This window comes from Novosphingobium sp. ERW19 (assembly GCF_012641315.1).
Taxonomy (GTDB): Bacteria; Pseudomonadota; Alphaproteobacteria; order Sphingomonadales; family Sphingomonadaceae; genus Novosphingobium.
Genome location: NZ_JABAIC010000007.1, coordinates 1 through 57,494 on the forward strand (window position 1 = coordinate 1; position 57,494 = coordinate 57,494).

The following is a 57,494-nucleotide window of genomic DNA, read 5'->3' on the forward strand; positions in this document are numbered from 1 at the left end:
CGCGGCGGTGGCAGCAGCGCTGGGCGGTCTTGAAGACGAAGCCTGCCAGGATGAGGCCTGCGTCGTCACCGAACCGTTCAGCCAGTGGGTGATCGAGGACCGCTTTGCCGGGCCCCGCCCGCGCTGGGAAGCGGTCGGCGCGCAACTGGTCACCGAGGTCGCCCCTTACGAGACGGCCAAGCTGCGCATGCTCAACGGTGCGCACTCGCTGCTGGCCTATTGCGGGCTGCGCGCGGGCCATGAATATGTCCACGAAGCCATTGCCGACCCTGCCTTGCGCAGCCTTGCCGAGCAACTCATGCGCAACGAAGCCGCGCCGACGATCACGACCGCGCCGGGGCAGGACCTTGCCGCCTATGCCGACGCGCTCATCGCCCGCTTCGCCAACCCCAGCCTCAACCACCGCCTGATCCAGATCGCCATGGACGGCTCGCAGAAGATCCCGCAGCGCTGGTTGGAAACGCTCGCGCACAACGAGGCTCACGGCCGCACCTGCCCCGCCATCCGCGAAGGCCTGAGCGCCTGGATCCACCACCTGCAAGGCCACAACGGCCCCGTCGACGACCCCCTCGCCGACAAGCTCTCCCGCGCCGCCAAAACCGACACGCCAATGATCGCGCTGTTCGGGGAAGGCGGGCTGCTTACCAGCAGTTGGCGGCCGCAATAGCCTCACTGGCCCCATACTCCGGCCGTTGGCAGGCAAGTGTGGGGCAGGTCTGCTCAGGTCTGCTAGTGGCCGAGCGCGATACCGGCGAATTCCTGCCAGATTTCCTGCAGGGAACGTGCGTCGCTCCAGGTCATCCCGATTGGCTTCGACGCCGCTCCGGGACCGGTCGAGCCTCTTTCGGCAAAGCGCGCGTCTTGCGGGCGGAAGACGGTGCTCATGGTGCCGTCTCTCGAGGTTCCATTCATCGGCGCCCAGTGGTCAGGGTGAATATGCGCGTCCATGTGGCAATCGACAAACAGCGCATGGCCGACAGCTTCAGGATCGGCGTAGCGGCCATCGGCAAAGCGCTTTGTCGGATGCCATGGTCGGGCCAGCGCGACCGAAGCGTCCGGCACGCCCGCCTCGCGCGTCAGGCGGCTGCGATAGATCACAAGGCCCGTCGACTGGGAAAGCGGCGTGGAGGGCGCCGCAACAAACGAATGAAAATCGCCAGGGGCGATTTCCGCGGCTCTCTTCCTCGTCCGGATTTCGCTGTTCTCGATCAATAGCTGGCCGTTGCCGAAGATGAAGTCGATATTGCCGGCAATCAGCGAGCGCGCAATCCGGGCCCGGCCGCCGTTGGTGAACAGGGTATCCTGATAGCCGAGTATCGCGGCATCGCTGATCGCCACGCTGTCGCTGGCCACATCAAGAAGAAGCGCAACGGCTTGCGGGTTGGCAATCTTGCCCGCGTCGCTGGCAGCCAGCGCATCGTTGGCCAGATAGTCAAACGTGTTCTCGATCGTGATGCCGGAAATGCTCACTTTGGCGGCATTGATCGTGAGCGTGGCCGATCCCGGCGTTCCCCAATTGGCGCGGTGATAGCGGCCTGACGTTTGTGCGACGGCGCCGAAATGGATGCGGCTGACGCTCCGCCCCGCGCCCACGATCTTGACGCGGTTGCGCCTGATCACGGGCTTCTCTTCGTAATCGCCCGGCATGACCCGGATCTCGATCCACCGGTCCGAACGATCCCGTTCAGCCGCATCCAACGCCAACTGCAGCGAGGTGTAGCAAGGCAGGGCAGAGCGCGTGCAATCCTGTGCAACCGCGTATGTGTCGGCTGCAGCATTGGCCAGAACGGGCGCTCCGCCGAGCAGTGCAGCTGCCAGAACTCCCAAGCAGAACTTCATCGCCTGTCCCCGTTCTGGCCGAAGCCCATCACCGCGCGCAAGAACCGGTCGATCCTGCGCGCGGTGGGGGTCAGCCATGGTTCAAAAAGCCAGAAATCATGCGGCGCATTGGCCAGATCGTACGCTTCCGCCTGCGTTCCATGACTTTGCAAGGCCGCGAGCACTGCCACTTTCCCTGCGGTGAAGCGCGGGATGCCGCTGCCCAGGATGAGGGTCGGCGGAGACGTCTGCGAAACATGACGCCCCGCACTCGCCTCGATCCAGGTCTGCGGGGAGCTTTCGAACGATCCGCCGACCCATTGCGCAAACGGCGACTTGTCGCCCGCCGCATTCTCGAACTGCAACGCCAGCGGATCGGTCATGTCGAGCACCCCGTCGAGATCGACCAGAGCAGCGACCGGTGCTGCACGGCCCGCCGCATCGGTGCGTAAGCTTGCATCATATGCGAGCAACGCCGCCATCTGTCCGCCGGATGAGGCGCCGCCCACGGCTACCCGATCGGGCTTGATGCCAAAGCGCGCCGCATTGTCGTGCACCCAGCGCAAGGCGTCTGCGGCGTCGGCCATCCCGGCAGGGTAACGGGCCTCGGGCGCGAGGCGATATTCGGGAAGAACAACAGCATGGCCCATTCCGGCGAGGTGGCTGGCCAGTGCGTAGAAGTGGCTCTTGTCGCCCGACCGCCAGGCACCTCCGTGAAGCAGCACCAGTGCCGTGCCCAGCCGCCGTTTCTGCGACGGCAGGAAGACATCAAGGCCAAGGCTGCGATCGGACAAGCGCTTGTAACGACGGTCGAACAGGATCTCCTGTCCCTCGGCAAGGGTCACTGCCGGCCAGCTGATCCCGCTGTACTGGTTCCTGTACTGCTCGAAGCGCTGGGCGACGGTATAGCTGTCGTCCACCTCTCTTGCGGTTGCCGGCATCCAACCTGTCAGCCCGTAGGCAATTGCAGCCGCCGCGAGTGCCATCCTTAACAGCGTCATCAACCGGCCGCTTTCATACAAGGGGGCCGCCCGCGAGGGGATTTGCGGACGGCCCGGTCATCGTCAGAACTGGTAGCGCGCTCCGACGAACCACTGCGCACCCGTCCGCGAGAACTCGCGCACCAGATACTGGCTGCCATCGCCAGTGCCGTATATCCGCTCCTTCTCGTTCGTGATGTTGATGCCCTGTACCGTCAGGGTCAACTTGGGCGTGATGTTGTAATAGGCCGACAGGTCGACATGTGTCGGACCATATTTGCGCTCCTGAACGTGGCCGTTTCCGCCCGGTTCACTCAGCAGATAGTCGTCGCGCTTGTTGACGGAAACGCGAACCCCCATGCTACCGGTGTCAAAATAGCCCGTGAAATTGTAGGAATTGGGCGAAAGTCCCGTTGAATCCCGCGCGGATACATGGGTGTAGTTCGATGCCACGCCGAAGTAGGACAGGACGCCCGGCAGGAACGTGAACGGCGCGTTGAGCGTGACTTCGACACCCTTTACGCTGTTGCCGCCCGGAGTGTTGACCGCCTGGAAGAAGGTGTATGGAACCTTGGCGGGGTCCGCGTTGTAGGAGGCGTCGTAGCGGGGATCGGCATAGATTGCCTGCCAGTATTCCTGCGGCACCGGCTTGGTCACCACCGCCGTGCTGAGCGAGCTGATGATATCCTTCTTGAACAGGCCGACAGCGACAAGGCCACCCTTGCTGAAGTACCATTCCAGCCCGACGTCGTAATCGTTGGAAAGGTACGGCTTGAGGTCCGGGTTGCCGAGATTGCCGACTGTCCTTGTCGTATATTCGAAGGTCGGGGCGGCGATGTTGAGAGAGCCCAGCCCCGGCCGCGTCATGGAGCGGGCGTAAGCGGCTCGCGCCACGATGTCGGGCGTGATGTTCAGCGCGAGATTGAGCGACGGCAGGAAATTGTCGTAGCTGCGCTTCACCGAAACCGGAGAACCGGCAATGGTCGCCCGTGAATCGATACTGGTCTTCACGTAGCGGACACCGCCGTTGGCGCGCAGGACCATGCCGCCGAGATCGAACTCCCCGGTGACTTCGCCATAGCCGCCCAGCGTCTTCTCGATCACTTCCCAGCCGGCAGCCGTATTGGGCGTGTAATTGTCCGAGATGAGGTTTGACGAAGCCACCTTGTCAAAGTCGAAGACGGCGAATGTAGGCAGGCCGCCCGACACCACGCCCTTGCCGAAATTCGAGATCGGGAATGCCTGCAGGTAGGACTGCGGCGCAAAGCTCGGCAGGTTGCCCTGCGCTTCGGAGTAGGCAACCGACCGGCGGTTGTAGGCCACGCCGGTGCGCGCGGTGATGTTGCCGGCCTCGAGGACAAGGTTGCCCTTGGTGGTGAAGTTGTCCTTGATCACCTTGTTCAGGCGATTGGCCGCTGTCAGCGCATTGACGAAGTTTGCCGCATTGTTCGGATCGTAATTGCCATAGCTCAGGACCGGCACGTCCTGGCTCTTCGAGAAGTCATACGAGTAGAAGTGCGGGACCGAGCGGGCATAGAAGCGCAGCTCCTCGCGATCGGCCGCGTCGCGCGCCTTGCCGGCCATGACATCCAGCTTGAGGTTGTCTGAAGCCTGCCACTTGGCCGATGCCACGTACTGCTGAAACTTCGAGACCGAGGTCTGGTGCCGGCTCTCATACCACGAAGTGACATCGTCAAACGACGCCGCAATCAGCTGCTTGCCATCCGGCGCGATCTTGAACGAACGCGGCGTCTGGCCGACGAAATTCCCTGCCGGGCCATGCGTCAGCAGCCACTCCATCGAATTATAGCTGAGGCGGTCGTTCTCCAGGCGCGAGAAGAGCCCGTCGAAGCTCACTTCCAGGGTGTCCGTCGGACGGAACTGCAGAGAGCCGGTCAGGCCGAGGCGCTTCTGGTTGTTGCCGAAGAAGTCGGCGCGCGGCAGCCGCGGCGCCCACAGGCAGTCCAGATTGTCAGCGGCAGGGCAGTCGACCGGCGTTCCGGACACGACGGGATTGGTGTCGGCCCAGCTGTCGCCATTGACGAACGGCGATGTCCAGCGGACCGAACCGAAGCCTTCCTGATAAACGGTGCGTTCCGAGTAGGCGGCAGACACCAGCACGCCCACCTTGCCATCGGCAAACTGGTCGGAAAGCATGGCGGTGACGCGGGGGTCGACCTTGCGCGTGATCGAGTTGTAGCCGCCCTGTGCCGAGACCACGGCCTGCGGCTTGTTGAAATCAAACGGCTTTGCCGAATAGAGATCGACCGTACCGGCAATACCGCCTTCTTCGATCGATGCCCGCTGCGTCTTCTGGACATCGACCCGGTTGAACAGCTCCGATGCGAAGATGTGGAAGTCGAACGCACGGCCGGCATTGATGGTGAAGCCGCCCGAATCCAGGCCGTCGCTGCTGGCAGGGACCTCCATTCCATTCAGCGTTGTGCGCGTGAAATCCGGGGCAAAACCGCGCAAGGTGATGTTGCGCCCTTCGCCACCTTCGCGGGAGATCGCCACGCCGGGCAGGCGCTGGATCGACTCCGAAAGGTTGAGGTCCGGCATCTTGGCCATGTCTTCGGCCAGAATGCTCTCGGTCAGGTTTATCGACTTCCGCTTGATATCCTGGGCGCGAACAAGGCTGCCGCGAAAGCCGCTCACCACGATTTCCGGCTGCTGGACGGGAGCATCCTGCATCGCCCCTTCGGCCGCAGCTTGGGGCGCGGCAGCGGCCGCCACCGGTGTCATCTCGCCAGCCGGCGTCAAAGCCGAGGCGCGGGTCAGGGCTACAGGCCGAGACGTCACCGTGGTCGACGGATTTCTCGCAACGATGGCATAGGATCCGTTGCCCAACTGGCGTGCGGCGAGGCCCGTCCCTGAAAGCAGCCGATTGAGCGCTTCACCTACGCTCATTTCGCCACGCACGGCATTGGTGCGGATCGAGCGCGTAATCTTTCTGGCGGCAATGACCTGAACATCGCCCTGTCGGCCAAGGATGCTGATCGCCGTTTCGGCGGGTTGGGCATCGATGGAGAACTGCCGGGTCTGCGCAGCAGCTTCAGCTTGCGAAGAGATCGCGCAAACAATAGCTGACGAAGCAAGCAGTAGATTTCTCGAAACCGACATTATTCCCTCCCATATTCAGGCTTGCCAGGCTTTTGCTTATGCCTGTGCAAACAAGAGCACCCAGAAACGGAAATCCTTCCAAAAAAGATTTACTTCCGATCTTTTTTCCGGCTGCCTCACTCTATTCTGATGATCCCGGGCTCTGTGGTGTTGATGCTAACCCCAAGGCTGGCCTTGACCGCTTCTGCAAAACCATCCGGATCATTCACCCGAAACAGACCGTCGAACTGTTCGGCTGCGATCGCCGGATCGGCAATGACGATCTGGCGCTGGTTATAGCGGTTGAATTCCTCGGCGGCGCTGGAAAGTGGCGTACCGTTCAGGTCGATCATGCCGCTGCGCCAAGCCAGCGCGCGGTCGACGTTGGTCGACTGGCCGGTTTCAAAATCGACCAGCGCACTTGCGCCGACAATCGCCCGATCGCCTCCCTTCAGGGTCAGCTGCAACTTGCTGTCGTGCCGGGCGGAAGTCTCCACCACGCCTTCGGTTACAAGCACTTCCACAGCCGTTCCCCGGGTCCTGACCGAGAACGCCGTGCCGACAGCGCGGACTTGCACATCGCCGACCTGGACAATGAACGGGCGCTTGGCGTCCTTGGCGACCTCGAACCAAGCCTCGCCCTGAAGCAGGGCGATCTGGCGGACGTCCTGCGCAAGGTTGACCTTGATCTGGCTGGCAGAATTCATCGTCATCACCGAACCGTCGGCCAGTGGCAGCCGCCGGATCTCGCCCACCCGGGTTTCGAAATTGGTCGCACCGTCTCCCAGTCGGAAAGCAAGGTATCCGCCAACCACCGAAGCGGCGGCAGCGCCCATCAAACCGCGTCGGGTCCAGCGACTGAAGGAGGAAATCGCAACCGGCGCGGCCGGCTCTTCAACCGTGGAGTCTGCCTCGGCCGAAGCGGGATCCAGTGCAACCCATTGGGCCTCCATGCGCAACAACAGGCCGCGACGGGTGGGAACCTCGTCGAGCCAGGTTTGCAGCATAGCCTCGTCCGCTGCGGTCCATGCGCCGGAGTCCATTCGCGCGATCTGCTGCGCGATGAAGTCCTCGTCTGAAGATCGGGCGCCGCTCGTGAGCAAAGTCATGCCCGGCCTCCACGCCGTTCGGTGGATAGTGCCGAACCGCTGATCAGGGCGTCGACTTCCGCCTCGGTCTGCTGCCACGCCTGACGGACTGCCCGGACCCCGGTCCAGATCTGCTTCTCCACCGCCTTTTCGGTGATGCCGAGATGCGCGGCAATCTCCTTCTGGGACCAGCCCTGCAGCTTGCGCAGCTCAACCACTTGCCGGCAACGTTCCGGCAGCCCGGCAATGATGGCGAGGACCCGCTGGTAGTCCATGCGGCTCTCGGCCTGACGTTCCGGAGATTGCAGGGAATCATCGCTGAAGCATTCGATGTCGGCAACGACGTCGAGCATGACGATCTGCTGCCGCTTGATGCGGCGCAAGACAAGATTTCTGGCTACGGAGTACAGGTACGCTACCGGATGCTCAATGTGATCGACCGCCGGGAGCATCGCAATTCTGCAGTAGGCTTCTTGCATGACCTCGTCGATCTCCTCGCCGGGCAAGCGGGAGCGCGCAAGCCAGCCCCTGACCTGTCGCTCATGCGGCAGCAGCTGTTGCGCAACCCACGTTGCCCTCTGGCGACGCTTCGCCAGCTCCGTGTTCGCCTCGCCTCTCGTAGCATCCTCCTGTGCGGCCGTTTTCTGGCCTTGTACGATACAAGAGGCACGGCGCGGACAAATCCTTCCTCAGGAAGACAACTTTTTTGCGAGGAGGACCTGAGGATAGGCGAGGCGGTTGCCACTTGTCGCAGCTGGGCGGAGCGCTCGCACTTGCAGCATGTTCTCGACGATGCTCGGCTGCCACGCCGTCGTCAGGTGGTTCTTGCCGGGCATGGGCCAAAGTTACCCTACAAAGTTATCGAAAACGCCTCGGCAGTGCGAACCCGTTTCGAACTGTAGGCAACCTTCGCCGGCAACGTCAGCCGGATCTCGGTGCCGAACCCTTCTGCGCTTTCCACTCTCAGCTTCCCGCCGATTGTCAGCATCCGCTCACGCATGCCAAGAACGCCAAAGTGACCTTTCGGCGAACCCTTCTCGAGGATTTCTGCGCTCATGCCTATGCCATTGTCGCGGACGTAAGCAGAGAATTCCCAGCGGCCATAGCGCAGGCCCACTTCAATGCGTGATGCCCGCGAATGGCAAGCCGCATTGTTCAGGGCTTCCCCCAGCACAGCCAGCAAATCATCGAACAGTCCGTCGGAAATCGTACGAGGCCGCCGCTGCACGCTCAGCGGCGCGATCAGATCCTGAGGATAGATGTCGCTGCGCATGAGCTTGGCGAGTTCTTCCTGAAAATCTCTGACGCGAGAACGCCGCAGGCCCGATACGCGCTCCCGGCCCTCGACCAGCATCTCTTCGGCGCGTTCGAGCGCCGGGTTGAGCAAGGCCTGTGCCGCTGCATCGTCGGCAAAGCGGTCTGCTACGGCCTGAAAGCGCAGGATAAGACCCTGCACGCCCTGGATCATGGTGTCGTGCAGTTCCCGCGCAATCCGCTCGCGCTCTTCGTTTCGTGCTCCCATGCGGTTGTGGATGCGGCCGCTCACCTGCTTCAATCGCAGGTCATAGATGAGGTACAGCAGCCCAAGCACAGCGCTTGCAGCCAGCACGCGAAACCACCACGTCTGGTGAAAGGCACGCTCGATGGTGAACTCGGCAACTGCCGGGCGTGTGCTCCAAACGCCGTCTTCGTTCGCTGCCTGCACCTCGAAGCGGTAGGTGCCGGGGCCAAGACCCGGAAAAACCGCCACCTTGCGGCTGCCCGCATCGGTCCATGCCGGCTGGATGCCCTGCAGGCGATAGCGGAAGCGTACCCTGTCCAGCGTGGCAAGACTTGTCGCGGTGTATTCGATTTCCACCTGGCTTGTGCCGGGCGGTATCGTTGCCTTCGCGCCTGGCACGAAACTGTCAGGTTCGGTCCGGAAGCCCTTTATGACGATGTCGGGCGGGCGAAAGTTCGGGCGGATCGTCGCGGGATCGATGCTCGATACATTGCCGCGTGTGGCGAACCAGATCCGGCCGTCACCCCCGGCAACGATCTGCTGTCCCGAAGACTTCTGCACGAAACTGGCCAGGCCATCGCGGAAATCGAACACCCGGTAGGGCAACGGCGTGCCCGGCCGCGCTAGTGCCTTGCCCAAATCCTCCGTACGCATTCGCAACACGCCCAGATCGCCGATGGCCCACGTGTCGCCCGCTGCAGTCTGCACAATGCCGTTGAGCGAACTCGCCCAAGGGTATTGAACCGCTGAAAGGAGCGGCTGCCCCCGCAGAAGCGGTGCGGCGAGCCCGGCAGCGCCGCTGGTGTAGAGTGTGTCCCGCCCCGCCAGCAGGCCTTCGACACCGTCACTCGGCACGGACTTGTCGGTCAGCGCAAGAAATGGCAGCGCCGCACTGGCCGGCATTTTCCCGCGAAAGTGAATTGCCGCTCTTCCATCGGCCATGATCGCCACGTTGCCCGGCAACTGATCCTTTCCGGCAACCCCTGCAAAGGCTTGCGTCTTGCTGCGCTCCAGCACGAACAGACCCTTCTGCAATGCAGGCAGCCACAGGCGACCACTGCGATCCTCGCCGCAGGAGTTGGCAGCGAAAGTGTCGGGCAAGGCAAAGGTCTGCTGTACCCGGCCGGACCGCAGCCGCAGCGCCCTGCCGCGCTGGATGACCCAGATGCCCTCGCCCTGCGCGCAGATCGCTTCGATGATGGGAACCGACTTGAGAACACGCGCAGGATCAGCCTTTGGCCGAACCATGTAAAGCGCATGGTCGTCGGCAATATAGACCACACCGTCCCTGTCTGCAGCCAGCATATGGTTGGTTGCCGGGTTCGATGGAATGCCTGCCGCTGTCACCACCGGCACGCGGCGCAGCATGTTGAGGCCCATCTCCCCACCGATCCAGATGTTCCCTTCGCGATCCTCGAACAGGGCTCGCACGGGATCGGACAGCAGTCCGTTGCCCGTGTTCAGGCGTTGCAGCAAGCCACCTCTCACGGAATGCATCCCCTGTTCAGGGTGTTCGACACGAAAGACGCCATCGCTCCAGGTCGCGCCCCACATGTGACCTTGGGAGTCGAACAGCGTGCGGATGCCGAACGGGGTGGCAAAGCGCGGCCCATCGGCAATCAGACGGCCCGCCCGGGCTATCGCGCGGGTCTGTTCCTTTTCGGTCAGCCAGATCGTGCCATCCGGCCCTTCGGCCAGCGTTGCGCGCGGCAGTGTCACGATCCCGGTGGGTTCGAAGCGGTCTTGGCCGGCAACTTTGCGATAGACGGCCTCCTCGGTGGTCAGCCACAGCGTTCCATCGCGCGCAAACAACGGATTCCACACAGGTTTTTCCGGCAAGCCGGAGCGTGCGTCGAACTCGGTCCATTGTCCATTGTGCCACCGGGCAAGCGACGTCTCGCTGCGCCCCCCGCGACTTACCCAGATCGCACCGTCCGGCCCCTGCGCAATGTCATTCACCTCGCGCGAAGGATTGGGCATGCCGGGGTCGATCAGCTTGCCGCCACGCCAGACGAGCATGCCGCGGCGACGGGCAAGGCCGATCCATATCGCGCCATCGCGCGCCGCCAGGAGGCGGGCGACAACGATACGATTTGGCGCGGCAGGCGCAGGTCCGATGCGTTCGAAAGTCAGCCCGTCAAAGCGGAACAACCCGTCCACGCCGCCCAGCCACAGGAAGCCGTCTTGAGATTGGGTGATGGCGTTGATGCGGCTTGGCGCCCCCTCTTCGACCGACCAGTGACGCAGCTTGAAGCCGCGTAGCGGCGCGCCGGGTGCATCCGGCTGCGGCTCGGAAACTGCACCGGACAGCGGCACGACAAACAGGGCGAACAGCCCTGCAAGCGCCAGGCGCCACACCTGCATGACTCTGACGTCAAAGCTCAATGATGCCCCGCTTGGCCGCAGTGGTCACGGCATGGGTGCGGTCGCTGACATGCAGCTTGGCAAAAATGCTCTTGATGTTCGACTTCACCGTCTCGTCGGCCACGCCCAGCCGCCACGCCACTTGCTTGTTGGAATGGCCGCCCGCGATCATCTGCAGGATTTCCACTTCGCGCGGGCTGAGCGGATCCTCGATGGCGTGCAGCGCTATCTCCTGCGCAACATCGGGGTGAAGATGGCGCTGCCCGCGATGAACAACGCGAATCGCGTTGAGCAATTCGCGGCGCAGACTGCTTTTCAGCAGAAATCCCGCCGCCCCGGCCCGCATCGCCTCCAGCGCCTTTGCATCCCCCGAGTAGGTGGTCAGCACGATGATCCGGGCATCGGGATGTGCAGCGCGGATCTTCACGATGGCTTCGACGCCCGTCATTTCGGGCATGCGCAGATCCATCAGAACCACATCGGGGCGCAATTCTTCGTATAGCCGCACGGCCTCGATGCCGTTTGCCGCTTCGCCCACCAGTTCCATGTCAGTCTGCAAGGCTATGATCGCACAAATGCCCTCGCGCAGGATGGGGTGATCATCGGCAATCAGGATGCGTATCGGGGCAGCATTCCCGGCTGACATGCGCGTATCTTGCCCTCTGGCAGCGTTGCCCGAGCCCGACCGGGCAGCGGCAAGTGTTTGTCCCTGCGCCGAAGATTACCACGACGCGGCGGTGGTGGGTAGCCACCCGAAAGCGGGCCGTCACGCCCCCCCGACCGGGTGTATCCGGCGCGGCAAATGCGGATCATTCTCGTGAGGTAACGAGGGGCGCCCGACATGACCGACAGAGCGGACCAACCACCTATCACTTTGCCAAGACGTGGATTTCTGGCTGCCGGCACGGTTGCGACAGCACTGACTGCGCTGCCCGGCATCGCCTTTGCCACGAATACGCCCGCTTCAGGAGAACGCACGATGGGTACGATCACCACCAAGGACGGCACGACGATCTTTTTCAAGGACTGGGGGCCGAAAAACGCCCAGCCCATCGTGTTCCATCACGGCTGGCCGCTGAGCGCAGACGACTGGGACAACCAGATGATGTTCTTCCTGCAGCAGGGGTTCCGCGTGATTGCGCATGACCGGCGTGGGCATGGCCGTTCGTCCCAGACCGACACGGGCAACGAGATGGACACGTATGCGGCAGACGTTGCCGCGCTGACCGATCACCTCGACCTGCGTGGCGCCGTCCATATCGGCCATTCCACGGGCGGTGGCGAAGTTGCCCGCTATGTGGCCCGCGCCCGGCCCGGCCGCGTGGCCAAGGCGGTGCTGATCGGCGCAGTTCCGCCGATCATGCTGAAGACAGCCGCTTATCCAGGCGGGCTGCCAATGGAAGTGTTCGACGGCTTCCGTTCCGCGCTGGTCGCCAATCGGGCGCAGTTCTTCCAGGATGTGCCGACCGGGCCGTTCTACGGCTTCAACCGTCCCGGTGCCAAAGTCAGCCAGGGGCTGATCGACAACTGGTGGCGGCAGGGCATGATGGGTGGTGCCAAGGCGCACTACGATTGCATCAAGGCCTTTTCGGAAACCGACTTCACCGAAGATCTCAAGGCTATCGATGTGCCGGTGCTGATCATGCATGGCGAGGACGACCAGATCGTGCCCATTGCCAATTCGGCACACTTGGCGATCAAGCTGGTCAGGAAGGGTACGCTCAAGACCTATCCGGGCCTGCCTCACGGCATGGCCTCAACCCATCCGGATATGATCAACGCCGACCTTATCGCCTTCATCAAGGCTTGAGGCGATGAGCTACTCCAGCCGCATCGACCTTTCGGAACACGTGCGCAAGCAGGCCTGCGGCTTGCTGCAGGCCCGCCTGTCAGACGCGCTCGACCTCGAGGCACAGGCCAAGCAGGCCCACTGGAACGTCAAAGGACCGCACTTCCTGCAACTGCACCAGCTGTTCGACGCCGTGCACGACGAGATCGAGCAGTTCGTCGATCTGCTGGCAGAGCGCATCACCACGCTCGGCCATGTGGCCGACGGACGAGTGACCACCACCGCCGCTGCGACCACGCTCTATGGCTATCCGCTGGAGGCCACGGGCGGCGAGGCGCACCTCAAGGCCCTCAGCGCAAGCCTTGGCGCCTTCGGCAAGGCGGTGCGCGAGGCGATCGATCAGGCGGGCGTCATCGGCGATGCCGATACGGCCGATCTGTTCACGCAAGTCTCGCGCGAGACCGACAAGCAGCTCTGGTTCCTCGAAGCGCATCTGCAGGCGCACTGAACCCCCAAACCCCGTCAGGAGAAATTTCCATGTCCTTCCGTTCCCAGAAGCTGATCAACGCTGACGATACGCTGTTCATCTTCATCGACCACCAGCCGCAGATGGCATTCGGCGTCACCAGCATCGACCGGCAGACGCTCAAGAACAACACCGTGGCGCTGGCCAAGGCAGCCAAGCTGTTCAATGTGCCGATCATCCTGACCGCGGTCGAGACCGAGAGTTTCTCGGGCTATATCTGGCCCGAACTGCTCGACGTGGTGCAACAGAAGCCGATCGAGCGCACCTCGATGAATTCGTGGGATTCCGACGAATTGGTCGCGCAGGTCAAGGCGAGCGGGAAGAAGAAGCTGGTCATCGCCGCGCTGTGGACCGAGGCCTGCCTGCTGTTCCCCACGCTCTGCGCGATCGAGGAAGGCTTCGAGATCTACATCGTTACCGACGCCTCCGGCGGAACCTCGCAGGAAGCGCACGACGCTGCCGTGCGGCGCATGGAACAGGCTGGCGCACAATCGCTCACCACGATCAATGCCCTGCTCGAACTGCAGCGCGATTGGGCGCATCGCGATACCTACAATGGCGTGATGGACATCGTGCGCGAGCATCTGGGAGCATACGGCATGGGCGTCGATTATGCCTACACCATGGTCCACAAGGCCCCGCAGCGCGGCGCTTTCCCGCACGAAGCACCCCACCCCGAAGGCCACTGATCCCTCACCGGCCCAATCGGGAGCCTCCTGCTCATGAAGCCCTATCTCGCCGCCCTTGGCATCGGACTGCTGGTCGGTGCCCTCTACAGCCTGCTCGGCACGCGATCGCCCGCCCCTCCCGCGATCGCGCTGCTGGGACTGCTCGGCATGCTGCTGGGCGAACAGGCCATGCCGCTGGCGAAACGGGTGATCCATGGGCAGGAGGTCGCCTTGTTCTGGAAGACCAGTTGCGCGGAACGGGTGACCGGCCTGCCGCCTGCGCCGGATGACCAGCCATGAGCGCCAGTCGCCGCGAGACCCTGGCCGGGGCACTTGGTGCCTCAGCCTTGTCCCTGATTCCCGGCCTTGCCCGCGCCAAAGACAGAAAGCCCCAGCCCATGCGTGACGACGTTATGATCGTGAACGCCCTCGTCACCACGCTCGACCGCGAGAACCCCCGCGCCGAAGCCGTGGCGATCCGCGACGGGCGCTTTCTGGCGGTTGGCTCCGAGCAGGAAGTGCGGGCGGCTGCGCCCGACGCAACGGTCATCGACGCCCGAGGCCGCCGCATGATCCCCGGACTTATCGACAGCCATATGCACATCATCCGGGGCGGGCTGAACTTCAACATGGAACTGCGCTGGGACGGCGTGCCGACGCTCGCCGATGCCATGGCGATGCTCAAGGCACAGGTTGATCGCACGCCCGCGCCGCAGTGGGTGCGCGTCGTTGGCGGTTTTACCGAGCACCAGTTCGCCGAGAAGCGCCTGCCGACGCTGGCCGAACTGAACGCAGTGGCGCCCGATACGCCGGTGTTCATCCTTCACCTTTACGACCGCGCCTTGCTCAATGCCGCAGCGCTGCGCGTGGTGGGTTATGGCAAGGACACGCCCAATCCTCCGGGCGGGGAGATTGTCCGCGACGCAGCTGGCAACCCTACTGGGCTACTGCTCGCACAGCCCAACGCCACCATCCTCTATTCCACGCTGGCCAAGGGGCCGAAGCTGCCCGAGGACTACCAGATCAATTCCACCCGCCACTTCATGCGCGAGGTGAATTCGCTGGGCGTGACCAGCGTGATCGATGCGGGCGGCGGGTTCCAGAACTACCCTGACGATTACCACGTGATCGAAAAGCTGCACGATGACGGGCAGTTGACCGTGCGCATCAGCTACAACCTGTTCACCCAGAAGCCGAAGGAGGAACTGGCGGATTTCGCCGGGTGGGTAAAGCAGGTCACCCCGGGTCAGGGGGACGACACCTATCGCCACAACGGCGCCGGCGAGATGCTGGTCTATTCCGCCGCCGACTTCGAGGACTTCCGCGTTGCCCGGCCCGACATGCCACCCTCGATGGAAGGCGATCTCGAACCCGTCATCCGCCTGCTGGCCGAGAACCGCTGGCCCTGGCGCCTGCACGCGACCTATGACGAAACCATCGGTCGGGCGCTCGACGTCTACGAGAAGGTCAACCGCGACGTGCCGCTCAGCGGCATCAACTGGTTCTTCGATCATGCCGAGACGATCAGCGAGCGCAACATCGACCGTATCGCCGCGCTGGGCGGCGGCATCGCCGTGCAGCACCGCATGGCCTATCAGGGCGAATACTTCGTCGAGCGCTACGGCGCCCGCGCTGCTGAACGCACCCCGCCGATCGCGCGAATGATCGCAGCCGGCATTCCGGTCGGCGCAGGCACGGATGCGACGCGCGTTGCCAGCTACAACCCGTGGGTTTCGCTGTCATGGCTGGTCACCGGACGCACCGTGGGCGGCCTCGCCCTCTATCCCGGCGCAAACCGCGTGAGCCGCGAAAAGGCGCTGGCGATGTGGACGCACGAGAACACCTGGTTTTCCAGCGAAGTCGGGAAAAAGGGCCAGATCAAGCCGGGCCAGCTTGCGGACTGCGCGCTGCTTTCGGCGGACTACTTCGCAGTGCCCGAACGCGACATTGCGCATATCCGTGCCGTGCTGACGCTGCTGGGCGGCAAGGTGGTCCATGGCGAAGAAGACTTCGGCTCGCTGGCCCCTGCCCTGCCCGCGCCAATGCCTGACTGGTCGCCGGTCAGGACCTTCGGTGGCTACTACCGGGAACCCGAAGCGGCAGCGAAGCTGGCCAGCGCATGCGGCTGTGCATCGGCTTGCGGCGTCCACGGGCACGACCATGCCTCTGCCCTTGGCGCAAGCGTGCCGACCGCAGACGTGCAGAGCTTCTGGGGCGCGCTCGGCTGTGGCTGCTGGGCGGTCTGACGATGCGCGATCCCGAACCCCGCTTGATCCACACGATCCTCGATTGGCCGCCGACATGGTTCCTGGCGCGGCTGCTGCTGGTGGGGGCTTACCTTGTGGGTGGCCTGGCCAAGCTGACCGACTGGCCGGGGGCCGTGGCGGAACAGGCCCACTTCGGGATGGCCCCGCCTGCGGTCTGGGCAGCACTCACCATTGCGGTGGAAATCATCGGGCCGCTGCTGATCCTGCTGGGGCGCTTCGTCTGGCTGGGCGCAGGAATGCTCGGCGTGTTCACATTGCTGGCCGCTTTCGTCGCCAATGCCTTCTGGACGATGGAGGGGCAGGAGCGCTTCTTCGCGACCAATGCCTTTTTCGAACATGTCGGGCTGGTGGGCGGCTTCATCCTGGCCGCGCTCGTCGCCGAGCATGCGCGACGACAGGGTCGTCCCTGAGCCGCGTCAGGACTTCAGTGGGTGCGCCAAGGAGAAGACATGAACGAAAGCGTACCCCTCAAGACTCCCACGCCGCTGTTCCGGTTGCTGCTGGTTCTGTCCGCCACTACCGGGATGGTCGACGCGGCGAGCATTCTGGGCATGGACAAGGTGTTCACCGCGAACATGACCGGCAACGTGGTGTTCCTCGCCTTTGCCACAGCGGGGGCGGAGGGATTCCATGCCTGGCACTATGTCGTCGCGCTTGGCGCGTTCATGCTCGGGGCGGTCCTCGCCGGACGAATGTGGCGCAGCAACAAGGCCGAACGGTTGAGCCACATGCTGGTCCGGGCAGCCGCGATCGAAAGCGCGTTGCTGTTCCTTGCCGGATCGCTTGTGCTCCGCAGCTCACCGGCCGTGGCTGCGTTATGGCAGGCACTGGCTGTCGTAGGTCTTGCCGCAGGTGCGATGGGATTCCGCAATGCGGTGGTGCGCCAACTCAAAGTGCCCGATCTGACGACGACCGTGCTGACCCTGACGATTACCGGTATTGCATCGGATTCACGTCTGGCAGCAGGCACGGGCCCCAACCTTGCAGCAAGGGTGGGAGCCGTAGCGGCGATCTTTGCAGGCGCGCTGGCCGGAACGCTGGTATTCCGCTGGCTGGGCCTTGGGCCTACCTTGTTGATCACCGGCGGCGTGGTGCTGGTGGGGACCTGTGTGTTCGTGCGGCATCCGCAAATGGCCGAATTGCACCGGCAGTGATCGGACGCCTTGCGCTCGGCATCGTGTTGTCCGCACTGGCAGCACGCGCGCAGGCCGAGGAAGCGCCGGAACGGACCAACCTTCGCTATGACGAGGATTGGGCGGGGTTCGACGCGGCTGATGGTGGCATGGATCGGCTGAAGAATCTGCGTCTGGACAGTGCAGGCGCAGTGCGAGTGACGCTGGGGCTCGAGGCCCGCGCGCGGCATGAAGGCTATGCCAACCCGCTCTGGGGCGATGCGCCCGATGACGGATACCTGTGGTTGCGCGCCCTGCCATTGGTGGACGTGCATGCAGGACCCGCACGGGTCTTTGTCCAGCCGATCATCGGCTATGCCCGCGGCGTCGACGGCGGCAGCGGCCCTGCCGATCAGACCGGTGTCGATCTTGCGCAAGGGTTTGCCGATTTGCGCGTGCCGCTGCCCGAAGGCCGGAACGTGACCTTGCGCGCAGGACGCGAGCTCGTCGCGCTCGGTTCGGAGCGGCTTGTCGGCACGCGCTATGGCCCGAATATCCCGCAGCCGTTCGATGGCGTTCGCGCCATTGCCGAGTTCGGCGGACTGCGGGTCGATCTGATGGACTTGCGCGCCGTGGAGATCAGGCCGGGCAATTTCGACGACCGCGCAACGGATCGGCGGCGCTTGCGTGCGGTCTATGCGACTGTGGTTGCGGGCAGCGGCATGGCTGTCGATGCCTACTGGATCGGATACCGCAATCAGGCAGCCCGCTTTGGCGACGTGATCGGCAGGGAGCGTCGCGATACGTTCGGGCTGCGGCTGTTTGGCCATCGCGGCAGGATCGCGTGGAACTGGGAAACGATGATCCAGCGCGGTGACTTTGCAGGGCAGCGCATCCGGGCATGGTCCCAGGCCACGGAAACCGCGATCAGTTTTCCGGAAGCCCGCTTCCGTCCGCGGATCCGCCTGCGCGCCAATTATGCCAGCGGTGATCGCTCGCCCGATGACCGCACGCTGGGCACCTTCAACGCACTTTTCCCCAAGGGTCGTTACTTCGGAGAACTGACCCCGATCGGTCCCCGCAACATCCTGAACGTCCAGCCAAGCCTCGATCTCGACCTTGGCAGGAAGGTCACGATGGAGCTTTCGGCAGGCGCGTTCTGGCGCGCTTCACGGCATGATGGCGTCTATGACGTGCCGGGCCAGATCATCCGGCCAGCCGGGAAGTCTCGGGCAAGACACATCGGCAACCTGTTCGAACTTGGCCTCGATTGGCAGGCAAGCCCGGAGTTGTCCTTTTCCGCTTCTCTGGCCGTATTCAGCGCCGGACAATTCCTGCGCCAGACCGGCAAGGCGCTGCCAACCCGCATGATAGGTCTTGAGGCAGCCTACAAGTTCTGAAATCGGCATGTGAATTCTTGTTCATTTACAGTGACAAGCGGCAGATGCCCTGCCCTTCGGACCGATAAAGCCATGCATGGTCGGATCAATGCGCCAGCCGGTGCGTTCCCAAGTCGCAATTCCAGCAACAAGGCGGTCAGCACACATGGGTTCCAGCATCGGCGTGGCCATCGTAAACGGTGTTCCCAACCAACTCCCGTTGGATTCCCGACGGACCCTCCTTGAATGGTTGCGCGAGGATCTTGGGCTGACCGGCACCAAGAAGGGTTGCGATCATGGCCAGTGCGGCGCCTGCACGGTTCTGGTCGATGGACGCCGCATGAACTCCTGCCTCTCGCTGGCCCAGTTGCACGAAGGCGATGAGATCGAAACGATCGAATCCATCGGCACGGCAGACAACCTCTCGGCCCTGCAGCATGCGTTCGTGACGCACGACGGGTTCCAGTGCGGATACTGCACCCCCGGACAGATCTGTTCGGCCAAGGCGATGATGCAGGAGCTTGCCGAAGGCTGGGCCAGCGCCGCCACCGATGAATTGACCAAAGCCCCGACCCCGACCGTCGAGGAACTGCGCGAGCGCATGAGCGGCAATCTGTGTCGGTGCGGTGCCTACTCGAACATCATTGCAGCACTTCAGGACGTCATCGAACAAGACGCAGGCTCGCAGGGAGCATCGGCATGAAGGCTTTTGTTCTCGACCACGCGGCATCGGCCGAAGACGCGGTCCACTCGCTGCAATCCGGCGCAGTTGCCATCGCTGGCGGTACCAATCTGGTCGATCTGATGAAGCTGCAGATTGCTGCGCCGGACAGGGTCATTTCGATCCGCCGCACCGAGCTTGGCGAGATAACCCCAGAAGGTGAGGGGTTGAGGGTGGGCGCCCTTGTCACCAATGCCGATTGCGCGGCTGATATGCGCGTGCGGGAAAACTGGCCGCTTCTGGCCAAGGCAATCCTTGCCGGTGCCAGCCCGCAATTGCGCAACCGTGCTACGACGGGCGGCAACCTCTGCCAACGAACCCGCTGCGGCTATTTCTACGACACCACGCAGGCCTGCAACAAGCGCGAGCCCGGATCGGGCTGTGCTGCGCGCAATGGCTTCAACCGCATTCACGCCGTGCTCGGCACCAGCGATTCCTGCATCGCCACATATCCGGGTGACATGGCCGTTGCCATGCTGGCGCTTGACGCTGTCGTCCTTGTCGAAGGCGCATCGGGCGCGCGCGAGATCCCGATCGCGGAATTTCACCGGATGCCCGGTGACGACCCCTCGCGCGACAACACGCTGGAGCCAGGTGAACTCATCACGGCCGTGCGCCTCCCCGCGCCCACCGGCGGCGTGCAGATCTACCGCAAGGTGCGCGACCGCGCGTCCTATGCATTCGCGCTGGTCTCTGTCGCCGTGGATCTGACGATGGATCAGGGTCGCATCGCACGCTGCGCGCTCGCCTTCGGCAGCCTCGGGACAGTGCCGTGGCGCGATCTGGCGGTCGAGCAAGTGCTGATCGGCGAAAAGCCGAGCCCCTCGCTCTATGCCAAGGCTGCCGAAGTCCTGCTCAAGGACGCGCATGGCTTCGGCGCAAACGACTTCAAGATTCCGCTCGTCGCGCGCGCGCTGGCTGCGACGCTCAACGAAGCCACCCAAACCGGAAAGGCTTGATCCATGCGCATGACTTTGGCCGACATGTACAACACGCCGGACAAGCGCAACCTGCTCGACACCATGAAGCAGGGCGTGATCGGCAAGCCGCTCGATCGACCGGAAGGTCCCCTCAAGGTCAGCGGCACGGCCACGTACTCCGCAGAATGGAAGATCGAAGGCTGCGTCGAAGGCGTGCTGGTGCTGGCAGACGTTCCGCAAGGCACGGTCAAGGCCATCCACAGGGACAGGGTGATGACCATGCCCGGCGTGCTGGCCGTGCTTGCCGATGAAGCGATGGTGCGCCGATCCACGCAAGGGACCGCGGGCAAGGCACCGGCGCAGGATGTCCAAACCGTCGATTACTTTGCCCAGCCTGTGGCACTCGTCGTGGCCGAAACCTTCGAGCAGGCGCGCGATGCGGCGCTGGCGCTGAAAGTGGAATACGAACCCGCCGGTGATCCGGTGCCGTTCGATCCCGAAAGCCCGGATGCAAAGGTCGAAACGCCGTCTGACAGCAAACCCGTCGAAGGTGGCGATCTGGACCAGGCGATGCGCGACGCCGCGTTCAGCATTGACGTTGAATACGACACGCCCGGCCACGCCAGCGCCGCGATGGAACCGCATGCGACCATCGCCGAGTGGCAGGATGATCAACTGATCCTGCGCGGCAGCTATCAGATGCTGGCCTTCAACGTGAAAGAGATCGCCGACTGCCTGTCGATCTCGCCGAAGAAGGTGCGGATCATCGCGCCCTATGTCGGCGGCGGGTTCGGTTCGAAGCTGGGCATCACGCATGAAGCCGTGGCTGCGGCCATTGCCGCCAGGGAACTGGGCCGCCCGGTCCGCGTGGTGATGACGCGCCAGCAGGTGTTCCAGACAGTCATGCGCCGGTCCGAAACGCGCCAGCGCGTGCGCCTGGCGGCAGACGCTGCAGGCAAGATCGTCGGACTGGGGCACGAGGCCCATGTCTCGAATCTGCCGGACGAAGACTTCGCCGAGCCTGTCACGCAGGCGACCGAATTCCTCTATGGCGGCGAGAACCGTCTGCTCAAGGTGGAAGTCGCACGGATCTGCCGCATGACTGCAGGCTCGGTCCGCGCTCCGGGCGAAGCCGTGGGGATGCAGGTCCTTGAGGCCGCGATGGATGAACTTGCCGAAGCGGTCGGCATCGATCCCATCGAACTGCGCAAGCGCAATCTTCCTGCCAAGGTCCCGGTGAAGGGCACGCCCTATTCGTCGAGAATGCTGGTGGAAGCGCTGGAGCAGGGTGCAGCCAGCTTTGGCTGGGACCACCGCAAACCTCAACCTTGCCAGACGCGTGAGGGCGATTGGTGGATCGGGATGGGCATGGCCAGCGCCGCGCGCGTCAATGTGATGATTCCCGCCGAAACCCGCGTCACCCTGAAGGCAGACGGCACCGCATTGGTCGAAACCGACCAGACCGACATCGGCACAGGGTCCTATGCCATCATGGGGCAGATCGCCGGCGAAATGCTCGGTCTGCCGATCAGCAAGGTGCGGGTCGTCCTGGGCGATTCAGCGTTGCCACCCGGCGCAGGGTCCGGCGGCAGCTTCGGCGCGATTTCCACCGGTTCTGCCGTCATGCGCGCCTGTGAGGCGATCCGCGAAAAGATTGCCAAAGCACTCGACTGCGATGTCGATGCACTGGAAATCAAGGATGGCATCGCCAGCCACGCCGGTTCGCAGCGCGCGCTTGCCGATCTTCTCGGCGGCAAGGACATCGCAGAGATCGGATCGATCAAGCCGGGCAAGACCTACAAGGACTATGCACAAGCCAGCTACGGCGCCTTCTTCGCCGAGGTTGGCGTTCATGCCTTCACCGGCGAGGTGCGGGTACGCCGCATGACCGGGGCATTCGGCTTCGGTCGCGTGCTTAATGCCAAGACCGCGCGTTCGCAGTGCCTTGGCGGCATGGTCTGGGGCATCGGCAGTGCGCTGACCGAAGAACTCGTCTTCGACCTGCGCGATGGCCATCTCGTCAATCACGATCTCGCCGAATACCACGTGCCGGTCCATGCCGATGTCCCTGCGCTCGAAGTGATCCTGCTGGAAGAGCGCGATGCCGCCGCCAGCCCGCTTCAAGCCAAGGGCGTTGGCGAACTGGGCATCTGCGGGGCTGCCGGTGCCGTCGCCAACGCGGTCTACAACGCTTGCGGCGCGCGCGTGCGCAGCTTCCCGCTCACGCTCGACAAGATCATCCCCCATCTGCCCGACCCTTTTGTGTCACTCGCCTGAAAGGATGCCCGTGATTTCACCGCCGCTTCGCTATCATCCCGATCTCGAACAACCGCAGCCCGACGAGGCGGAAACCGACGCCAGCCTCGAAAAGTCGTTCGATCACATTCTCGAGACGACCGCGGAAGACTATGGCCGCGCGGTTCGGGCAGTTCACGCCAAGGCGCACGGCCTGTTCGAAGGCACGTTCAGGATCGATGGCAATCTCCCGCCCGAACTTGCCCAGGGCCTGTTCGCCAATCCCGGCACCTATCCCGCCGCGTTGCGCATCTCGACCAATCCCGGCGACATTCTTGACGACAACGTCGTCCTTCCGCGTGGTCTTGCGCTGAAGGTCGAGCATGTTCCGGGCGACCGGCTGCCCGGCGCAGAAGGCCAAGGCCAGGACTTCCTGATGGTCAATGTGCCCGTCTTCGCTGTGCCCACCCCGGACAAGTTCGCCGGCAAGCTGAAGCTCCTTGCCGCCACGACAGACCGTGCCGAGGGCGCAAAGGTCGCCCTTTCGACCGTGCTCGGCTTCATCAATTCGGCACTCGGAAAGATCGGCCTGGAATCCAAGGCACTGGCCGGTATGGGCGGATCGCCGCAAGTTCACCCCTTGGGCGAAACCTATTTCAGCACCGTGCCCTTCCGCTATGGCAACCACGTTGCCAAGTTCCGCCTGCGCCCGCTTTCGCCCGCACTCACCGCGCTGACCGGCACCATCATCGACACGTCAGGCCGCCCCGATGGCCTGCGCGAAACGATCCGCGAGGATGCCGCCAGCCTCACCGGCGAATGGGCCTTCGAGGTCCAGCTTGCACGGGACATCGAACAGCAGCCGATCGAAGACGCCAGCGTCGAGTGGAAGGAAGAAGATGCGCCATTCGTCCAGGTGGCAACCTTGCGCATCGAACCGCAGGACAGCTGGTCGGCCGAAAAAGTGCAGCGCATCGACGAAGCCATGCACTTCTCGCCATGGAATGCGCTGGTGGCGCACCAGCCGCTCGGCGGGATCAACCGCGCCCGCCGCCGCGCCTACAAGCATTCCTCGGACTTCCGCGTCCGGGTCAACGGTTGTCCGTTCGCCACGAATGCCGAAGTAGCGAAATAAGCGATACTCCGGTCAGGTCTCGAACCTGACCGGTATGCCCTTGCTGGCCGGCGTGTCTGAAAGCCGGTCACGCAGGGACAGCGGCACCAGCGGATTGAGTTCCGGGAAATACCCTGCCACGCATCCGTCCGGCAGGTCATATGCCACCACTTTCAGTCCGGCCACGGCCCGTCGCCGCTCTTCCTCCATCGCCGTGACCAGCGTAACCCGCTGACCTTCGACCAGGCCTTGGCGCGCCATCTCGCCCTGCGAGACCAGCACCACCGTTCGCTCACCCTCAAGCCCGCGCAAGCGATCGGAATGGCCATAGATGGTCGTGTTGAACTGATCGTTCGAACGCAGCGTAATCAGTCGCAGGCCATCGCCTGCAGGGCCTGCGTTCAACGCCGTCGGGTCGGTAAATTCCGCCTTGCCGCTCGCGGTATGCCAGATGCGTTCGCGCGCGTCGTTGCCGCGGTAGAAACCTCCGGGCGCGTGCATCCGTGCTTCCATGTCGTGGAACTGATCGGGATAGGTCCGGGCGATCAGCTCCCGGATGCGGGCATAATCGGCGCGCCATTCGTCCCACAGCCACCGGGGATGGAATGGCAGGCTCGCCTTGGCCAGCTCGCAGATGATCGCCGTCTCGCTCATCAGGTGCTCGCTGGCCGGCTTGCGCCTGCCTTTCGAGCTGTAGATGTGGCTGAAGCTGTCCTCCACGCTGACAAACTGATTGCCGCTGTCCTGAATATCCTCTTCCGACCGGACAAGGCAGGGCAGTATCCAGCTGTCCTTGCCCGGCAACAGATGCGTGTGATTGAGCCGCGTGGCGATGTGGACCGTCATGTCCATCTGCGTCCACGCCTCATGCACTGCCTCCTGGTCCGGCACGGCCATGGCGAGATTCCCGCCAAGTCCCAGATAGACGCGGTTGCGCCCGGCCAGCAGCGCTTCCAGAAATGCGTGCGTGTTGTGCCCGTCCTGCTGCGGCGTCTCCAGCCCGAGCACCTCGCGGTATTTCCCGACCGGGGCCAGCGCCACCTTTTCGGTGATGCCCACGGTGCGCTGGCCTTGCACGTTGGAGTGCCCCCTGATCGGCGAACACCCCGCCCCGGGACGGCCGATGTTGCCGCGCAGCAACAGCAGATTCACCAGCATCCCGATGGCCTCGCTGCCACGCACCTGCTGCGTCAGGCCCATGCCATAGATGCCGATCACCGCCTTGGCCTCGGCATAGACATCGCCAGCTGCCTCCATCTCGGCACGGGTCACACCGCTCGCCTGCTCCAGTTCAGGCCAATCCGTCCGGGCCACCTTTTCGCGGAAGGAGTTGAAACCATCGGTGTGTTCCGCCAGAAATCCGCTGTCGAGCAGGCCCGGCTCGTGCTCCGCTCTTGCCAGCACGTGCTTGCACACGCCCATCAGCGCGGCAATATCGCCGCCCGGACGCACCTGCAGGTACAGATGGCTCAGCCGCGTCGCCTTGCCGGTCAACATCTCCAGCGGGCTTTGCGGGTTGATGAACTCCACCAGCCCCGCCTCCTTCAGCGGGTTGAACGTCACGATCCGGCAACCCCGCTTCACCGCCTCCTGCAAGGGATGAAGGATGCGCGGCGAATTGGTGCCGGGGTTCTGGCCGAGGTAGAAGATCGCGTCGCACCGATCGAAATCCTCGATCTGGCATGTCCCCACCGGTGACCCGATCACCTTCTTTAAACCGACCGACGTCGTTTCATGGCACATGTTGGAGCTGTCAGGCAGGTTGTTGTGCCCCAGCATCCGGGCGAACGCCGCGTAAAGATAGCTTGGCTCCAGTGCGGCCTTGCCGCTGGCATAGAAGGTCATGGCTTCGGGTGGCGTCTGCTTCAACGTGCTGCCAATGGCGGCAAAGGCCTCGTCCCAGGTCGTGCGCAAGTAACGGTCGGTGGATGCGTCGTAACGCAGCGGCTCGGTAAGCCGGCCTTCCTTCTCGAGATCGTGGGCGCTCCATTGGCGCAGCGAGGCAACCGTGTGCCGTTCGAAGAATTCCGGCTCAGCCCGCGCGCTGGTCAGGTCCCACAGCGTCGCCTTTGCCCCGTTTTCGCAAAATTCGAACGCGGCAGGCGTTGGCGGCTTGATCCACGCACACGATGTGCAAGCCGTACCGTCCGGCTTGTTGAGATGGGCAAGCGTTTCGATAGCCCCCGGACCTGCCGCCTGCGAAAGTTCGGTCGCAGCGATACCCTGCAATGATCCCCAACCGCCCGCAGCTTCAGGGACGGTGATGGCGGCGGCTTCCGCTGCAGGTGTCGGTCGCGCAGGCATGCAAAAGTCTTCCTTGGTCAAAAACCGGAGGCTGTCGCCTGCAACGGACCGCGGCAGTGATGAGCCTCAAGGCTATACGCACCTGCGAGGAACAAGCTCCCGCGCACACGCTGAAACATGCGAACACCGATGGCGGATTGTGGCGCAGGCCGGCATGCCGCGTATCGCATTTGCCTTATGAACAAGGTTCCTGATGACAGGCCCGTGCCAGCGCGTCGGTGAATCGCTTCGACCACCACATCACGTCCTGCGCTTCAACGCCGTTCATCAGCGTCTGCCAGCGCCGTATCCTTTCCTCGCGCGGCATCGTGATGGCGCGGCCCAGCGCGTCCGATATCTCTTCCGCGCTATGCGGATTGACCAGCAGCGCCTCGGGCATCTGCTCTGCCGCACCGGCAAAGCGTGACAGGATCAGCACGCCGGGATCATCTGGGTCCTGCGCGGCGATATACTCCTTGGCGACCAGATTCATGCCATCGCGCAACGGGGTGACCAGGCCCACCTTGCTGGCGCGATAGACCCCGGCCAGCATGTCGCGCGTATAGCCCTGGTTGACATAACGGATCGGCACCCAGTCCAGCCCGGCATGCGCCCCGTTGATGCGCCCGGCCAGCCCTTCCAGCGTGCTGCGGATGCGCTGGTAACTGTCGACCGTCCCGCGCGAGGGCGGCGCGATCTGCAGGAGAGTCACTCCCTTGCGTTCCTCAGGGTGCTCGGTCAGGAACCGCTCATAGCCGAGGAAGCGCTCCTCGAGGCCCTTGGAATAGTCCAGCCGGTCCACCCCGACGATCAGCGTGCGGCCGACCGCACTGATGCGGACCCGCTCGTAGGTTTCCCTTGCCTTCTCGCTCGCGGCAAGGGCGGCGAATTCCTTGGCGTCGATGCCGACCGGGCACGCGATCAGCCGCAGGCGCCGCTCGCCCACCGTCAGCCAGCCATCCTCGTCGATCGTGCCGCCCATCTCGTGCGACACATAATCGCCGAAGGACTGCAGCCATTCATCGGTGTGAAAGCCGATCAGGTCGTAGGCGAGCAGGCTTTCGGTCAGCGCGCGTGCCTCGGGCAAGGTCGCCAGCAGACGGCGCGGTGGCCAGGGGATGTGCAGGAAAAAGCCGATGCGGTTTTCAACGCCGCGATCCCGCAGTTCCTTGCCGAGCGGGAACATGTGGTAATCCTGCACCCACACCAGATCATCCGGCTCGATCAGCGGCAGCGCGGTCTCGGCAAAGCGCTCGTTGGCGCGCCGGTAGCCATCGGCGAAGCTGCGTTCATACTCGGCCAGATCGATGCGGTAGTGAAACAGCGGCCAGAGCGTACGGTTGGCGTAGCCGTCGTAGTATTCCTCGATGTCCTGCTCTTCCAGATCCACCGTCGCCGTGGTGACGCCGTCGACCCGCTCAAGGTTGATATGACCGGTAAACTCGCTCGTCTCCTTGCCCGACCAGCCGAACCAGATGCCGCCATGTTCGCGCAAGGCCGCCGAGAGCGCGACGGCCAGCCCGCCCTGTGCACCGCCACCGGCACTCACCCGGTTCGAAATGACTATCAGCCTGCTCATCGTACGCTGTTCCAGGGTTTGCTCAGCAGGACGGCGCAGTTGATCAGCCCGACCAGAGAGTAGGTTTGGGGGTAGTTGCCCCACAGTTCACCGCTTGCCGGATCGATATCTTCGGAAAGCAGGCCCGATTGCGTGCGGCGCCCGAGCATCTCTTCGTAAAGCGCCCGCGCCTCGGCACCGCGCCCGGTCAGGTGCAGGGCCTCGATCAGCCAGAACGTGCAGACGTTGAAGGCCGTTTCCGGCAGTCCGAAATCGTCCTCGGTGGCATAGCGCAGCATGTGCGACCCCCGCCGCAAGCCCTGTTCGATCGCCGACAGGGTGGAGACGAAGCGCGGGTCGTCCGGCGCCAGGAAACGCAGGTCGAGCAGCTGGATCACGCTGGCATCCAGATCGTCGCCCGAAAAGGTGGCCGACATCCGCTCGGTCTCGGGCCGCCATGCGGCGCGCTCTATCCTCTCGCGGATCGTGGCCGCGCGCTCCCCCCAGAAGGCCGCCCGGTCATCAAGGCCGATGGCCTGCGCCGCGTTGCCCAACCGGTCGCAGGCCGCCCAGCACATCGCCGCCGAATAGGTGTGGACCGACTGCCGGGTGCGCAGTTCCCACAGCCCTGCGTCGGGCTTGTCGAACAGCTCCCATGCCCGCTCGCCCACTTTCTCCAGCGCCTCGAAATCGGCGCGGCCCGACATGCGCAACAGGCGCTGGTCAAGGAACGCCTGCGTGTTGGACAGGACGATCTGGCCATAGGCATCGTGCTGGACCTGCGAATAGGCAGCGTTGCCCACCCGCACCGGGCCCATGCCGCGATAGCCGGGAAGCTTCTCGGCCACGCCTTCGTCCAGCGTTGCTTCGCCCAGCACCCCGTACAGCGGCTGGATATGGCCGCCGCGGGCATTGTCGACGATGTTGCGCAAGTAGGCGAGATAGCCTTCGAGCACGTCCAGCGCGCCCAGCCGGTTGAGCGCCTGCACCGTGTAATAGGCATCGCGGATCCAGCAATAGCGATAGTCCCAGTTGCGCTGCGACCCGGCATGTTCGGGGATCGAAGTCGTCAGCGCGGCGACGATGGCGCCGGTTTCCTCATGCTGGCACAGCTTGAGCGTGATCGCCGAACGGATCACCACGTCCTGCCATTCGACCGGCGTCGCCAGGCCCCGCACCCAGTGGCGCCACTCGGCCACGGTCGCATCCAGCATCTGTTCCAGCGTTTCGGCAAGGTTGCCAGAAAAGCTCTCGTCCGGGCCAAGGAAGAAGTACTGCGCCTGCTCGACCCGGAAGGCCCGTTCCTCTGCCACAAGCCCGACCGGCGCGGACGTGGTCAGCCGCATCGTCATGACTTGCGACAGGAAGCGGATGTGGTTGGATCCGCCGATGGTCACAGCGCAAGCGTGGCCCCAGCCGCAGGTCGGCCGCAAGCGCATGCGGATGCGCGGGCTGCCGGCAACCGGACGCACGATCCGCGCATAGGCAACAGGACGATAAGTGCGGCCATTGCGCCGGAAATAGGGGCAGAAGTCGATGATCTCGATCTCGCCGCCATTGGCATCGCGATGCCGCGTGACGAGCACCGGCGTATTGCGCAGATAACGCTGGGTGGTCTCCACGCGGTCTTCAAGATCGATCGCCCAAAGGCCCGTTTCCGGCTCGTCTCCACCCACCAGGGCCGAAAAGAACGGATCGCCATCGACGCGCGGAATGCATCCCCAGACGACATTCCCGGAGGTGTCGATCAGCGCGGAAACCTGGCAATTGCCGATCGGCCAGAGATCGAGCGACGCGGTCATGCCAGCGCCTCCCACAGCCAGTCGCGCAGCTCGCCCGGAGAGCGCAGGCCATAACGCGCCGCGGTAGGGCGCGGCTCGCCGACAAGAATGGCCTGCCCGCCAAGGTCGCGAACCGCGGCAAAGCCCGGCTCGTCGGTCAGGTCGTCGCCTGCAAAAACCGGCGTCGTGCCGGCGAGGTCAGGATGCGCCATCATCGCCCGGATGGCACTACCCTTGTCCGACCCTGCATCGCGCAATTCCGCCATCATCTTGCCTTGCTGAAGAAACAGGCCGTGATCTTCGGCCAGTTCGTGTGCTAAGGCGACAGCGTCCGCCTCGGCCTGCGGCATCATCCGGTAATGCAGGGCAACGCCAAGGCTCTTTTCCTCGACCAGAACGCCGGGGTGTTCCTCTGCGAACGCCCAGAACCGCGCGGCCACATCATCAAGTTCGCTGGGCCTGGGCGGACTTGTCGTCACACCCCCCCAGCGATGCTCGCCACCGTGACTGCCTGAAATCCAGATCTCCCGGCTGACTGCACCCAGCATGTCGTCAATCTGGGCCAGAGAACGCCCACTGACCACGCCAAGCCTTCCGTCCAGCCGGTCGAGCAGCGCGTCGAGCAGAACCCGGGTCTGCGCATCGGCGCAAACAGCATCGGGACAGTCATCAAGTTCGAACAGCGTTCCGTCGAGGTCCAGGAAAAGCGTGCTGTTCTGAAAAGCCAGGGCGGCCGGAGGCAATAAAGGCAGTGCCGTAAGATTGATTGTGCGTCTCCTGAAATGTCCCGGCTGCAAGGTGCTGCGCCCGGCCTCTTCCGAACCCGGGCACAGCAGATTTGGTTCCTGCGATCAGCCAGCAGCCGCAGCAGGCTTGGCGGCGGCGTCGAGTTCCTCGGCAGTCAGCGTGATGAACAGCCCTTGGGCACCAAGGCCAACCGCGTTCCGGTTGAGCGCCACCGGTCCGGCTTCGCGATCGATGACCACCTTTTCGGCGGTTACTTCCTTGATCGTTCCTACGGGAGTACCGGCCTTGCCCTTGACTTCGGCACCGACCACCAGCGCAGCCTCAAGCGCAGCAGCCGCCTTCTGTGCTGCCGCTGCAACCTGTTCGTCGATCTGTGCCTTGGTGATGGTTACCGTCGGACCCTTCGCACCGACCCCGAAGGCAGACTTCGGCAGCGTCGCCTTGTGGGCTCCGGTGTCGACAACGATGGCATCGCCGCTCATGCTGTCGATCTTGCCGACTTCGCCACCTTGCGGATCGTAGATCATCGCGCCCACCGTCAGATTTGGCGTTGCCGGCGCCGTCGCGGCTGCTTGGGCCGATGCGGCTGCAGGAAGAGACAGGGCAGTGGCGGCTGCAAGAACCAGAGATATAACGCGCACTTCAAGTACTCCTGTTTGCTGTAAACTTCACTGTCCGTCCGGTTCGCTCCCGCAGGCCACACCACCCTCGCGCACGAGGCTGCAAGCAACGGCATCGCTGGCGAGCCGGGTTACCTCCCTTGCCTGATGCGACATGTGGGACAGCGGCGCCGGCATGGCGCCAAGCCTCCACGCATCTGCCACGCGGGGAGATGTCCCGAACTTCGGCCCGGACTTTGACAAAATCCTTGCATGGCTGCGTGCAATAGGTCCAATTGAAAGAAGCGGGTGATTTTGATAAGTTTTAACAATCAGGCTGTCTCATGCTCTCTTTCCGCCAATTGCAGTATCTCGTTGCAATCGCTGATTATCAGCACTTCCGAAGGGCAGCGGCCAACCTCCACGTCTCGCAACCCACGCTGAGCCTTCAGGTGCAGAAGATGGAAGAGCATCTCGGCGTTGCCCTGGTCGAACGCGGAGTCACTCCGGTGCGCCTGACGCCGGTCGGCCGGGAAATCGTCGCCCGCGCACGCAGGCTTCTTCTCGACATGACCGACCTTGAAGACTGCGCCCGCAGAAGCGCTGGCAAGCTGATCGGCACCATCAGCCTCGGCGTTTCGCCGACCATCGGCCCCTATCTCCTGCCCGGCATCATTGGCGTGCTGAAGCAGCAGATGCCGCAAGTAAGACTTCACATCCGCGAGGGCGTTCCCAGCGAACACCTGCTCGAACTTCGGCACGGTGCGCTGGATATCATGCTGACCCCGATCCCGGCTGCCGGTGCCGACTTGCACGTCGAGAAGCTGTTCGAGGAGCGACTTCAGGTGGTTGCCCCGCCCGAACACCCCCTATCGGGAAGAAGGTCCGTGATCAGGGCCGATCTTGCGGGCAGCGAGGCGCTGGGCATCGATCCGCGCTATCCCTTTCACCAGCAAACCCAGGAAATCTGCGAGGATCTGGGGCTAACCCTGCTGACCGACTACGAAGGGACAAGCCTCGACAGCTTGTGCCAGATGTGCGCTTCGGGGCTTGGCCTGGCCGTCCTGCCCGAACTCTACCTGCGCTCCGAAGTCGGCGGGCGCAACGTGGTGACGCCGCTGGCCATCAAGGACTGGGCCGCAAAGCGTTCGATCGCCGCGGTATGGCGGGCTGGGTCGGTTTACACCGAAAGCTTCCACGAGATCGCGCTGGCAATCCAGCGTGAGGCACAGCTCTTGCTGGCCGAGGCAAGACCCGGCCCGAAAGCGGTCAGAACGGGAAGTAGTGGTGTATCGCCATGACCGCCACAGCCCAGGTCAGCAGGTTGAGCGGCAGGCCCACCTTCACGAAATCCATGTAGCGGTAGCCACCCATCTGGTAGACGAGGACGTTGGTCTGATAGCCGAAGGGCGTGGCGAAAGCGGCGCTTGCCGCCATCATGATCGTCACCAGAAACGGGCGCGGGCTGACCGCAAGGCTCTCGGCCAGTGCCACTGCCACCGGCGTCAGCAGGACCGCAACAGTCGCATTCGACAGAAGTTCGGTCAGCAGCAGCGTCGCACCGTACAGCAGGATCAGCGCCGTCAGCGGGCCTACCCCGTTGACCGAACCGATCATCCACTGCGTTACTTCGGCGGCAAGGCCGGTCTGTTCCATGGCAATGCCGATCACCACCATCCCTGCGATCAGCAGCAGGATTTCCGGCCGCAATCCGGCATAGGCCTGATCGGGTGAAATTACGCGCAGCACTATGAGCAGGACCGCGCCGGCAAAGGCCGCTGCGGCAATCGGCACGAGGTTGATCGCCGCCACGGCAATCACGCCAATGAACACTGCCACGGAAATGAGCGCCATCCTCGGCCGGAATTCACGGACCTCGGCATAGACCTTGGTGTCCTCCAAGGAGTCTCCTGCAACATCCACGTGGCTGACGGAATGGCGTTCGACATCGGCCCGGGACGCGGTCTTGTCAGGCTCCTCGACAGGCGCAGGCGCCCCTTTGACCAGCCTGCCGGTAAACAGCACAAGATAAAGGCCGCCCACCACCGCCATGGCCAGCCCGACCGGGGTGATCTCGAATATGCCGAACGGCGCCTGTCCGGACGAGCGCGCCATGTCGTCGACCAGCAGGTTGGTGGAAGTGCCGATCAGCGTGCAACTGCCGCCAAGCACGGCAACATAGGACAGCGGCATCAGGAAGCGTCGCGGATCGAGCCCGATGGATCTTGCCACGTCCCTGATGACGGGCGCCGCAACCACCACGATCGGCGTGTTGTTGAGGAAGGCCGAGCCGAAGCCGGACATGCCGATAAGCCCCCACAAGCCCGCCGCCCCGGTCCTGCGGCAAAGCACCACGGCTTTCTCGATGGCCTTGTCGAGCAGCCCCGAAAGCTCCATCGCATAGGCAATCACGAACAGCGATGCGAGCGTGAGAATGGCGGGGCTGGCAAAGGCGCCCTGAACCTCGCTGGGGCGCACGGCGCCTGTCACCAGCAGGATGGCAGCACCGCTCAGCGCGATGACATCGGCCCGCATCCGATCGGCAATCAGCGCGATGACGACACTGACGAGGACCACAAGGGTCAGAATTTGCTCGATCGTCATGATAACGAGGTCTTACAGATAGATGACCTTGCCGACAATCGGTGCTAGGTCTTGGCGATGATAAGGGCATGGCGCAGTACGGAATGGTCGGCCAATCAGTCGTTGGGCCTGACGCTGATGCCGCCAGCCCTGTTCGCCACCACCCTGTTCGCCCTCGCCGGGTGCCAGCAATCCGATCCGCAACCGCAGGCATCCTCTGCGCCCGATGCCGCCATCAAGGCTTTGCCGACGCCCGCGCCCAAGGCGCTTTCCACAGTGGGCCGTGCAGAAATCCTCGCCGCCGTTGCAGCAGCGGCAGACGAGGTCGCCGCCGGCAATCCCCTGCCGCAATCGAACCTTGAACTGGCAAACCGAAGCTTCGAACTGACCATGCCGATCGCCTGCGCGGACGGCACAACCGGTGCGTGGGGTTCGTGGCGGCTTGACCCGTCATCGCGCGTCCTGCGGGTCACCTTCAACCGGCAGAACTGGGCGGCAGAGCCCCTCTTCACAGCGCTGGCCAATGGCCAGACCTTCGAAACGGCCGAGGGATTCTGGATCGAACGACCATGGACGCGCTCGGAAAAGTGCCCGCAAACCGCGAAGGTCACCGACGCGCCAGACACTGCGGATGAGGCCAGCACGGCCAAGGACAAGGCCACTGCCCCGGTCGAGGCCGGACCGGAGCGCACACTGGCACTGGTGCAGTACTTCTCGTCCGACGCCCCCCGCACGCTGCTCAGGGCCAGGCGCCCCTATGCCTACACGGCAAAGCTGCCCAAGGACGAAGAGGCGGCACCCCGCGCCTTTCAGGTCAGGATCGCTGGACGGATCACCGGCTACGCCGATGGCCAGCCGGTGCATTGCACGAACAAGGTGCCGAGCCAGCCGCCCATCTGCGCACTCGCGGTCGAATTCGGCAGGATCGTCCTGGAAAACGCAACAACCGGCGAAACCCTCGCGGACTGGGACAACTGACCCCACCAATCGGCAAAGCTTGACAGGCTGCGGAAATGTGACGGACTAGCGGCCATGTCCACCATCGCCGATGTCGCCGCCAAAGCGGGCGTATCCATCAAGACAGTGTCCAAGGTGCTGAACGGCGCCGACACGGTGCGTCCACGCCTGAAGCAGCGCATCACCGAGGCGATGGAGGCCCTGGACTACCGACCGGCGCTGGCCGCGCGGCAGCTGGCAAGCGGCAAATCCTACATCGTGGCGCTGCTCATGCCTTATGCGGATGGCAGCTATTACTCCCGCACCATGCTCGCGATGAGCAAGGCCTGCGCCCGGCGCGGCTACCATGCCATCATCGAGACGCTCGATTTCGACAGCGACTTCGACAGCAACCTCGCCAGCGCAGCGGTATTGCGGCTGTCCTGCAATCCGGATGCCATCGTCGTCGCCCCGCCCTTCTCCAACAATCCCCTGCTGCTGGAAAAGCTGCACAACCTTCAGGTGCCCTTTGCGCGCATCGCGGCAAATACGGAAGGGCCGGGCATCCGCATTCCGGTGCCGGGCAGGGCTGCGGCCTGCGAGATGACCTCGCACCTGATCGCACAGGGCCACAGGCGGATCGCGATGCTTGCGCCGCCGGACGAACACCTTCCTGCCGACGACCGCCGACTGGGCTATCTTGACGCACTTTCCAGCGCTGGCATTCCGGTCGACGAACGGCTGATTGTCCGCACCAATTTCAGCTTCCCGTCCGGAGCCGTGGCAGCGCAGGCACTGCTCGCGCTGGCTGATCGACCGACCGCCATTTTCGCCGGCAACGACCTGACCGCGCTGGGCGCAATGGCCAAGGCGCAGGACCTTGGCTACCGCATTCCCCACGACCTCGCGATCGCCGGGTTCGACAACTCTGCAGACAGCAGGCTATCCTATCCCGCACTGACGACCGTGCACCAGCCGGTCGAGGAAATCGTGGCTGCTGCGGTAGATGCGGCCCTTGGCAGACCCACGGCAGAAGGCGAATTCCCCTTTCACACCGTCATTCGGGGTTCGACGGGCGGCGGCGAACTGATCTGCCTTGATGACCCGGCCGAAGGCATGTTCACCCGACACCTCAGGTAAATGGACCGCAGGTCTGACGCCGCACGGCAAAACACCAGACGCCACCAAAAATACTAGCGCTATCCTTTTTGGGTTTGACAGCGCCGCTCAGGCAGATCATCCCCGCTGCTGAACGCACCAAGGCTGATCGGTAGAGGACAAGGTATCATGACCCGCGCAAGGCAATTTCAGAAGCGCATTCTGGGCGCGGCTGCAGCGATCGTGGCCATTTCTTCCGGCTGTCCGGCTGCCTTGGCCGAGCCTGCGCCTGCAACGAAAGCTGCGGTGGACCCATCTCCTGCCCAACAGCAGCGCCCCCGAAACGTCATCTTCATCCTTGTTGACGACCTGCGCTTCGATGGCCTCGGCTTCCTGCAACCGGGCATCAAGACGCCGAACATCGACCGCCTCGCAGCAGGCGGCAGCTATTTTCCCAACACCCGCGTCACCTCGTCGCTGTGCAGCCCGAGCCGCGCCACGATCCTCACCGGGATGACCGCGCGCAACCACGGCGTGGTCGACAACAACAACTCGTCCGAGGAAGGCCTGACCTTCTTCCCCAAGTACCTCCAGGGCCAGGGCTACCAGACCGCGTTCTTCGGCAAGTGGCACATGGGCAACGACACCGCCTCGCCGCGCCCCGGCTTCGACAAGTGGCTGAGCTTCAGCGGGCAGGGCAATTATTACCCCAACACCGGCATCCCCGATGCGCAGTTCGCCAAGGGCGTGGTCCACAAGTACAACGTCGATGGTAGGCAAGTGCCGCAGAAGGGCTACATCACCGACGAACTGACCGACTATGCGATGGACTGGCTGACGAAAGAGCGCGACCCCAAGAAGCCGTTCTTCCTCTATTTCAGCCACAAGGCGGTGCATTCCGATCCGCTGCCGCCGCCGCGCTACGCGCACCAGTACGACAACTTCCAGTTCAGGCTGCCCGCCAGCGCCGCCAACACGCCCGAGAACTACAAGGGCAAGCCACGCTGGGTCTATGACCAGCGCAACACCTGGCACGGCATCGACTTCTACTACAATTCCGACATGCCGATGACCGAGTACCTCAAGTACTACTACGCCACGCTGTCGGCGGTGGACGACAGTGTCGGCCGGATCATGCAGTACCTTAAGAAGGCGGGCCTCGAGAAGGACACGCTGGTCGTGTTCACCTCGGACAACGGCTTCCAGGTGGGCGAACACGGCCTGATCGACAAGCGCAACGCCTATGAGGCTTCGGTCAAGGTGCCGCTGGTGATGTACGAGCCGGGCACCGTTCCGGCGGGCGTCGTCAACACCGGCGCCATCCGCAACCTCGATTTCGCGCCGACCTTCCTCGATCTTGCCGGCGCGCCAAAGCCCGCGCAGTTCGAAGGCAAGAGCGCGTGGCCGCTGATCACCGGCAAGGTCGCGGCAAAGGACTGGCAGGCGCCCGACTTCACCTACGAGTATTACTGGGAATGGACCTTCCCGCAGACCCCGGGCACGTTCGCGATCCAGCGCGGCAATCTGAAATACATTCAGTATTACGGCGTCTACGATATCGACGAACTCTACGATGTCGCCGCTGACCCGGAAGAGATGCACAACCTTGCCGAGGACTCCAAGTACCTCGATGCCAAGATCGCACTGCGCAAGGCGCTCTACGATCAGCTCGCCAATACTGAAGGCAAGCATGTCATCCCCTATACCCAGCGCCAGTCGATCGGCGCGGTGCGGCGCAATCGCAACGGCACAGGTGCTGCGCCCTTCCCCGACGCATGGCTTGTGGAACCCAACCGCGAGGACCGGCTCGACCCCATCGTCAACGACAGCCGCTTCAAGCAGGCCGCGCATGACCGGGGCGAGAACTTCATCCCCTCCCCCATCGTCGGCCAGGGCACCAACAGCGTCGAGCATGGCATGAAGAGCCTGCCCTCCGCGGCAAAGGGCAGGAACTGAAGATCACCGCGCCAGATAGCCTGGGGAGATGGCCTGTCCATCTCCCCGCGTTTTGACTAAGACATTCAGGATGAACAAAGAGTACCCCGGCATGCGCCTGATCGAGGGCGGGACTTTCACCATGGGGTCGGAAAGCTTCTACCCCGAAGAAGCCCCCTTGCGCCGGGCGAAGGTGGACAGCTTCCACATTGACGAGACGCCTGTAACCAACGCGCAGTTCGCCGAGTTCGTCGCCGCCACCGGATATGTCACCGTCGCCGAGATCGCGCCCGATCCCAAGGACTATCCCGGCATGCCGCCTGAAATGGCCCGCGCCGGATCGCTCGTCTTCCACAAGACTTCAGGCCCGGTGGACATGGCCGATGCTGCCAACTGGTGGCACTTCACTTTCGGCGCATGCTGGAAGCACCCCCTCGGGGCCGACAGCTCGATCGCGGGGATCGAGGACCATCCCGTCGTCCACGTCGCCTATGCCGATGCGCAAGCCTACGCCAAGTGGGCCGGCAAGGACCTGCCGACCGAGGCCGAGTTCGAATTTGCCGCGCGTGGCGGTCTGGAAGGCGCGGACTACGCCTGGGGCGATGAACTGGCGCCCGATGGGCGGATGATGGCCAACTACTGGCAGGGCCTGTTCCCTTTCGCCAACCAGTTGCTCGATGGCTGGGAGCGCACCTCGCCCGTGCGCACCTTCGCGCCCAACGGCTACGGCCTTTACGACATGATCGGCAACACCTGGGAATGGACCAGCGACTGGTGGACCGACAAGCCGTTGAAAGGCGGCAAGAAGTCCGCCTGCTGCGCCATCGGCAATCCGCGTGGCGGCAAGCTCAAGGACAGCTTCGACCCCGCCCAGCCCGGCGTGCGCATCGGCCGCAAGGTCATCAAGGGTGGCTCGCACCTCTGCGCCGCCAACTACTGCCAGCGCTATCGCCCGGCCGCACGCCACCCCGAAATGATCGACACCGCCACCACCCACATCGGCTTCAGATGCGTGGTGAGGACGCCTGCCTGACAGATGTGCAGGCGAGGGAGGCTTGGCCTGTGTCGGCCAGCCTCCCTGCCGCCCCCCTCAGAACGAACGGCGGACCGAAACCGACCAGGTCCGCGGACGGCCCGGCTGTCCCGATGCCGTGCCGGCACCGAACGCTTCCTGCAGCAGCGTCAGGAAGTAGTACTTGTTGGTCAGGTTCTGCACTTCCAGCGTGATGCCCCAGTCCTTGGCATCCGATTGCCAGCCGAGCCGGGCATTGGCGAGGAAATAGCCGTCGATCCGGTTGGACAGGCGCAGCGTGGTGATCGGCCCGCCGCCGCCGGCATTGCTGAACGGAGAAGGCGTGACCGGGCTGTTGGCCGGCACCGTGCTGCTCACCGCCAGGCTGTCGATATTGGCGGCTTCGGTGTAGATCTTCGATTGATAGGCACCATCGAGGCGCACCGTGACCATGCCCTTGAGCACGTCGGGTATGTCATACTGCACGCCGATCGCCGCCTTCCACTTCGGCGTATAGGGCGTCACGTCGTTCAGCGTCACGCCGGTGGAGAGCGTGTCGACCTTCTTGTACTGGAAATCGAGGTAGCTGAGCGAACCGTCGACCGTGAAGTTGTCGATCGGCCGGATCAGCGTCTCCACTTCAAAGCCCTTCACGTGGGCGGACCCGACGTTCGAAGGCCGCAGGCACGGCGTTGCCTGCGATGATCCCCCCGGACCCGCCGTGGCAAGGTCGAGGCAGTTCACGCTCGACAGGATGATGTTCTTGTAATCGTTGAAGAACGCCGAGACGTTGAGGCGCAGCTTGCGATCGAACAGGTCGGACTTGAACCCGGCTTCATAGGCGGTGATCGTCTCGGGCCGGAACGCGGTCGCCTGGCTCGGGAAGAACGGACGCGGGTTGACGCCGCCGGCGCGATAGCCGGTCGATACCTGTGCGTAGAACAGGAACTCGGGGCTGAAGCGATAGTCCGCAGCCACGCGCCAGTCGACGCGGTTGTCGCGGAACTTCGCGGTCAATCCGTCAAGCCCGAAGAGCAGGCAGTTGGGCTGGTTGCCGATCCCGGTCGGGCCGGCAGTGGGCGCGCCCAGGAAGAAGTTGCACGGGCCCTGGATGTTGGTTCCGTCCGGATTCTTGCGGACGTAGCCATAATCCTTCTCGTCCCATGACTGGCGGATGCCGCCGGTCAGGTTCGCAGCATCGCTCAGCGCATAGGTGAAGTTGGCGAAGATCGCCTTGTTCTTGGCCGGCGTCGGATCGGGTCCGTGGCGGAAGTCGATCCCGGCATAGTTCAGGTTGATGCGACCCGTGAAGGTGCCGCGCGTGTCAAAGTAGAAACCGCCCACGGTGAAGTCGAGCTTGTCGTCAAGCACCTTGCCCGACAGGCGCAGCTCCTGGCTCCACTGGCGGTTCTTCTGCGTCTGGTTGAGGTTGTTGTTGGCAATCGGCGAACCGTCGGAATCGTAGGACCAGTCCGCGGTGTACTGGCGCCATGACGTGATCGACTTGAGCTTGAGCTGGTCCGAAACGTCAACGTCGATGGTCAGCGCCGCGCCGTAGTTGTCCAGATCCGAATGGGGATCGGTGAACGTCGGCTTGTAGGGCATCTGGCTGTCGGGCCGCGCCGGATCGGCATACGTCGCATAGGAGATATAGCGGCGATCGTATCCGGAAATCGTGTCGCAGCTGTTCACCCCGTTGGGCACGAACATGCAGTTGAGCGGAATGCCGGCCCCGTTGGTGCCCTGCAGGAACGGGCGGCCACCGGTAAAGGTCGCATTGGGGCCATCGAACACTGCCGAGGTATTGGCATAGAGCAGCACGTTTGCGCCCGGCTCGTTGCGCTCGCGCGTGTAGTCGCCCGAAAGGTTGATATCCACCGTCTCGGTCGGCTGCCAGCGCAGCGAGACCTTGCCCGCCACCGACGACGTGCCGCCGACATTGCCCAGCACCGGGTTGGCGCCCTTGGCAAAGGTCGGGACGTTCGTGCCCGGATGGGTCAGGTTGTAGTCGAGCCGCTTGACGTAACCGTCGATGTTCTTGGTCACGCCGGCCACGCGCATGAACAGGTTTTCCGACAGCTTGAGGTCGAACAGACCGCGCACGTCGATGCGGTTGTAGCGCCCGTAGGTCGCCTCCATCGAACCGCTGTTGCTGCCTTCCGGCTTCTTCGAATAGAGCTTGATCGAACCGCCCAGCGAGTTGCGCCCGGCCAGCGTGCCCTGCGGCCCGCGCAGCACTTCCACGCGATCAAGGTCGGTCAGGTCCAGCAGTGAACCGGTCAGCGTCGGCAGGTACACGTCATCGATGTACATGCCCACGCCCGGCTCGAGCGCGAAGTTCGGGTCGGTCTGGCCGACGCCGCGGATGAAGGCGATGATGCCGGGGCCGAGTTCCTGGCCCTGCGGCTTGAGCGTGACGTTGGGCGCCTGCGCCGCGATTTCCGAAACGTTCGTCTGCCCGCGCTGCTGCAGCAGCTCGCCGCTGACAGCCGTGATCGCCAGCGGCGTATCCTGAAGGTTCTGGGCGCGGAACTGCGCGGTGACGACGATTTCGCCGACGGTCGGCGCCGTTTCCTCGGTGGCGTCCTGCGCCAGGGCGGTTCCGGTCAAAGACAGGGCAAGCAGGCTCGCGCCCGCGCGAAGCAGTTTCATCATCCTCTCCTCCCACGCCGTGCCCGGTTAAGACCTTGAGGCTTTTCACCTGTCGGCACGCTCCGATTTTTTCGGATCGCGGCCTTTCGGTCAAAGCATCGGCGATATCGGGAGTATGCCCGATTTCATGTTATGGTCAATAGCAACTTTTGGTAGAATTGATGTGACGGGTTGGTGATGCAAATCCGCCTCGGCGATGATAGGCACAAGGCATGAAACATCCGCTCGATCCCATGCTGGGCTTCCACTTAGTGCGGACAGCAAATCTGGCCCTGCGCGCCGTCAACGCCTCCTATGGCGATCTCGGCTTGCGCCATCCCGATGCCGCGGTCCTGCTGGTCATCGAGGCAAACCCCGGCATCACGCAAAGCGCCATCGGCAAGATGCTCAAGATCCAGCGCTCCAACATCGCGACGATGGTTTCGCGGCTTGTCGATCGCGGCTTGCTTGAACGCCGGCCCGGCAGGGGCAAGACCATCGGCATGTTCCTGTCGGGCCACGGCCTGTCGATCATGCCCCGCATCCACGCCGCCTCGCACGAAGGCGAGGCCCTGCTCACCGACGCCATCGGCGAAGACGCCTACCGCGCCGTTCTCGAAACGCTCCGCCAGGTTCGCTAGGCTACCCGCCGCAGTTCGCGCACCGGCTGGCTGTTGTGCCCCGAGAACACCGCCACTGCCGTGGCAAGCCGGCCCGATGTCGTGGCCATGCTGCGCGTTGCCGCAGCGCTCTGCTCCACCATGGCCGCGTTCTGCTGCGTGGCAAGGTCGATCTCGGTGATCGCCTGGTTGACCTTCAGGGCATAGGCGGCCTGCTCCTCGGTCAGTTGCGCGGCTTCGACCACGCCCGTGCTGATCTCGGTTACCTTGCCGATGATCGCGTTGAGCATCCCGCCCGTGCCCTTGACCAGTTCGGCGCCGCGATCCACCTGCTCCCGGCTTGCCGAAAGCAGCTTCTTGATGTTGTCCGCCGCTTCGGACGAGCGCTGCGCCAGCGCCCGCACCTCGTTGGCGACGACCGCAAAGCCGCGCCCCATTTCGCCCACGCGCGCCGCCTCGACGCCCGCGTTCAGCGCCAGCAGGTTGGTCTGGAAGGCGATGCCGTCGATGATCTCGGCAATCTGGACCACCTCCTGCGCGCTCTGCTGGGCATCGTCCATCGCGCTGATCGCCTCGCGCACCGCCTCGCGGCCCTGCGTCGCCTCGCTCTCGGTCTCGCGCGCCGATACCCTGAGGTCGGCCATCGACCGTGAGGTCTTGTTGAGGCCCCCGCTCAGCTCGTCGATGGCGCGCGCGCAATCCTGCACGTTGTTGGCCTGCCGTTCGGTGCGCGAGGCCAGGTTCTCGGTCGCCGCGCGGATTTCGTCGGTCGAAGTGGCAATGTGGTCGCTGCTGTCAGCCACGAGGCCAATGGTGGACGAAAGCCGCTCCAGCGCCCGGTTGAAATCGTCCTCGACCTGGCGGAAGCTTTCCGGAAGGTCGCTCATCCGGGTCGAAAGGTCCCCATCGGCCAGTGCGCGCAGCGATACGCCCATCTTGCCCAGCACGATGTCGCGCGTGGTCTTCTCGGCCATCTCGAAGTAGGTCGAAAGGGCGATGTCCATGTCGATCATGGAAACCTTGACCAGTGCCACCAGATCCTGCGCCATGCGCCGCCGCGCCGGGGAGAACCGCCCTGCCCCGCGCAGCACCATCGCCTCGATCATGTGCTCGAGGATCAGCGCATAGCCGCCGATGTACCACTTCGGCTCAAGCCCGATCCGGGCGTGGGTATTGCCGATGGTCAGCGCGCGCTCGTGATAGGCCTGGTCAAGCCCGTCCTCGAACACCTTGATCCAGTGGTCGGCTTGCGCATTGCGGGCATGGCGCACCCGGTCTGACGAGGAGAAGAACTTGCCCAGCGCCGGGGTGCCGCCAAGCTTGTCGTAGAACTTCTCCAGCCCGCCATCCACCGTGCGCGCCACGAAGCGCGCCAGCCGGTTGAAGCTGCCTTCGTTCCTGCCCAGTTCGTAGAAGCCGATGCGTTCCTGCAGATCCCGTGCGACGACCATGTCCATTCCTTTCCGGTGCTGGCTGCAGGCTAGTTAACCGGACTGAAATGGTCGGAAATGGCGGATTATGGGAATCCGTCTATGCACCAAGGGACAGGTCGGGTCAGCGACTCAGCTGACCGCAGCCCCCTTCGCCTTCAGCTCCGCCGCAGCCCGGAACACCGCGTGGTCGAAATAGAAGGGCTTGATTTCGCAGCACTTTCCATCGCGGAAGCGGAACATTTCGCACAGTTCCGCCGGCGGCAGCGAGGGATCGGCGAACTGGAAGGACAGGATCGTCACCGCGTGATCCTTGCCCGCCGTCGTCTCGACACGGTTAAGACCAGCAACATCCACCAGCCCCATGACCTTGATGTACAGCTCCTTGAGCGCGTTCTTGCCGCGATAGATGCCTTCCATCGGCAGGCCCGGCGCCTCGCTCACGATGAAATCGTCGGTCAGCATCGACGCCGCCTTGTCCCAATCGCCCACGCCGGTCGCGGCATAGAGGTCGTCAACGAACTGGATCATTTCCTGCGCAGTCATCGTCATGATCTTATCCTCTCGATCTGCCCGCGAAGATCACCCATGCCGACTTCTGCGGAAACCTAGCGATATGGCTAGCGATGCGTTTGCCCGCGGCGCCGCTAAGGTCGGTCCATGGAGAGGACACGTCAGATCACGCTCGCCCGCCGCCCCGTCGGTATCCCGGTCCCCGAAGACTTCGCGCTGGTCGAGGTCGATCGGCCCGTGCCCGGCCCCGGGGAAATCCTCGTGCGCATGCGCGTCGGCTCGTGCGATCCTGCGATCCGCGGCTTCCTCGATGATCGGCCCAGCTACCTGCCGCCGGTGGCGCTCGGCGCCCCGATCAACGGCATGTCGCTGGGCGAAGTGGTGGAATCGAACAACCCGGACTGGCCGGTCGGCACCCTGCTGCGCACTTTCGCGGTCTGGTCGGAATACTACGTCGTCGGCGCCGATGCGCTCGGCATCGAAAAGGTTGAACAGGCCCCCGGCGTGCCGCTGCAGCATTACATGGGCGCGCTGGGTCCTGTCGGCCTCACGGCATGGGTCGGCCTGTTCGAGATCGGCAAGGCCAGGGCCGGCGAAACCGTGGTGGTCAGCGCCGCCGCCGGGGCCACCGGCAGCACCGTGGTCCAGCTTGCCAAGGCCGCAGGGTGCCGCGTGATCGGCCTTGCCGGTGGTCCGGCCAAGGCGCAGATCGTCAAGGACCTCGGCGCGGACGTTGCCATCGATTACCGCGCGGCGGGCGATCTTGCCGAGGCGATCAAGGCCGCAGCGCCGGACGGCGTCGATGTCTATTTCGACAATGTCGGCGGCGAAACGCTCGACGCCATCCTGCCGCTGATGCGCCTGCACGGCCGCATCGCCGTCTGCGGCATGATCGCGCAATACAACGATGCCGATAATCCCCACGGCAACCGCAACTTGTGGCAGCTGGTGGTCAACCGCCTGACCATGCGCGGCTTCATCACCTACGATCACCCCGAAGTCCTCGGCGAAGCGCAGGCCATGCTCGATCGCCTCTTCGCCGAGGGCAAGCTCAAGCCGCTCGAAAACGTGCGTTCGGGCATCGAGAAGCTGCCGGAAGCCTTCATCGAACTGATGAGCGGCAAGACCACCGGCAAGACTCTTGTGCTGATCTGATGGCCGCGCTCGCCGGAAAGATCGCCTTCGTCACCGGCGGCGCATCGGGCCTGGGCGAAGCCATCGCCCGCGCCTATGCCGACGAAGGCGCGTCGGTCATCATCGCCGACATCGACGTTGCCGGTGGCGAAGCCCTCGCAGCCGAGCTCGGCGCGCGTTTCGTCCATCTCGACGTGACGCAGGAAGCCTCGTGGGCGCAAGCGCTCGCCCCGTTCGATCGCATCGACGTGCTGGTCAACAACGCCGGAATCACCACGCTCGGCTCGATCGAGGAGATCACGCTCGACCAGTTCCGCCACGAACTGGATATCGACGTGCTTGGCGTGTTCATGGGCACGCAGGCTGTCCTGCCGAAGATGAAGGCCCATGGCGGCTCGATCATCAACATGTCCTCGCTTTCGGGCGTGAAGGCCTCGTCCAACCTCGTCGCCTACAACGCGGCCAAGGCGGCGGTGACGCTGATGACCAAGTCCTGCGCCCTGCACTTTGCCGAAAAGGGCTATGGCATCCGCTGCAACTCGATCCACCCCGGCGCGATCCACACCCCGATCATCGACAAGGTGCTGGCCCAGTCCGACGATCCGAACGCGCTTTACCAGAGCTTCGTCGATGTCCACCCGGTCAAGCGCCTCGGCAAGCCGGAGGAGATCGCCGCAATGGCGGTGTTCCTCGCCAGCGATGCCAGCGCCTTTGCCACCGGCGCCGAATTCCGCGTCGATGGCGGCGCCTCGATCTGATGGGCGGGCTGCCGATCCGCCAGGTGGCGTTCTTCGTGGAAGACGTCCGCGCCGCGGCGCGCGCCCATCACGATGCCTTCGGCTCAGGCCCGTTCTTCGTGGCTGACAACATTCCCCTCGCCCGTGCCGTGCATCGCGGGGTCGATCGCGTGCTCGATCACAGCTCTGCCTATGGCCAGTGGGGCGATGTGATGGTCGAGTTCGTCGCCCAGAACAATCCCGGCCCCTCCCCTTTCCGCGATCTCTACCCGGAAGGTTCGGGCCGCTGGGGCATGCACCACGTCGCGGTGTTCGTTGACGATGTTGATGCCGAGCTTGCCCGCTTTGCCGCGCGCGGCGCAGCCTGCGCCCTGCGCGCCGAGATGACCGACGGCTTCGTCTTCGCCTTTGCCGACACCACGGCGACGATGGGCCTGTTCACCGAACTTTATGCCCCCACCAAAACGCTGGTTGATTTCTACGCCATGGTCGCGCAGGCGGCTGAGGACTATCGGGGGACTGACCCGATCCAGACCATCCGGATGACTTGAGGACCTGACGTTGAGCGAGACCTGGCACAGCCTGATTGCCGAAACCGAATTCCCCGCCGAGGGCAAGGTCGCCACGAAGATCGCGGGCTGGCACGTCCTTGTCGCGAAGACCGACGAGGGCCTGTTCGCCGTCAACGATCGCTGCACCCATCAGGCCGCGCTGATCTCCACCGGCCGCATCCGGCGCGGCGCGGTGATGTGCCCGCTGCACGGCGCGCGGTTCGAAATGGCCACGGGCCGCTGCATCGGCGGCGCCTACAAGGACCTGCGCACCTTCCCCGTCCGGGTCGAAGGCGGGCAGATCGAAGTGTGCATTCCCGATGCGGCACCCGGCATGGACGAGCTCCCGGTCGTCATCTGAACTCGCTGCCTGAATTCTCTGGCCGAACTCGCTCAAAGCGCAGGTTCACCCTGCCCGCTGGCGCGTTAGTCTCTCCCCAACCAAACCAACGGGAGAGACAGCACCATGCCCTTCACCGGCCCCGCCGAAGACCGCCTCGCCATCCGCGAACTGCTCGAAACCTATGCCGACGCCGTGACCCGCGTCGATGCCGATGACTGGGCCGCGACCTGGGCCGAGGATGCCGAATGGTCGCTGCCCGATTACCCCGAACTCGGCACGACCAAGGGCCGCGCCGCGATCAAGGCGATGTGGATCGAGGCGATGAAGAACTACCCCGGCATCATGTTCGAAGCCTGGCCGGGGTCGATCGAAGTCAGCGGCGATACCGCCACGATGCGCAGCTACACCGCCGAGGTCTATGACCAGAACGGCATCACCATGCGCGATCGCGGCGTCTATGAAGACACTTGCGTCAAGATCGATGGCAAGTGGCTGTTCAAGAGCCGCTCGTTCCGCAACATCCACCGCCAGCACGCCCCCAAGGGCTGCTGAGCGGCAGCGGGTTCAGGGTGCGCGGTTCAGGGTGCGCGGAACCACGCACCCTTGAACCACAGCGCCAGATTGACCAGCGCGATCAGCACCGGCACCTCCACCAGCGGCCCGATCACGGCCGCAAAGGCCACCGGTGAGGCAAGGCCGAACGCGGCAATCGCCACGGCAATCGCCAGCTCGAAATTGTTCGAAGCCGCCGTGAATGCCAGCGAGGCCGTGCGCTCGTAACCCGCACCGATTGCCCGGCCCGCGGCAAACGCGGCCACGAACATCACCACGAAGAACACCACCAGCGGCAGCCCCACCTTCAGCGCATCGAACGGCAGCGCCAGGATCTCCCCGCCTTTGAGGCTGAACATCGCCACGATGGTGAACAGCAGCGCCGCCAGCGTCAGCGGGCTGATCGCCGGCACGAAATGCCCCTCGTACCAGTCACGCCCCCGCGCCCCGACCAGCACCTTGCGCACCACGAAGCCTGCAAGGAACGGCACGCCGAGGTAGGTCACCACAGCCTTGGCGATCATCGCGAAGTCGATGTCCACCACCTGCCCTTCCAGGCCGAAAACCGGCGGCAGGAACGTCAGGTAGAACCAGGCATAGGGCACATAGAACAGGATCTGGAACAGCGAATTGAAGGCGACCAGCCCGGTCACGTACTCCGCGCTTCCCCCCGCCAGCTGGTTCCACACCAGCACCATGGCAATGCACGGCGCAATGCCGATCAGGATCAGCCCGGTCATGTATTCGGGATCGTTCGGCAGCAGCAGCGCGGCCAGTGCGAACATGAACGCGGGCGCAACGATCCAGCACAGCCCCAACGAAACCGCCAGAATCCTGCGATCGCGGAACACCTCTCCCAGTTCCTCGTAGCGCACCTTGGCCAGCGGCGGGAACATCATCAGGATCAGGCCGATGGCAATCGGGATGCTGGTCGAACCGACCGTCATCGCCCCCAGCGCCTGCGGCACCGCCGGCACAAAACTGCCCAGCGCAATGCCCAGCGCCATCGCGGCGAAGATCCACAGCGTAAGCCAGCGATCGAGGAACGACAGGCGCGGGCGTTCAGGCGCCATTGCTGCAATCGTCGCCATCAGGCAGCTCCTTCCATCTGCCCGATCCGGGCAAGGTCAGCCAGCAATTCGGCTGGCTCCATCGTTTCGAATGGCAGGGCCAGCAGCGCGGCCACGCGCATTTCCAGCCAGGCCCAAGTCTGCTCGAACGCGGCGTCCACTTCCGCCTCGCCACCCTTAACGTCAGCCGGATCGGGCAGGCCCCAGTGCGCCTTCAGCGGCGCGCCCATGAACACCGGGCAAGCCTCACCCGCGGCATTGCCGCAGACCGTGATGGCCAGATCAATCGGCGGCGCGTCCGGCCCGGTAAATTCGTTCCAGCTTTTCGACCGGAACGGCGCCACGTCGATGCCCTTGCGCGCCAGCAGCCGCAGCGCGCCGGGATGCGGCACGCCCTTGGGCTTGCTGCCGGCACTGTGAGAAACGATCCGCCCCGCCCCCATGGTGCCAAGCATCGCTTCCCCCAGAATCGAGCGCGCCGAATTGCCGGTGCACAGCACCAGTATCGAAAACGGACGATCGCTCATCAGCAGCACCCCGCCTTCGCTGCCGGGGCGGCAACCTTCGGGGCCCAGCACGCCGTGTCCGAGGCATGGGCCGAAGCGAGCGGCGCAAAGTCCGGGCTCTCGCCATAGACCGTGCTTTCACCTTCGGTCAGGAAAGCCTCCCAGATCACGCCATCGGGATCGGCGATCCAGCTCTTCTCCGACTTGGCGTAGCAGCAGGTCGTCGCGCCTTCCGCGATGACCGGTCCCTTGGCATTGGCCAGCCGCCCATAGACTTCGGCCAGCTCTCCGGCACTTTCCACTTGCAGGCCGATGTGTTCGATCCCCTTTGCCGCCCCGTCCTTGCACGAGATGGCAAAGTTTATGCGCGGGTCCTCCAGCATCCACTTGGCGTAATCGGCCTTGGTCACGGTCGGCTCGGCGCCGAACAGGCCGGAATAGAAAGCGATCGAGGCATCGAGGTCGGCGACGCCGACGTGAACATGGAAGCGCTTCATGCGACGTCCTTTTCGGTTGAGCTTGAAGGATGGCAATCGATGGCAGGCACGCAGGCTGCGCCGCCACAGCAGTTCTCGGTCAGAAAGCCCATGACGGCGGCCATCGCCCCATAATCGGCGGAGTAGAGGATCGACCGGCCCTGCCGCCGTTGCCCGACCAGCCCGGCATTGGCGAGCTGGGCGATATGAAAGCTGAGCGAGGACGGCGCAATGTCCAGCGCTTCGGCCAGCGCGCCTGCGGCCAGCCCGTCAGGCCCGGCCTGCACCAGCAGCCGGAACGCCGCCAGCCGATGCTCCTGCGCCAGCGCGCCAAGGGCGCGAACGACCGCTGCTGATTCCACGCGCACGCCCCTTCGATTCGATATTTCTATAATAGTCGAAACAATGCCTGCCGCAAACGAAAAGGGCGGAGCCGAAGCCCCGCCCTCTCATGGCCACGTGCGCCTGATGCGATCAGAAGCGCTTGATCACCGAGACCTGCACCGTGCGCGGCAGGTTGCCGAATCCGAGCTGGTCGGCGCGGACGCCCGCCGCCGTGCCCGTGCCGCCGCCGGTCGAAGGACCATCGACCACGCCGCTGACGAAGAAGCGATTGGTCAGGTTCTTGCCGATCACCGCGATCTGCCAGTTGTCGTCCTCGGCGCCAAAGCGGATGCCCGCATCGAGCACGGCATACTTGCCCTGGCGCGAGAACGGATTGCCGAAGCCCGAGGCGAGGTAGCTCGACGAATAGCGGGTGTCGACGTTGAGGCCGACCTTGTAGCCTTCGCCCGCTGCCGTCTCGTAACCCACGCCGAACGCACCGGTCCACTCCGGTGCCACCGAAAGCGGCGCCCCGTTCAGGTTCTGGCGCGCATCCAGCCCGCCCACCAGCGTGCAACCCTGCGCCGGAGTCTGCCCGGCATAGCACGGTGCCGAGGGGAAATCGGTGTAGCGTGCCTTGGTGTAGTTGATCGAACCGTGGACGTTCAGCCCGTCGATGCTGCGCGGCGCATATTCGAATTCCAGCTCCACGCCCTTGGTCCGCGCATCCGCCGTCAGCGTCTGGAAGGCGAAGATCGGCGAGTTGAAGAAGTCGACCTGCAGATCGTTGTAGGCATACGTGAACGCCACCAGGTTCAGGCGCAGCTGGTTGTCGGCCAGCGTCGTCTTGATCCCGGCTTCGAAGCCACGGGCCTTTTCCGGATTGAAGGTCAGGTCCGCCAGCGGATCGGACGAGAACTTCGAGTTGATGCCGCCGTTCGAGAATCCGCCCGACTTGTAGGCCGTCTTGTAGGCACCATAGACAAGGATGCCGTCCTGCGGCTTCCACGTCAGCGTCACTTCCGGCGACCAGTCGTCGAAGACCTGCTTTGCGGTCACTTCGCCCAGGCCGTCGGCATCGTTCTGGTCGCGGAAGATGCCCTGCACGCCCAGGTTGTTGTAGGGCTGCGTGAAGAAGCTGTCCTTGGTTTCATGCGTATAGCGCACGCCACCTGCCAGCTCGAGCGTGTCGATCAGCTTCCACGTCACCTGCCCGAACAGGGCCGCCGTCTCGCCATCGGTGAAGCTGGTCTTCGACGATGCCACGAAGCGGTTGGCGGCAGAGGCGGTATCGTCACGCAGCCCGGCAAACATCACGTACTGCGCAAAGTCGCGCTTGGTCTTCTGGTACAGCCCGCCCACCATCAGGTTGATCGGCCCGTCGAACGAGGTCTGCGCGCGCAGTTCCTGGCTGAACGCCTTCCACGTGCTGTTCTCGGTCGCCCAGGTGCCGTTGTTGCTGCTCTGGAAATCGCAGGCACAGGTCCAGCGGTTGTTGTTGGTGTTGTAGTTCGTCACCGAACTGATCGTGACATTGTCCAGCTCATACGAAACCGCGCCGTTGATCGCCCACGAGCGATAGCGGTTGTAAAGCTCGCCATTGTCCTTCGCGAAGGGGAAGTCCTTGGCAATGTCGGCGGGCATGTTGTTCTGGTGCGTCACGAAATCGGTGCCGCAGCGATACCCGGTCAACTGGCTCACGCCCGTGGCGAGGCCACAGTTGTAGGCCACGTAGTTCCACGAGGAATTGTTGACCTGGTTGTAGTTGTACGAACCCTTGAGAGTCATGGTCAGACGGTCGGTCGGGGTGTACTTCAGCGTCACGCGGCCGAGGAACTCGTCCTCACCCGGCGCGCGCGATGCAGCCGGCTTGGCCACCGAGCCGATGGGATTGCCGCTGCCGCCCGCCAGCAGGTTGCGGATGTCGACGGTGGTATAGGTGCGGTCGACCGAGACGTTGCGATAATAGCCGCCATCCATGATCGAACCGCGCGCGGCAAAGCGCACGCCCAGCGTATCGCTCAGCGGGATCGAGGCGATCAGCTCGCCCTGGTACTGGCGCGAACGGAACTCGTAACCGGCGCGGGCGATGAATTCGCGGCCCGGGCCGGGATCGTTGGTGGCCAGGCTGATCACGCCGGCAGTGGCGTTCTTGCCGAAGAACAGCGCCTGGGGACCTTTCAGCACTTCCACGCGCTTCAGGTCGAAGAAGCCTTCCTGAATGATGCGGCCCTGCCCGTAATAGGCACCGTCAACCACCACGGCGACCGACTGCTCGATGCCGATCGAGGTCGAGGACGAACCGATGCCGCGCATGGTCAACTGCGCGCCCGAACCGTTCGAGGCACGGCCGACGTTGAGGTTCGGCGTTGCCGCCGCGATCTTCTCGATCGAGGTGATGTCGCGCTGCTGGATGGTCTTTTCGGAAATCGCGGTGACGGCCACCGGCACGGTCTGCACCGATTCCTCGCGCTTGCGCGCGGTCACGATGATTTCCTCGAGCCCGCCGGCACTGGCGCCGTCCTGCGCAGCATCCTGCGCAAATGCCGGAACCGCCACGCCCAGCGCGCAAGTGGCGAGAAGAATTCCCTTGATGGTGCGCATGTCCGCATCCTCCCTCTTGTGATTAGACCCGCGCGTTTACGCCTCTTGGCTCGAGGCCTCGCCTCGCCAATGCATTAGCCTCACCCTTTGGCTAGGTGCCGCGCTGCCCCGGCCTCGGCACCTCTGGCGCCTGAGAGGAATTCCCATGACCGAAAACCGCTTCTGGCGCCTTGATCGTCACCCCGAAGGCTCAGACTTCGAAGCCGCACTCAGCCTGCAGACCGAAACCCTGCCGCCGCTTGGGGAAGGCGAAGTGCGGGTAAAGGTCGGCTACCTGTCGATGGACGCCGGCACGCGCATGTGGATGAGCCCGCGCACCGATGGCTATCAGCCGCCCCTGCCCTTGGGCAGCAAGATGGCAGGCCTCGTCCTCGGCCACGTCAGCGAAAGCCGCGATGCGGCCTTTCCGGTCGGCACACTGGTGCGCGGCTTCGGCCAGTGGGCAGACTACGCCACAATGGTCCCTGCCCTCGCCGGGCTCGAGATCGTCGACGACACCGTGGCCGACATCCGCCACCACTTCGGCGCGCTCGGCATGAATGCCTGGACCGCCTATGTCGGCGTCAAGGAAGTCGCCGCGGTCAAGCCCGGCGAATGGCTGGTCGTCTCCGCCGCTGCCGGAGCCACCGGATCGATGGCCTGCCAGGTCGGCCGCAACCTTGGCGCAAGGGTCATCGGCATTGCCGGCGGCCCTGAAAAGTGCCGCTACCTGACCGAAGAATTGGGCGTCGATATCGCCATCGACTACAAGAACGATGACGTCGCCGCCCGTCTCGCGGCCGTCGAAGGCGGCGTCCATGCCTATTTCGACAATGTCGGCGGGCCGCTGCTCGATGCCGTCCTGCCCAACATGGCGCATTATGGCCGCGTCGCGGTGTGCGGCATGGTCGCCGCTTATGACAACGACGCCCCCCTGCCCGGCCCGGCCCGCTTCGATCAGGTGCTGATGCGCCGCCTGCGCATCGAAGGCTTCTTCATCCCCGACTTCCTCCACCGCGGCGCCGAATTCCTGCCCACCTTGCGCGAATGGGTCGATGCCGGCACGCTCACCGTCAATCTCGATGAGACGCAAGGGCTGGAAAACACCCTCGCCGCCTATCGCCGCATGCTCTCGGGCAAGGCCATCGGCAAAGTCATCGTGAAAGTCGCCTGATGCCGATCATCAAGCACCGCGCCCCGCTCCAGTGCCTCGTCGCCGTGCGCGGCCACCCGTTCGATCGCACCGCCTTCGACGCCATGTTCCAGGCGATGGACGGCATATCGGCCACCATGGTCGATCAGCCCGCCGCCGCGCTGCTGATGAACCCTGAAGACATGCGCCAATTCGATGCGCTGGTGCTTTATGACATGCCCGGCCTTGATTTCGAAGCGCCGGAAAATGCCCCGCTCTACCGCGAACCTTCGCCCGAACTGCAGGCCGGTTTCCGCGCCCTGCTCGAACAGGGCAAGGGCGTCGTCGCGCTCCACCACGCGCTCGCCGGATGGCCGACATGGGCGGAATATCACGATTGGCTGGGCGGGCAGTTCCTCTACCATCCGGGCGAGTGGCGCGGGGAGACGGTGCCCGACAGCGGCTATTGCCACGATGTCACCCACGAAATTGCGGTCGTGGCCGATCACCCCGTCACCGCCGGCCTGCCCGCCAGCTTCACCCTGACCGACGAACTCTACCTCGGCCAGGTCAATGAAAGCGACGTCACCCCGCTCCTGCGCTCAAGCGCCACGTTTGACCGCGATCACTTCTGGTCGGCAGACCTTGCCGTGAAGGGCGAAATGTTCAGCCGCGAAGGCTGGGACCACCCGGCCGGCTCCAATCTCGTCGGCTGGACCCGGCAAGCCCTCAACAGCCGCCTCGTCTATCTCCAGCCCGGCGACGGCCCCTCGGCCTACGACAACCCGCACTACCGTCGCCTGGTCGAGAACGCGATCCGCTGGGTAGCGGAATAGCGCCTCATGCCCACCCCCAACCCCTCCCGCTTGCGGGAGGGGGGAGCCAACGCTGCGTCTTGCCCTCCCGCAAGCGGGAGGGCCGCGAGACTTATCGAGCGCAGCGAGATTAGTCGCAGGGGGGTGGGCACTCGCCACCCCGCCCGGCAGTATCAAAGCGCCGTCATCCCCCCATCGACCACCAGCTCGGTCCCCGTGACATAGCGGCTCTCGTCCGAGGCGAGGAACAGGTTCATGTTGGCGATGTCCAGCGGCGCGCCCATGTAGCCCATCGGCACCAGCGCCAGCGTCGCGTCATAGTTCGCGGCATTGTCTTCCTGCGCCACGCCCTGGATGTTGGTCAGGATCATGCCCGGATGAACCGAGTTCACGCGGATGCCGTCCTTGGCGGTTTCCACCGCAATGGTCTTGGAAAACAGCCGCACGCCGCCCTTGGCCGCGGCATAGGCGCCGCAGGCCGGCACGCCGATCAGCCCGGCGACAGACGAGATGTTGATGATCGAACCCTTCACCCCGGTCTTGCGCATCAGGATCACCGCGCGCTTGGTGCCCTGGAACACGCTGTCGAGGTTGACCGAGTTCTGCAGCGCCCAATCGGCGCTGGTCATGTCCTCGATCGGCCGCAGCACGGCGATCCCGGCATTGTTGACGCACACGTCCAGCTTGCCGTCCTCGGCCTCGATCGCGGCGAAGACCTCGTCCCACTGCGCCTCGCTGGTCACGTCATGCAGCATCGCGCGGGCCTCGCCGCCCGCGGCGCGGATGCCTTCGGCCACCTTCTCGGCGCCGGCCAGATCGCGGTCGGTCAGCCACACCTTGGCGCCTTCCTCGGCAAAGCGCTGCGCAGTGGCGCTGCCCAGGCCCGGCACCGAAGCACCACCTGTCACCAATGCGACTTTTCCGGAAAGACGGCCCATTTGAAACTCTCCCAATAAAAAACCGGAGGGACGGAAAGGAACGTCGCCTAAGCGACCCTCCCCCGCCCCCCCGGCAAGGTGGATCAGGTTATATGCGCTTGCTTCAGAACTTGAAGCCTGCGGTAACGCCGTAGGTCCGCGGTTCCAGCGCCATGCCGAACGACCACAGGCCAGCCACGGTGAATGCGTGGGTCGTGGTCTTCTCGTTCAGCAGGTTGCGGGTGAACACGCGCAGGTAGGCCTTGGCGTCGTCGATGTCGAAATTGAACGTCATCGACGCATCGACCAGATCCTGCGTGGTGGTGCGCACGCGCGGATCGTTGCCGCCCACGGTGATCAGCGTCGCCTGGCCCGAACCGTTCAGCGTCGGCGTCAGCGAAGCTGCCGAAAGCTGCTCGTCATAGGGCGAGATGTGGCGCCAGCCGACATTGGTGGTGATGTCGCCAAAGCCGGTCGGTGCGACGTATTCCGCGCCCAGCGAGGCGGTGAAGTCCGGCGCATAGATCAGGCGGTTGGCCGAGTAGTTGAACGGCACCAGCCCCGCACCGCAAGGGTTGGTCGCCACCGGCCCTGCCGCATAGGCGCCGCAGGTGACGAAGTTGCGGAAGTGCGAATCCATGATCGCGATCGAGCCGGTGATGCGGAAGTTCTCGGTCACGCGCAGCGTGCCGTCCGCCTCGATGCCCTTGATCAGCGCGCCGCCCGGAACGTTGCCGGTGATCGTCTGGTTGCCGGTGGGGCCACCCGGAACGGTCAGGTTCTGCTGCATGTCCTTGTAGTCAGACACGAAGCCGGCAAGGTTCAGCTCCAGCTTGCGGTCGAACGCCGAAAGCTTCACGCCCACTTCATAGGCGTCGACCGTTTCAGGCTGGAACGGCGTGCTGGCGGTGGCAGCGGTTGCCGCGCGCGGGCTGAACCCGCCCGAACGATAACCGCGCGACCACGAGGCATAGACCATCACGTCCTGGTTCGGGCGCCAGTCGATGCCGACCTTGGGGGTGAACTTGTTGAAGCTTGCCTTGCCCTTGCCCACCAGTGCGATCTTGCTCAGGTCGATGTTGTCGGGATCGAGCAGCGTGTTGGCCGCAAAGCCGTTGCTCAGCTCCTTCTTGTCGTGGCTGTAGCGGCCACCGAACGAAAGGCGGAAGCCCTCGGCAAAGGCCCAGTTGAAGTCGCCGAACACGGCGTAGCTCTCGGTCTTGCCTTCCACGCGCTGGGCGTTGCGGTCAAACAGGGTCGGCGGGGTGCTCGGGCTGAAGCCGAACACGCGCGACCACTGCGTCAGGTCGTATTCCGACTTGAAGTAGAAGCCGCCGACGACATAGTCGAACCCGTCGAACAGCTCGCCCGCAGCGCGCAGCTCCTGGCTCCACTGTTCGTAGTGCTGGCGGCGATCGACATAGTAGAGATCGACCGACGAACCGTCGAAGTCCTGCGTCTGCGCTTCCGTGCTCTTGCGCCAGCCGGTGATCGAGGTCAGCTTCACGCCGCCCGCGTCATAGTTCATTTCCAGCGTGGCTTCGGGCGCCTTGTAGTTGCTTGAAGCAGCATCGCCGAAGGTGGTGTAGAGATCGGTGGTGGTGTTGCGATTGCATTCGCGCGCCGGAATGAACGCGCAGAACACTTCGCTGCTGTTGGTGATGTTGCTCACCACCGGATCGAACACCTGCTCGACCTGGGCCACCGTCAGCTGCGCGTCAAAGCCCGAACCGGTCGGCTTGAACAGCAGGCTGGCGCCGTAGTTCTCGCCATTGCTCCAGCCCGCGTCGACATTGCGGGTGACGTTCTTGTAGAAGCCGTTGGTTTCGTTGTGGAAATACCACGCCTTGACGCCCCAGCTCTCCTCGTTGCCATAGTTGGCGAGCAGCTTGGTCGAGAACGTGCCGAACTTGGCAAAGGTCGCCTCGGCCTTGAGGCCCGGCTTCATCGTCGGCTTGGTGCGCTGGATGTTGATCACGCCGCCGATGGTGTTGGCGCCGAACAGCGTGCCCTGCGGCCCGCGCAGCACTTCCAGCTGGGCGATGTCGAACGCATCCTGCAGCTGGCCGGTGTTGGTGCCGATCACCACGCCGTCAACCAGCACGCCCACGGTCGGCGTCTGCGACTTCTCGATGTCGGCATAAGTCAGGCCGCGGATCGAGATGTTTGCCGCCTGCGCGCCCGAATTCTGCTGGGTGATCAGCAGGCCCGGAGCCGCGCCCTGCAGGTCGCCGATGTTCACGGCAGCCTTGCTTTCGAGGAAGGCGGTGTTGACCGCGGTGATCGCTACCGGCGTGCTCTGCAGCGTTTCCGAACGGCGGCGCGCGGTCACGATGATCGCGCCGGTATCGCCAGCGTCTGCTGCCTGTGCGCTATCGTCGGCCTGAACCGCCTGCGGCTCGTCTGCTTCGGCAGCAAGGGCCGGCAGCGAAAAGCCAAGCGCGGTGGTGGTCATGGCAACGGCAAGCATGCGCCGTGCAGCAGTGGTTCTCATGTCTATCCTCCCTCCAAGGGTAACCTCGTCCGCTCAGGGACGATGGCTCACCTTCTTCATCCACCGCTGCGCTGATCGAACCAACTGCGACTTGTTACAGGTGCATGTGCCAGTGCATCATCCATCCTTGCCGTAACGTTCGGACGAGAATCCGGGAGAGATCACCATGACCGTCAATCGCCGCTTCCTGCTGGCCCGTCGCCCCCACGGCACGCCGGTGCCAGAGGACTTTTCCCTTGTCGAACAGCCAGTTCCCTCTGCGCCCGAGGGCGGCTTCGTCGTGCGCAACTGCTATGCCTCGCTCGATCCTGCACAGCGCGGATGGATGGACGATGCGCCCAGCTACATGCCGCCGATCCCCCTGGGCGATCCGGTTCGCGCCACCACGGTCGGCGTGGTCGCCGCCTCGAACTCGCCCGATTTCGCCGTCGGAGACTGGGTCCTGGGCATGAACGGGCTCGAGGACTACTCGGTCAACGGCGCCGGCGGCTTTACCATGAAGGTCGATGTTGCCCAGGTCGATTCGCCATCGCGGTTCCTCTCGGCGATG

Annotated in this window: 49 protein-coding genes and 1 pseudogene (1 of these 50 running past the window's edge); 27 read left to right on the plus strand and 23 right to left on the minus strand. The window is 64.1% G+C overall.

What is annotated here, in order from left to right; all coding sequences use genetic code 11:
* Nucleotides 1–667: pseudogene (locus tag HGI46_RS14060) on the plus strand (mannitol dehydrogenase family protein); the annotation flags it as partial.
* 62 nt (nt 668–729) lie between these two features.
* Here HGI46_RS14060 and HGI46_RS14065 read toward each other — a convergent pair.
* The 7 genes from HGI46_RS14065 to HGI46_RS14095 all read right to left on the minus strand — a co-directional run bounded on the left by HGI46_RS14065 (nt 730) and on the right by HGI46_RS14095 (nt 11,499).
* Nucleotides 730–1,917, minus strand: a complete 1,188-nt coding sequence (locus HGI46_RS14065) for a pectinesterase family protein (RefSeq protein WP_240946777.1) — start codon at nt 1,915–1,917, stop codon at nt 730–732.
* The gene (locus tag HGI46_RS14070) at nt 1,836–2,804 is read right to left on the minus strand and encodes an alpha/beta hydrolase (protein ID WP_240946778.1); all 969 of its coding nucleotides are present in this window, start codon (nt 2,802–2,804) and stop codon (nt 1,836–1,838) included. Before HGI46_RS14070 ends, HGI46_RS14065 begins: the two co-directional genes overlap by 82 nt.
* A gap of 78 nt (nt 2,805–2,882) precedes the next feature.
* Nucleotides 2,883–5,921 (minus strand): TonB-dependent receptor, encoded by a 3,039-nt coding sequence (locus tag HGI46_RS14075; protein WP_168904743.1) that lies wholly within the window; start codon nt 5,919–5,921, stop codon nt 2,883–2,885.
* Nucleotides 5,922–6,037: 116 nt separating this feature from the next.
* Entirely contained in the window at nt 6,038–7,009 is a 972-nt protein-coding gene (locus HGI46_RS14080; protein WP_168904744.1) for a FecR domain-containing protein, read from the minus strand.
* Nucleotides 7,006–7,584: a sigma-70 family RNA polymerase sigma factor gene (locus tag HGI46_RS14085; protein WP_346766747.1), complete on the minus strand. Its 579-nt coding sequence runs from the start codon at nt 7,582–7,584 to the stop codon at nt 7,006–7,008. Before HGI46_RS14085 ends, HGI46_RS14080 begins: the two co-directional genes overlap by 4 nt.
* Nucleotides 7,585–7,838: 254 nt before the next feature.
* On the minus strand, nt 7,839–10,853 hold the full coding sequence (locus tag HGI46_RS14090) for a sensor histidine kinase (RefSeq protein ID WP_206065740.1): 3,015 nt from the start codon (nt 10,851–10,853) through the stop codon (nt 7,839–7,841).
* 10 nt (nt 10,854–10,863) lie between these two features.
* Nucleotides 10,864–11,499, minus strand: a complete 636-nt coding sequence (locus HGI46_RS14095; RefSeq protein ID WP_118075039.1) for a response regulator transcription factor — start codon at nt 11,497–11,499, stop codon at nt 10,864–10,866.
* A gap of 333 nt (nt 11,500–11,832) precedes the next feature.
* Between HGI46_RS14095 and HGI46_RS14100 the strand changes: the two genes are divergently transcribed.
* The 12 genes from HGI46_RS14100 (at nt 11,833) to HGI46_RS14155 (ending at nt 23,605) form a co-directional block, all read left to right on the plus strand.
* Entirely contained in the window at nt 11,833–12,663 is an 831-nt protein-coding gene (locus tag HGI46_RS14100) for an alpha/beta hydrolase (RefSeq protein ID WP_206065749.1), read from the plus strand.
* Nucleotides 12,664–12,667: 4 nt separating this feature from the next.
* Nucleotides 12,668–13,150: a DNA starvation/stationary phase protection protein Dps gene (gene dps, locus HGI46_RS14105; RefSeq protein ID WP_168904747.1), complete on the plus strand. Its 483-nt coding sequence runs from the start codon at nt 12,668–12,670 to the stop codon at nt 13,148–13,150.
* A 29-nt stretch (nt 13,151–13,179) separates the two neighbouring features.
* The gene (locus HGI46_RS14110) at nt 13,180–13,857 is read left to right on the plus strand and encodes a hydrolase (protein WP_118075042.1); all 678 of its coding nucleotides are present in this window, start codon (nt 13,180–13,182) and stop codon (nt 13,855–13,857) included.
* Nucleotides 13,858–13,890: 33 nt separating this feature from the next.
* Nucleotides 13,891–14,136: a DUF1427 family protein gene (locus HGI46_RS14115; protein WP_168904748.1), complete on the plus strand. Its 246-nt coding sequence runs from the start codon at nt 13,891–13,893 to the stop codon at nt 14,134–14,136.
* A gap of 98 nt (nt 14,137–14,234) precedes the next feature.
* On the plus strand, nt 14,235–16,082 hold the full coding sequence (locus HGI46_RS14120; RefSeq protein ID WP_240946779.1) for an amidohydrolase: 1,848 nt from the start codon (nt 14,235–14,237) through the stop codon (nt 16,080–16,082).
* Between the two features lie 2 nt (nt 16,083–16,084).
* Nucleotides 16,085–16,513: a DoxX family protein gene (locus HGI46_RS14125; protein WP_168904750.1), complete on the plus strand. Its 429-nt coding sequence runs from the start codon at nt 16,085–16,087 to the stop codon at nt 16,511–16,513.
* A gap of 39 nt (nt 16,514–16,552) precedes the next feature.
* A complete protein-coding gene (locus HGI46_RS14130) occupies nt 16,553–17,257 on the plus strand; it encodes a YoaK family protein (RefSeq protein WP_168904751.1) in 705 nt (234 codons plus the stop codon).
* Complete coding sequence (locus HGI46_RS14135) at nt 17,254–18,615, plus strand: alginate export family protein (protein ID WP_346766737.1); 1,362 nt, start codon at nt 17,254–17,256, stop codon at nt 18,613–18,615. Before HGI46_RS14130 ends, HGI46_RS14135 begins: the two co-directional genes overlap by 4 nt.
* A 145-nt stretch (nt 18,616–18,760) precedes the next feature.
* Nucleotides 18,761–19,297: a 2Fe-2S iron-sulfur cluster-binding protein gene (locus HGI46_RS14140; RefSeq protein WP_240946780.1), complete on the plus strand. Its 537-nt coding sequence runs from the start codon at nt 18,761–18,763 to the stop codon at nt 19,295–19,297.
* Nucleotides 19,294–20,274: a xanthine dehydrogenase family protein subunit M gene (locus tag HGI46_RS14145; protein ID WP_168904753.1), complete on the plus strand. Its 981-nt coding sequence runs from the start codon at nt 19,294–19,296 to the stop codon at nt 20,272–20,274. Before HGI46_RS14140 ends, HGI46_RS14145 begins: the two co-directional genes overlap by 4 nt.
* Nucleotides 20,275–20,277: 3 nt before the next feature.
* Nucleotides 20,278–22,512 carry a xanthine dehydrogenase family protein molybdopterin-binding subunit gene (locus tag HGI46_RS14150; protein ID WP_168904754.1) on the plus strand — a complete coding sequence of 745 codons (2,235 nt, stop codon included), beginning with the start codon at nt 20,278–20,280 and terminating at the stop codon, nt 22,510–22,512.
* A gap of 4 nt (nt 22,513–22,516) precedes the next feature.
* Nucleotides 22,517–23,605 (plus strand): catalase family protein, encoded by a 1,089-nt coding sequence (locus HGI46_RS14155; RefSeq protein ID WP_168904755.1) that lies wholly within the window; start codon nt 22,517–22,519, stop codon nt 23,603–23,605.
* 12 nt (nt 23,606–23,617) lie between these two features.
* Here the strand turns inward: HGI46_RS14155 and HGI46_RS14160 are convergent, their stop codons facing one another.
* The 5 genes from HGI46_RS14160 to HGI46_RS14180 all read right to left on the minus strand — a co-directional run bounded on the left by HGI46_RS14160 (nt 23,618) and on the right by HGI46_RS14180 (nt 30,594).
* Nucleotides 23,618–25,888, minus strand: coding sequence for an FdhF/YdeP family oxidoreductase (locus HGI46_RS14160; protein ID WP_168904756.1), 2,271 nt, complete (start codon nt 25,886–25,888; stop codon nt 23,618–23,620).
* A gap of 175 nt (nt 25,889–26,063) precedes the next feature.
* Nucleotides 26,064–27,446, minus strand: a complete 1,383-nt coding sequence (locus HGI46_RS14165) for a trehalose-6-phosphate synthase (protein ID WP_168904757.1) — start codon at nt 27,444–27,446, stop codon at nt 26,064–26,066.
* Nucleotides 27,443–29,227: a glycoside hydrolase family 15 protein gene (locus HGI46_RS14170; protein WP_168904758.1), complete on the minus strand. Its 1,785-nt coding sequence runs from the start codon at nt 29,225–29,227 to the stop codon at nt 27,443–27,445. The genes HGI46_RS14165 and HGI46_RS14170 overlap by 4 nt, the downstream gene beginning before the upstream one ends.
* Entirely contained in the window at nt 29,224–29,949 is a 726-nt protein-coding gene (gene otsB / locus HGI46_RS14175) for a trehalose-phosphatase (RefSeq protein WP_240946781.1), read from the minus strand. The genes HGI46_RS14170 and otsB overlap by 4 nt, the downstream gene beginning before the upstream one ends.
* A gap of 108 nt (nt 29,950–30,057) precedes the next feature.
* On the minus strand, nt 30,058–30,594 hold the full coding sequence (locus HGI46_RS14180; protein ID WP_162896250.1) for a hypothetical protein: 537 nt from the start codon (nt 30,592–30,594) through the stop codon (nt 30,058–30,060).
* Nucleotides 30,595–30,896: 302 nt separating this feature from the next.
* Here HGI46_RS14180 and HGI46_RS14185 point away from each other — a divergent pair, with 302 nt between their 5' ends.
* The gene (locus HGI46_RS14185) at nt 30,897–31,853 is read left to right on the plus strand and encodes a hydrogen peroxide-inducible genes activator (protein WP_118075051.1); all 957 of its coding nucleotides are present in this window, start codon (nt 30,897–30,899) and stop codon (nt 31,851–31,853) included.
* On the opposite strand, the gene HGI46_RS14190 is transcribed toward HGI46_RS14185, so the two are convergent.
* A complete protein-coding gene (locus HGI46_RS14190) occupies nt 31,822–33,156 on the minus strand; it encodes an SLC13 family permease (protein ID WP_168904759.1) in 1,335 nt (444 codons plus the stop codon). The two genes, HGI46_RS14185 and HGI46_RS14190, sit on opposite strands and share 32 nt — an antisense overlap.
* 57 nt (nt 33,157–33,213) lie before the next feature.
* Between HGI46_RS14190 and HGI46_RS14195 the strand changes: the two genes are divergently transcribed.
* From HGI46_RS14195 to HGI46_RS14210, 4 genes are all read left to right on the plus strand, one after another.
* Nucleotides 33,214–34,113 carry a hypothetical protein gene (locus HGI46_RS14195; RefSeq protein ID WP_168904760.1) on the plus strand — a complete coding sequence of 300 codons (900 nt, stop codon included), beginning with the start codon at nt 33,214–33,216 and terminating at the stop codon, nt 34,111–34,113.
* Between the two features lie 54 nt (nt 34,114–34,167).
* Nucleotides 34,168–35,211: a LacI family DNA-binding transcriptional regulator gene (locus HGI46_RS14200; RefSeq protein WP_168904761.1), complete on the plus strand. Its 1,044-nt coding sequence runs from the start codon at nt 34,168–34,170 to the stop codon at nt 35,209–35,211.
* Between the two features lie 147 nt (nt 35,212–35,358).
* The gene (locus HGI46_RS14205) at nt 35,359–37,125 is read left to right on the plus strand and encodes a sulfatase (protein WP_168904762.1); all 1,767 of its coding nucleotides are present in this window, start codon (nt 35,359–35,361) and stop codon (nt 37,123–37,125) included.
* Between the two features lie 70 nt (nt 37,126–37,195).
* A complete protein-coding gene (locus HGI46_RS14210) occupies nt 37,196–38,137 on the plus strand; it encodes a formylglycine-generating enzyme family protein (protein WP_240946782.1) in 942 nt (313 codons plus the stop codon).
* A gap of 57 nt (nt 38,138–38,194) precedes the next feature.
* Here the strand turns inward: HGI46_RS14210 and HGI46_RS14215 are convergent, their stop codons facing one another.
* Nucleotides 38,195–40,768: a TonB-dependent receptor gene (locus HGI46_RS14215; protein WP_240946783.1), complete on the minus strand. Its 2,574-nt coding sequence runs from the start codon at nt 40,766–40,768 to the stop codon at nt 38,195–38,197.
* A gap of 212 nt (nt 40,769–40,980) precedes the next feature.
* Here HGI46_RS14215 and HGI46_RS14220 point away from each other — a divergent pair, with 212 nt between their 5' ends.
* The gene (locus HGI46_RS14220; RefSeq protein ID WP_168904764.1) at nt 40,981–41,388 is read left to right on the plus strand and encodes a MarR family winged helix-turn-helix transcriptional regulator; all 408 of its coding nucleotides are present in this window, start codon (nt 40,981–40,983) and stop codon (nt 41,386–41,388) included.
* On the opposite strand, the gene HGI46_RS14225 is transcribed toward HGI46_RS14220, so the two are convergent.
* Nucleotides 41,385–42,818: a methyl-accepting chemotaxis protein gene (locus HGI46_RS14225; RefSeq protein ID WP_168904765.1), complete on the minus strand. Its 1,434-nt coding sequence runs from the start codon at nt 42,816–42,818 to the stop codon at nt 41,385–41,387. The genes HGI46_RS14220 and HGI46_RS14225 overlap by 4 nt on opposite strands.
* A gap of 111 nt (nt 42,819–42,929) precedes the next feature.
* Complete coding sequence (locus HGI46_RS14230; RefSeq protein ID WP_118075060.1) at nt 42,930–43,349, minus strand: nuclear transport factor 2 family protein; 420 nt, start codon at nt 43,347–43,349, stop codon at nt 42,930–42,932.
* Nucleotides 43,350–43,457: 108 nt separating this feature from the next.
* Here HGI46_RS14230 and HGI46_RS14235 point away from each other — a divergent pair, with 108 nt between their 5' ends.
* From HGI46_RS14235 to HGI46_RS14255, 5 genes are all read left to right on the plus strand, one after another.
* The gene (locus HGI46_RS14235; protein WP_168904766.1) at nt 43,458–44,465 is read left to right on the plus strand and encodes an NADP-dependent oxidoreductase; all 1,008 of its coding nucleotides are present in this window, start codon (nt 43,458–43,460) and stop codon (nt 44,463–44,465) included.
* Nucleotides 44,465–45,202, plus strand: coding sequence for a glucose 1-dehydrogenase (locus HGI46_RS14240; protein WP_168904767.1), 738 nt, complete (start codon nt 44,465–44,467; stop codon nt 45,200–45,202). The genes HGI46_RS14235 and HGI46_RS14240 overlap by 1 nt, the downstream gene beginning before the upstream one ends.
* The gene (locus tag HGI46_RS14245) at nt 45,202–45,732 is read left to right on the plus strand and encodes a VOC family protein (protein WP_168904768.1); all 531 of its coding nucleotides are present in this window, start codon (nt 45,202–45,204) and stop codon (nt 45,730–45,732) included. Before HGI46_RS14240 ends, HGI46_RS14245 begins: the two co-directional genes overlap by 1 nt.
* 10 nt (nt 45,733–45,742) lie before the next feature.
* A complete protein-coding gene (locus HGI46_RS14250; protein ID WP_168904769.1) occupies nt 45,743–46,093 on the plus strand; it encodes a Rieske (2Fe-2S) protein in 351 nt (116 codons plus the stop codon).
* A 105-nt stretch (nt 46,094–46,198) separates the two neighbouring features.
* Nucleotides 46,199–46,627 (plus strand): nuclear transport factor 2 family protein, encoded by a 429-nt coding sequence (locus HGI46_RS14255; RefSeq protein ID WP_168904770.1) that lies wholly within the window; start codon nt 46,199–46,201, stop codon nt 46,625–46,627.
* A 26-nt stretch (nt 46,628–46,653) separates the two neighbouring features.
* Here HGI46_RS14255 and arsB read toward each other — a convergent pair whose 3' ends face one another.
* The 5 genes from arsB to HGI46_RS14280 all read right to left on the minus strand — a co-directional run bounded on the left by arsB (nt 46,654) and on the right by HGI46_RS14280 (nt 51,607).
* Nucleotides 46,654–47,718, minus strand: coding sequence for an ACR3 family arsenite efflux transporter (arsB, locus tag HGI46_RS14260; protein WP_206065742.1), 1,065 nt, complete (start codon nt 47,716–47,718; stop codon nt 46,654–46,656).
* Nucleotides 47,718–48,224 (minus strand): arsenate reductase ArsC, encoded by a 507-nt coding sequence (locus tag HGI46_RS14265; protein ID WP_206065743.1) that lies wholly within the window; start codon nt 48,222–48,224, stop codon nt 47,718–47,720. Before HGI46_RS14265 ends, arsB begins: the two co-directional genes overlap by 1 nt.
* Nucleotides 48,224–48,700 carry an ArsI/CadI family heavy metal resistance metalloenzyme gene (locus HGI46_RS14270; RefSeq protein WP_168904771.1) on the minus strand — a complete coding sequence of 159 codons (477 nt, stop codon included), beginning with the start codon at nt 48,698–48,700 and terminating at the stop codon, nt 48,224–48,226. The genes HGI46_RS14265 and HGI46_RS14270 overlap by 1 nt, the downstream gene beginning before the upstream one ends.
* Nucleotides 48,697–49,041, minus strand: coding sequence for a metalloregulator ArsR/SmtB family transcription factor (locus tag HGI46_RS14275; RefSeq protein WP_118075066.1), 345 nt, complete (start codon nt 49,039–49,041; stop codon nt 48,697–48,699). Before HGI46_RS14275 ends, HGI46_RS14270 begins: the two co-directional genes overlap by 4 nt.
* Before the next feature lie 112 nt (nt 49,042–49,153).
* Entirely contained in the window at nt 49,154–51,607 is a 2,454-nt protein-coding gene (locus HGI46_RS14280; protein ID WP_168904772.1) for a TonB-dependent receptor, read from the minus strand.
* A 145-nt stretch (nt 51,608–51,752) separates the two neighbouring features.
* On the opposite strand from HGI46_RS14280, the gene HGI46_RS14285 reads away from it, so the two are divergent.
* Together HGI46_RS14285 and HGI46_RS14290 are read left to right on the plus strand one after the other, a co-directional pair.
* Nucleotides 51,753–52,760, plus strand: a complete 1,008-nt coding sequence (locus HGI46_RS14285) for an NADP-dependent oxidoreductase (RefSeq protein WP_168904773.1) — start codon at nt 51,753–51,755, stop codon at nt 52,758–52,760.
* Nucleotides 52,760–53,554 carry a ThuA domain-containing protein gene (locus HGI46_RS14290; protein ID WP_168904774.1) on the plus strand — a complete coding sequence of 265 codons (795 nt, stop codon included), beginning with the start codon at nt 52,760–52,762 and terminating at the stop codon, nt 53,552–53,554. The genes HGI46_RS14285 and HGI46_RS14290 overlap by 1 nt, the downstream gene beginning before the upstream one ends.
* A 152-nt stretch (nt 53,555–53,706) precedes the next feature.
* Here the strand turns inward: HGI46_RS14290 and HGI46_RS14295 are convergent, their stop codons facing one another.
* Both HGI46_RS14295 and HGI46_RS14300 read right to left on the minus strand, forming a co-directional pair.
* Nucleotides 53,707–54,471 (minus strand): glucose 1-dehydrogenase, encoded by a 765-nt coding sequence (locus HGI46_RS14295; RefSeq protein ID WP_118075070.1) that lies wholly within the window; start codon nt 54,469–54,471, stop codon nt 53,707–53,709.
* Nucleotides 54,472–54,574: 103 nt separating this feature from the next.
* Nucleotides 54,575–56,944, minus strand: coding sequence for a TonB-dependent receptor (locus HGI46_RS14300; protein WP_168904775.1), 2,370 nt, complete (start codon nt 56,942–56,944; stop codon nt 54,575–54,577).
* Nucleotides 56,945–57,110: 166 nt separating this feature from the next.
* On the opposite strand from HGI46_RS14300, the gene HGI46_RS14305 reads away from it, so the two are divergent.
* Nucleotides 57,111–57,494, plus strand: partial view of an NADP-dependent oxidoreductase gene (locus HGI46_RS14305; RefSeq protein ID WP_118075072.1) — the beginning only. It continues 639 nt past the right edge of the window; only the first 384 of its 1,023 coding nucleotides appear in the window; it begins with the start codon at nt 57,111–57,113; its stop codon lies off the right edge, out of view.

Coding starts and splice junctions, on each gene's coding strand:
- HGI46_RS14065 (WP_240946777.1), bottom strand. CDS start 1,917: ATGGCTGACCCCCACCGCGCGCAGGATCGACCGGTTCTTGCGCGCGGT.
- HGI46_RS14070 (WP_240946778.1), bottom strand. CDS start 2,804: ATGGCACTCGCGGCGGCTGCAATTGCCTACGGGCTGACAGGTTGGATG.
- HGI46_RS14075 (WP_168904743.1), bottom strand. CDS start 5,921: ATGTCGGTTTCGAGAAATCTACTGCTTGCTTCGTCAGCTATTGTTTGC.
- HGI46_RS14080 (WP_168904744.1), bottom strand. CDS start 7,009: ATGACTTTGCTCACGAGCGGCGCCCGATCTTCAGACGAGGACTTCATC.
- HGI46_RS14090 (WP_206065740.1), bottom strand. CDS start 10,853: ATGCAGGTGTGGCGCCTGGCGCTTGCAGGGCTGTTCGCCCTGTTTGTC.
- HGI46_RS14095 (WP_118075039.1), bottom strand. CDS start 11,499: ATGTCAGCCGGGAATGCTGCCCCGATACGCATCCTGATTGCCGATGAT.
- HGI46_RS14100 (WP_206065749.1), top strand. CDS start 11,833: ATGGGTACGATCACCACCAAGGACGGCACGACGATCTTTTTCAAGGAC.
- dps (WP_168904747.1), top strand. CDS start 12,668: ATGAGCTACTCCAGCCGCATCGACCTTTCGGAACACGTGCGCAAGCAG.
- HGI46_RS14110 (WP_118075042.1), top strand. CDS start 13,180: ATGTCCTTCCGTTCCCAGAAGCTGATCAACGCTGACGATACGCTGTTC.
- HGI46_RS14115 (WP_168904748.1), top strand. CDS start 13,891: ATGAAGCCCTATCTCGCCGCCCTTGGCATCGGACTGCTGGTCGGTGCC.
- HGI46_RS14120 (WP_240946779.1), top strand. CDS start 14,235: ATGCGTGACGACGTTATGATCGTGAACGCCCTCGTCACCACGCTCGAC.
- HGI46_RS14125 (WP_168904750.1), top strand. CDS start 16,085: ATGCGCGATCCCGAACCCCGCTTGATCCACACGATCCTCGATTGGCCG.
- HGI46_RS14130 (WP_168904751.1), top strand. CDS start 16,553: ATGAACGAAAGCGTACCCCTCAAGACTCCCACGCCGCTGTTCCGGTTG.
- HGI46_RS14140 (WP_240946780.1), top strand. CDS start 18,761: ATGGGTTCCAGCATCGGCGTGGCCATCGTAAACGGTGTTCCCAACCAA.
- HGI46_RS14145 (WP_168904753.1), top strand. CDS start 19,294: ATGAAGGCTTTTGTTCTCGACCACGCGGCATCGGCCGAAGACGCGGTC.
- HGI46_RS14150 (WP_168904754.1), top strand. CDS start 20,278: ATGCGCATGACTTTGGCCGACATGTACAACACGCCGGACAAGCGCAAC.
- HGI46_RS14155 (WP_168904755.1), top strand. CDS start 22,517: ATGCCCGTGATTTCACCGCCGCTTCGCTATCATCCCGATCTCGAACAA.
- HGI46_RS14160 (WP_168904756.1), bottom strand. CDS start 25,888: ATGCCTGCGCGACCGACACCTGCAGCGGAAGCCGCCGCCATCACCGTC.
- HGI46_RS14165 (WP_168904757.1), bottom strand. CDS start 27,446: ATGAGCAGGCTGATAGTCATTTCGAACCGGGTGAGTGCCGGTGGCGGT.
- HGI46_RS14170 (WP_168904758.1), bottom strand. CDS start 29,227: ATGACCGCGTCGCTCGATCTCTGGCCGATCGGCAATTGCCAGGTTTCC.
- HGI46_RS14185 (WP_118075051.1), top strand. CDS start 30,897: ATGCTCTCTTTCCGCCAATTGCAGTATCTCGTTGCAATCGCTGATTAT.
- HGI46_RS14190 (WP_168904759.1), bottom strand. CDS start 33,156: ATGACGATCGAGCAAATTCTGACCCTTGTGGTCCTCGTCAGTGTCGTC.
- HGI46_RS14195 (WP_168904760.1), top strand. CDS start 33,214: ATGATAAGGGCATGGCGCAGTACGGAATGGTCGGCCAATCAGTCGTTG.
- HGI46_RS14200 (WP_168904761.1), top strand. CDS start 34,168: ATGTCCACCATCGCCGATGTCGCCGCCAAAGCGGGCGTATCCATCAAG.
- HGI46_RS14205 (WP_168904762.1), top strand. CDS start 35,359: ATGACCCGCGCAAGGCAATTTCAGAAGCGCATTCTGGGCGCGGCTGCA.
- HGI46_RS14210 (WP_240946782.1), top strand. CDS start 37,196: ATGAACAAAGAGTACCCCGGCATGCGCCTGATCGAGGGCGGGACTTTC.
- HGI46_RS14215 (WP_240946783.1), bottom strand. CDS start 40,768: ATGAAACTGCTTCGCGCGGGCGCGAGCCTGCTTGCCCTGTCTTTGACC.
- HGI46_RS14220 (WP_168904764.1), top strand. CDS start 40,981: ATGAAACATCCGCTCGATCCCATGCTGGGCTTCCACTTAGTGCGGACA.
- HGI46_RS14225 (WP_168904765.1), bottom strand. CDS start 42,818: ATGGTCGTCGCACGGGATCTGCAGGAACGCATCGGCTTCTACGAACTG.
- HGI46_RS14230 (WP_118075060.1), bottom strand. CDS start 43,349: ATGACGATGACTGCGCAGGAAATGATCCAGTTCGTTGACGACCTCTAT.
- HGI46_RS14235 (WP_168904766.1), top strand. CDS start 43,458: ATGGAGAGGACACGTCAGATCACGCTCGCCCGCCGCCCCGTCGGTATC.
- HGI46_RS14240 (WP_168904767.1), top strand. CDS start 44,465: ATGGCCGCGCTCGCCGGAAAGATCGCCTTCGTCACCGGCGGCGCATCG.
- HGI46_RS14245 (WP_168904768.1), top strand. CDS start 45,202: ATGGGCGGGCTGCCGATCCGCCAGGTGGCGTTCTTCGTGGAAGACGTC.
- HGI46_RS14255 (WP_168904770.1), top strand. CDS start 46,199: ATGCCCTTCACCGGCCCCGCCGAAGACCGCCTCGCCATCCGCGAACTG.
- arsB (WP_206065742.1), bottom strand. CDS start 47,718: ATGGCGACGATTGCAGCAATGGCGCCTGAACGCCCGCGCCTGTCGTTC.
- HGI46_RS14265 (WP_206065743.1), bottom strand. CDS start 48,224: ATGAGCGATCGTCCGTTTTCGATACTGGTGCTGTGCACCGGCAATTCG.
- HGI46_RS14270 (WP_168904771.1), bottom strand. CDS start 48,700: ATGAAGCGCTTCCATGTTCACGTCGGCGTCGCCGACCTCGATGCCTCG.
- HGI46_RS14280 (WP_168904772.1), bottom strand. CDS start 51,607: ATGCGCACCATCAAGGGAATTCTTCTCGCCACTTGCGCGCTGGGCGTG.
- HGI46_RS14285 (WP_168904773.1), top strand. CDS start 51,753: ATGACCGAAAACCGCTTCTGGCGCCTTGATCGTCACCCCGAAGGCTCA.
- HGI46_RS14290 (WP_168904774.1), top strand. CDS start 52,760: ATGCCGATCATCAAGCACCGCGCCCCGCTCCAGTGCCTCGTCGCCGTG.
- HGI46_RS14295 (WP_118075070.1), bottom strand. CDS start 54,471: ATGGGCCGTCTTTCCGGAAAAGTCGCATTGGTGACAGGTGGTGCTTCG.
- HGI46_RS14300 (WP_168904775.1), bottom strand. CDS start 56,944: ATGAGAACCACTGCTGCACGGCGCATGCTTGCCGTTGCCATGACCACC.